General features: G+C 43.0%; 54 protein-coding genes (1 of these 54 running past the window's edge). 36 read left to right on the top strand and 18 right to left on the bottom strand.

What is annotated here, in order from left to right; genetic code table 11:
* Together CLV42_RS29810 and CLV42_RS29805 are read left to right on the top strand one after the other, a co-directional pair.
* Window positions 1–600 carry the final stretch of a hypothetical protein gene (locus CLV42_RS29810; RefSeq protein WP_106605600.1) on the top strand. It extends 1,035 nt beyond the left edge of the window, so only the last 600 of its 1,635 coding nucleotides appear in the window; the start codon falls outside the window, past its left edge; the stop codon is at window positions 598–600.
* 139 nt (window positions 601–739) lie between these two features.
* Entirely contained in the window at window positions 740–1,030 is a 291-nt protein-coding gene (locus CLV42_RS29805; protein WP_106605599.1) for a hypothetical protein, read from the top strand.
* A 104-nt stretch (window positions 1,031–1,134) separates the two neighbouring features.
* On the opposite strand, the gene CLV42_RS29800 is transcribed toward CLV42_RS29805, so the two are convergent.
* Window positions 1,135–2,631, bottom strand: coding sequence for an aminotransferase-like domain-containing protein (locus tag CLV42_RS29800; protein WP_106605598.1), 1,497 nt, complete (start codon window positions 2,629–2,631; stop codon window positions 1,135–1,137).
* A 72-nt stretch (window positions 2,632–2,703) separates the two neighbouring features.
* Between CLV42_RS29800 and CLV42_RS29795 the strand changes: the two genes are divergently transcribed.
* From CLV42_RS29795 to msrA, 3 genes are all read left to right on the top strand, one after another.
* A complete protein-coding gene (locus CLV42_RS29795; RefSeq protein WP_106605597.1) occupies window positions 2,704–3,309 on the top strand; it encodes an FMN-binding negative transcriptional regulator in 606 nt (201 codons plus the stop codon).
* An 11-nt stretch (window positions 3,310–3,320) separates the two neighbouring features.
* Entirely contained in the window at window positions 3,321–3,857 is a 537-nt protein-coding gene (locus tag CLV42_RS29790) for a GNAT family N-acetyltransferase (RefSeq protein WP_106605596.1), read from the top strand.
* Between the two features lie 119 nt (window positions 3,858–3,976).
* Window positions 3,977–4,483, top strand: a complete 507-nt coding sequence (gene msrA / locus CLV42_RS29785) for a peptide-methionine (S)-S-oxide reductase MsrA (RefSeq protein ID WP_106605595.1) — start codon at window positions 3,977–3,979, stop codon at window positions 4,481–4,483.
* A gap of 137 nt (window positions 4,484–4,620) precedes the next feature.
* Here msrA and CLV42_RS29780 read toward each other — a convergent pair whose 3' ends face one another.
* On the bottom strand, window positions 4,621–5,433 hold the full coding sequence (locus tag CLV42_RS29780) for a hypothetical protein (RefSeq protein ID WP_146154524.1): 813 nt from the start codon (window positions 5,431–5,433) through the stop codon (window positions 4,621–4,623).
* A 290-nt stretch (window positions 5,434–5,723) separates the two neighbouring features.
* On the opposite strand from CLV42_RS29780, the gene CLV42_RS29775 reads away from it, so the two are divergent.
* The 3 genes from CLV42_RS29775 (at window position 5,724) to CLV42_RS29765 (ending at window position 9,471) form a co-directional block, all read left to right on the top strand.
* Window positions 5,724–6,299, top strand: coding sequence for a hypothetical protein (locus CLV42_RS29775; RefSeq protein WP_106605593.1), 576 nt, complete (start codon window positions 5,724–5,726; stop codon window positions 6,297–6,299).
* A 216-nt stretch (window positions 6,300–6,515) separates the two neighbouring features.
* A complete protein-coding gene (locus tag CLV42_RS29770; RefSeq protein ID WP_106605592.1) occupies window positions 6,516–8,903 on the top strand; it encodes an ABC transporter permease in 2,388 nt (795 codons plus the stop codon).
* A gap of 70 nt (window positions 8,904–8,973) precedes the next feature.
* Window positions 8,974–9,471 (top strand): hypothetical protein, encoded by a 498-nt coding sequence (locus tag CLV42_RS29765; protein WP_106605591.1) that lies wholly within the window; start codon window positions 8,974–8,976, stop codon window positions 9,469–9,471.
* A gap of 87 nt (window positions 9,472–9,558) precedes the next feature.
* Here CLV42_RS29765 and CLV42_RS29760 read toward each other — a convergent pair whose 3' ends face one another.
* Together CLV42_RS29760 and CLV42_RS29755 are read right to left on the bottom strand one after the other, a co-directional pair.
* Complete coding sequence (locus CLV42_RS29760; protein WP_106605590.1) at window positions 9,559–10,530, bottom strand: alpha/beta hydrolase family protein; 972 nt, start codon at window positions 10,528–10,530, stop codon at window positions 9,559–9,561.
* Between the two features lie 129 nt (window positions 10,531–10,659).
* Window positions 10,660–11,544: a helix-turn-helix domain-containing protein gene (locus CLV42_RS29755; protein WP_106605589.1), complete on the bottom strand. Its 885-nt coding sequence runs from the start codon at window positions 11,542–11,544 to the stop codon at window positions 10,660–10,662.
* A 322-nt stretch (window positions 11,545–11,866) separates the two neighbouring features.
* Here CLV42_RS29755 and CLV42_RS29750 point away from each other — a divergent pair, with 322 nt between their 5' ends.
* On the top strand, window positions 11,867–13,417 hold the full coding sequence (locus CLV42_RS29750) for a sulfatase-like hydrolase/transferase (protein WP_106605588.1): 1,551 nt from the start codon (window positions 11,867–11,869) through the stop codon (window positions 13,415–13,417).
* Window positions 13,418–13,512: 95 nt separating this feature from the next.
* Here the strand turns inward: CLV42_RS29750 and CLV42_RS29745 are convergent, their stop codons facing one another.
* The 4 genes from CLV42_RS29745 to CLV42_RS29730 form a co-directional block, all read right to left on the bottom strand.
* Complete coding sequence (locus CLV42_RS29745) at window positions 13,513–14,067, bottom strand: cysteine hydrolase family protein (protein ID WP_106605587.1); 555 nt, start codon at window positions 14,065–14,067, stop codon at window positions 13,513–13,515.
* A gap of 117 nt (window positions 14,068–14,184) precedes the next feature.
* Window positions 14,185–15,102, bottom strand: a complete 918-nt coding sequence (locus tag CLV42_RS29740; protein ID WP_106605586.1) for a helix-turn-helix domain-containing protein — start codon at window positions 15,100–15,102, stop codon at window positions 14,185–14,187.
* Between the two features lie 77 nt (window positions 15,103–15,179).
* Complete coding sequence (locus CLV42_RS29735) at window positions 15,180–16,019, bottom strand: SDR family oxidoreductase (RefSeq protein WP_106605585.1); 840 nt, start codon at window positions 16,017–16,019, stop codon at window positions 15,180–15,182.
* 99 nt (window positions 16,020–16,118) lie between these two features.
* Window positions 16,119–17,543 (bottom strand): aminotransferase-like domain-containing protein, encoded by a 1,425-nt coding sequence (locus tag CLV42_RS29730; RefSeq protein ID WP_106605584.1) that lies wholly within the window; start codon window positions 17,541–17,543, stop codon window positions 16,119–16,121.
* Between the two features lie 93 nt (window positions 17,544–17,636).
* Here CLV42_RS29730 and CLV42_RS29725 point away from each other — a divergent pair, with 93 nt between their 5' ends.
* The 6 genes from CLV42_RS29725 to CLV42_RS29695 all read left to right on the top strand — a co-directional run bounded on the left by CLV42_RS29725 (window position 17,637) and on the right by CLV42_RS29695 (window position 26,760).
* A complete protein-coding gene (locus CLV42_RS29725; RefSeq protein ID WP_106605583.1) occupies window positions 17,637–18,080 on the top strand; it encodes a GNAT family N-acetyltransferase in 444 nt (147 codons plus the stop codon).
* A gap of 818 nt (window positions 18,081–18,898) precedes the next feature.
* Window positions 18,899–19,477, top strand: a complete 579-nt coding sequence (locus CLV42_RS29715; RefSeq protein WP_106605581.1) for an RNA polymerase sigma-70 factor — start codon at window positions 18,899–18,901, stop codon at window positions 19,475–19,477.
* Window positions 19,478–19,529: 52 nt separating this feature from the next.
* Complete coding sequence (locus CLV42_RS29710; protein ID WP_106605580.1) at window positions 19,530–20,648, top strand: FecR family protein; 1,119 nt, start codon at window positions 19,530–19,532, stop codon at window positions 20,646–20,648.
* A gap of 315 nt (window positions 20,649–20,963) precedes the next feature.
* Window positions 20,964–24,224, top strand: a complete 3,261-nt coding sequence (locus CLV42_RS29705) for a SusC/RagA family TonB-linked outer membrane protein (RefSeq protein ID WP_170117707.1) — start codon at window positions 20,964–20,966, stop codon at window positions 24,222–24,224.
* A gap of 20 nt (window positions 24,225–24,244) precedes the next feature.
* A complete protein-coding gene (locus tag CLV42_RS29700) occupies window positions 24,245–25,648 on the top strand; it encodes a RagB/SusD family nutrient uptake outer membrane protein (protein WP_170117706.1) in 1,404 nt (467 codons plus the stop codon).
* 2 nt (window positions 25,649–25,650) lie between these two features.
* Entirely contained in the window at window positions 25,651–26,760 is a 1,110-nt protein-coding gene (locus CLV42_RS29695) for a TlpA disulfide reductase family protein (protein WP_170117705.1), read from the top strand.
* 196 nt (window positions 26,761–26,956) lie between these two features.
* Here the strand turns inward: CLV42_RS29695 and CLV42_RS29690 are convergent, their stop codons facing one another.
* The 5 genes from CLV42_RS29690 to CLV42_RS29670 form a co-directional block, all read right to left on the bottom strand.
* Window positions 26,957–27,130, bottom strand: a complete 174-nt coding sequence (locus CLV42_RS29690) for a hypothetical protein (protein ID WP_211303553.1) — start codon at window positions 27,128–27,130, stop codon at window positions 26,957–26,959.
* A 124-nt stretch (window positions 27,131–27,254) separates the two neighbouring features.
* Window positions 27,255–27,692 carry a nuclear transport factor 2 family protein gene (locus tag CLV42_RS29685; RefSeq protein ID WP_106605575.1) on the bottom strand — a complete coding sequence of 146 codons (438 nt, stop codon included), beginning with the start codon at window positions 27,690–27,692 and terminating at the stop codon, window positions 27,255–27,257.
* A gap of 76 nt (window positions 27,693–27,768) precedes the next feature.
* Window positions 27,769–28,812, bottom strand: coding sequence for an NADP-dependent oxidoreductase (locus CLV42_RS29680; RefSeq protein WP_106605681.1), 1,044 nt, complete (start codon window positions 28,810–28,812; stop codon window positions 27,769–27,771).
* A 232-nt stretch (window positions 28,813–29,044) separates the two neighbouring features.
* On the bottom strand, window positions 29,045–29,950 hold the full coding sequence (locus tag CLV42_RS29675) for a helix-turn-helix domain-containing protein (protein ID WP_106605574.1): 906 nt from the start codon (window positions 29,948–29,950) through the stop codon (window positions 29,045–29,047).
* 276 nt (window positions 29,951–30,226) lie between these two features.
* Complete coding sequence (locus CLV42_RS29670; RefSeq protein ID WP_106605573.1) at window positions 30,227–32,473, bottom strand: toxin-antitoxin system YwqK family antitoxin; 2,247 nt, start codon at window positions 32,471–32,473, stop codon at window positions 30,227–30,229.
* Window positions 32,474–32,685: 212 nt separating this feature from the next.
* Between CLV42_RS29670 and CLV42_RS29665 the strand changes: the two genes are divergently transcribed.
* The 8 genes from CLV42_RS29665 (at window position 32,686) to CLV42_RS29630 (ending at window position 38,895) form a co-directional block, all read left to right on the top strand.
* A complete protein-coding gene (locus tag CLV42_RS29665) occupies window positions 32,686–33,714 on the top strand; it encodes a sensor histidine kinase (RefSeq protein ID WP_106605572.1) in 1,029 nt (342 codons plus the stop codon).
* Window positions 33,711–34,424, top strand: coding sequence for a LytR/AlgR family response regulator transcription factor (locus tag CLV42_RS29660; RefSeq protein ID WP_106605571.1), 714 nt, complete (start codon window positions 33,711–33,713; stop codon window positions 34,422–34,424). Before CLV42_RS29665 ends, CLV42_RS29660 begins: the two co-directional genes overlap by 4 nt.
* 111 nt (window positions 34,425–34,535) lie before the next feature.
* Window positions 34,536–35,027 carry a lipocalin-like domain-containing protein gene (locus CLV42_RS29655; protein WP_106605570.1) on the top strand — a complete coding sequence of 164 codons (492 nt, stop codon included), beginning with the start codon at window positions 34,536–34,538 and terminating at the stop codon, window positions 35,025–35,027.
* Window positions 35,028–35,244: 217 nt separating this feature from the next.
* Window positions 35,245–36,117, top strand: a complete 873-nt coding sequence (locus CLV42_RS29650; RefSeq protein ID WP_106605569.1) for an alpha/beta hydrolase — start codon at window positions 35,245–35,247, stop codon at window positions 36,115–36,117.
* Window positions 36,118–36,202: 85 nt separating this feature from the next.
* Window positions 36,203–36,685 (top strand): GNAT family N-acetyltransferase, encoded by a 483-nt coding sequence (locus CLV42_RS29645; protein WP_106605568.1) that lies wholly within the window; start codon window positions 36,203–36,205, stop codon window positions 36,683–36,685.
* A gap of 29 nt (window positions 36,686–36,714) precedes the next feature.
* Window positions 36,715–36,900 (top strand): NIF family HAD-type phosphatase, encoded by a 186-nt coding sequence (locus CLV42_RS29640; RefSeq protein WP_245901766.1) that lies wholly within the window; start codon window positions 36,715–36,717, stop codon window positions 36,898–36,900.
* 79 nt (window positions 36,901–36,979) lie between these two features.
* Window positions 36,980–37,207: a hypothetical protein gene (locus CLV42_RS29635; protein WP_146154523.1), complete on the top strand. Its 228-nt coding sequence runs from the start codon at window positions 36,980–36,982 to the stop codon at window positions 37,205–37,207.
* A 32-nt stretch (window positions 37,208–37,239) separates the two neighbouring features.
* Window positions 37,240–38,895 carry a hypothetical protein gene (locus CLV42_RS29630; protein ID WP_106605680.1) on the top strand — a complete coding sequence of 552 codons (1,656 nt, stop codon included), beginning with the start codon at window positions 37,240–37,242 and terminating at the stop codon, window positions 38,893–38,895.
* A 93-nt stretch (window positions 38,896–38,988) separates the two neighbouring features.
* Here the strand turns inward: CLV42_RS29630 and CLV42_RS29625 are convergent, their stop codons facing one another.
* Complete coding sequence (locus CLV42_RS29625) at window positions 38,989–40,932, bottom strand: sigma 54-interacting response regulator (protein ID WP_106605566.1); 1,944 nt, start codon at window positions 40,930–40,932, stop codon at window positions 38,989–38,991.
* A 46-nt stretch (window positions 40,933–40,978) separates the two neighbouring features.
* The gene (locus tag CLV42_RS29620) at window positions 40,979–43,171 is read right to left on the bottom strand and encodes a histidine kinase dimerization/phosphoacceptor domain -containing protein (protein ID WP_170117704.1); all 2,193 of its coding nucleotides are present in this window, start codon (window positions 43,169–43,171) and stop codon (window positions 40,979–40,981) included.
* Between the two features lie 254 nt (window positions 43,172–43,425).
* Between CLV42_RS29620 and CLV42_RS29615 the strand changes: the two genes are divergently transcribed.
* The 4 genes from CLV42_RS29615 (at window position 43,426) to CLV42_RS29600 (ending at window position 46,238) form a co-directional block, all read left to right on the top strand.
* Window positions 43,426–44,229 carry an alpha/beta fold hydrolase gene (locus CLV42_RS29615; RefSeq protein ID WP_106605564.1) on the top strand — a complete coding sequence of 268 codons (804 nt, stop codon included), beginning with the start codon at window positions 43,426–43,428 and terminating at the stop codon, window positions 44,227–44,229.
* 84 nt (window positions 44,230–44,313) lie between these two features.
* Complete coding sequence (locus CLV42_RS29610; RefSeq protein WP_106605563.1) at window positions 44,314–45,276, top strand: alpha/beta fold hydrolase; 963 nt, start codon at window positions 44,314–44,316, stop codon at window positions 45,274–45,276.
* A 92-nt stretch (window positions 45,277–45,368) separates the two neighbouring features.
* On the top strand, window positions 45,369–45,866 hold the full coding sequence (locus CLV42_RS29605) for a cupin domain-containing protein (RefSeq protein WP_106605562.1): 498 nt from the start codon (window positions 45,369–45,371) through the stop codon (window positions 45,864–45,866).
* Window positions 45,867–45,995: 129 nt separating this feature from the next.
* The gene (locus CLV42_RS29600) at window positions 45,996–46,238 is read left to right on the top strand and encodes a helix-turn-helix domain-containing protein (protein WP_106605561.1); all 243 of its coding nucleotides are present in this window, start codon (window positions 45,996–45,998) and stop codon (window positions 46,236–46,238) included.
* Window positions 46,239–46,273: 35 nt separating this feature from the next.
* Here the strand turns inward: CLV42_RS29600 and CLV42_RS29595 are convergent, their stop codons facing one another.
* The gene (locus tag CLV42_RS29595; RefSeq protein ID WP_106605560.1) at window positions 46,274–47,830 is read right to left on the bottom strand and encodes an alpha-L-arabinofuranosidase C-terminal domain-containing protein; all 1,557 of its coding nucleotides are present in this window, start codon (window positions 47,828–47,830) and stop codon (window positions 46,274–46,276) included.
* Window positions 47,831–47,979: 149 nt separating this feature from the next.
* Between CLV42_RS29595 and CLV42_RS29590 the strand changes: the two genes are divergently transcribed.
* On the top strand, window positions 47,980–48,687 hold the full coding sequence (locus CLV42_RS29590; RefSeq protein WP_106605559.1) for a sterol desaturase family protein: 708 nt from the start codon (window positions 47,980–47,982) through the stop codon (window positions 48,685–48,687).
* Window positions 48,688–48,762: 75 nt separating this feature from the next.
* Here CLV42_RS29590 and CLV42_RS29585 read toward each other — a convergent pair whose 3' ends face one another.
* The gene (locus CLV42_RS29585) at window positions 48,763–49,461 is read right to left on the bottom strand and encodes a LytR/AlgR family response regulator transcription factor (RefSeq protein ID WP_106605558.1); all 699 of its coding nucleotides are present in this window, start codon (window positions 49,459–49,461) and stop codon (window positions 48,763–48,765) included.
* A complete protein-coding gene (locus CLV42_RS29580) occupies window positions 49,451–50,488 on the bottom strand; it encodes a sensor histidine kinase (RefSeq protein WP_170117703.1) in 1,038 nt (345 codons plus the stop codon). The genes CLV42_RS29585 and CLV42_RS29580 overlap by 11 nt, the downstream gene beginning before the upstream one ends.
* 171 nt (window positions 50,489–50,659) lie before the next feature.
* On the opposite strand from CLV42_RS29580, the gene CLV42_RS29575 reads away from it, so the two are divergent.
* The 8 genes from CLV42_RS29575 (at window position 50,660) to CLV42_RS29530 (ending at window position 57,537) form a co-directional block, all read left to right on the top strand.
* Window positions 50,660–51,082 carry a DoxX family protein gene (locus CLV42_RS29575; protein WP_211303552.1) on the top strand — a complete coding sequence of 141 codons (423 nt, stop codon included), beginning with the start codon at window positions 50,660–50,662 and terminating at the stop codon, window positions 51,080–51,082.
* 341 nt (window positions 51,083–51,423) lie between these two features.
* The gene (locus tag CLV42_RS29570; RefSeq protein WP_106605556.1) at window positions 51,424–52,236 is read left to right on the top strand and encodes an oxidoreductase; all 813 of its coding nucleotides are present in this window, start codon (window positions 51,424–51,426) and stop codon (window positions 52,234–52,236) included.
* Between the two features lie 7 nt (window positions 52,237–52,243).
* On the top strand, window positions 52,244–52,816 hold the full coding sequence (locus tag CLV42_RS29565) for a Crp/Fnr family transcriptional regulator (protein WP_106605555.1): 573 nt from the start codon (window positions 52,244–52,246) through the stop codon (window positions 52,814–52,816).
* 928 nt (window positions 52,817–53,744) lie between these two features.
* Complete coding sequence (locus tag CLV42_RS29560) at window positions 53,745–54,251, top strand: RHS repeat domain-containing protein (protein WP_106605554.1); 507 nt, start codon at window positions 53,745–53,747, stop codon at window positions 54,249–54,251.
* 426 nt (window positions 54,252–54,677) lie between these two features.
* A complete protein-coding gene (locus tag CLV42_RS29555) occupies window positions 54,678–55,199 on the top strand; it encodes an immunity 26/phosphotriesterase HocA family protein (protein ID WP_106605553.1) in 522 nt (173 codons plus the stop codon).
* 216 nt (window positions 55,200–55,415) lie between these two features.
* Entirely contained in the window at window positions 55,416–55,955 is a 540-nt protein-coding gene (locus CLV42_RS29550) for a hypothetical protein (protein WP_106605552.1), read from the top strand.
* A 208-nt stretch (window positions 55,956–56,163) separates the two neighbouring features.
* Complete coding sequence (locus CLV42_RS29545) at window positions 56,164–56,466, top strand: hypothetical protein (RefSeq protein ID WP_106605551.1); 303 nt, start codon at window positions 56,164–56,166, stop codon at window positions 56,464–56,466.
* 783 nt (window positions 56,467–57,249) lie between these two features.
* Window positions 57,250–57,537, top strand: coding sequence for a hypothetical protein (locus tag CLV42_RS29530; protein WP_106605548.1), 288 nt, complete (start codon window positions 57,250–57,252; stop codon window positions 57,535–57,537).
* Window positions 57,538–57,671 lie beyond the last annotated feature (134 nt).

The following is a 57,671-nucleotide window of genomic DNA, read 5'->3' as shown; positions in this document are numbered from 1 at the left end:
ATGTATTTCGTTGAGACACATATACCCGGAACCTGGATTCCCAAGGCCGAAGAGATGTCTGCAAGACTGCTGTCGGCATTGGGAAAAGGTGTAAAAGAAGAAGCAGATCTGTTAGAAGGTAGAAGGAAAGGAGTAGAGATAAAAGGACAAGAAAGCGGAGACTTTATGAAGCCGTTTTTAGCAGAAGTGAAGAAAAGAAGAGGCACTACAGATAACAAAGCCTCACATGGGGAAACAGCTTTTGCTTACAGAAATTTTGCAATGTATCGTTCAGTGATTAAAGCATCCAGAGATGGTTTTGTTATGGCTGGGATGGGTGACCATCACGCACAGGAACTGGAAGCACTTCTGGGAGCATTAACGCCCCGTATAGACGTAATAACGATGAAAGGGTTTATGGACTATTCTACGGATGCTATCAGCCCTATGACTGAACAGGATGAGGAATTCGCTGCAAAGAGACGTGCAATGGTGACAGCGGCAGTAAGGTATCAGAGAGAACAGAATATGATGGAAAAGGAAGAGGGAAACCGTGATGGATCCCGGAATGGAAACCCGGCTGCAGGGACAGCCAGCGTAGTTGCCAATGATTTGGATTAATGCATAGACGGCCGGCATTCCTGATGTAACTTATAGCGTTTATTGTCGTATATTTAGGAACAATCAATTGAATCGATATACCGAGTCGATATACCCGTTCTTGTTAATCAATTTGTTAATCATTAAAACCCAGTTTCACATGAAAGAGATGAAAGCCCTTTTATCGATCTCACTATTTACCATGGTGTTATTATTCAGTTCATTTGCTCCAAGGCAGGAGCAGAAAGTAAGCCCGGCTATTGTTAACTATGCCTGGTATACTCCATCCGGTCAGTTCGTTGCCTGGAGTACACTGGCAAATGCTGAAATCGTAAGCGATGCCGATACCAATCCGACAAACGGCACTTTAGTGGCTATCGGTTATACTGATGGTGGTCCAGGACTGCCTCCTTCAGGTACACTGGTATACAGGTTGTATACGCATCCCTAGTTAATGAAGAGAAGAAAGCGAACATCGGTAAGTTCGCTAAATGACTACAAGTAAAACGAATGAAAAGAGACTGCTCAATACTTTTGAGTCAGTCTCTTTTTATTTTATACAGAGAGCTGTTTTTTCAATAGCTGTTTCAATATGCCTACACTTTTTTCCAGTTCCTCCCTGGATGAGGATGCGAAGCCCAGGCGGACAGCATTGGCATTAAATGTTGGATATAGATGGTTTTTGCCATTGGATATGTATAAGCCCTTTTTTAAAGCGTCCTTTGCCAGCTTTTCGACATCAATAGAAGCGGCAAATTGTGTCCATACCGTCATGCCTCCTTCCGGGATATTAAAGCTGACTGCCTGCTTTAGTTCATTGCTTAGCAGGTCACAGAAGAAATCCCTTCTTTCCTTATATACAGGTAATGTTTTTCTCAGATAACGTTGCATGGTGCCGTCCTGCAATAGTTCGCCGATAGCATTGTCCAGGATATGATCGCCCTGCCTGTCCAGCAGGATGCGGACCCTTGTCAGGTGTTCAATCACATTCTGCGAAGCAGCCAGATAACCGATACGGAAAGCAGGAGAGAAGCTTTTACTGAAAGATCCGCAGTAAATGACCATACCGTTTTCATCGGCGCTTGCCAGCGGCAATAGCGGGCGGTGTTTGTAGTGGAAATCAAAGTCATAATCATCTTCGAAGATGATAAATCCGTACTCACCTGCCAGCCGTAAGAGTTCCAGTCGTCTGTCAATCCGTAATGAGACTGTAGTTGGGTAATGATGATGCGGCGTGACATATACCATCCTTACTTTCTGCCGGCGACAGATCTTCTTTAATTCGTCTACTACGAGGCCATGTTCATCTACCGGGATACCGATATGTTTTGCGCCGGCATGTGCGAAATTCTGTTCTGCTCTCCGCCATCCGGGAATGCCTGATACAATGATATCGCCGGGACTGATCAGCCCATTGCAGACCAGGTTGATGCCCATTACCGTTCCTTTTATTGAAAGGATATTCTGAGCGGTGGTTCTTAATCCCCGTGTTTCGTTGAGGTATTTTGATATAGCATCTTTGTAAAATGCTGAACCATCTGGTTGTCCGTATTTGCCGAACTTGTTGTATAAGCCGCTTCTTGTTAGCTGGCTGCGGTATGCCCTGTATAGCTCTTTTAAAGGGGCCAGTTTAGGATCTGGAAATCCGTCGTCCAGATGTAGTTCGCTACTGACAATAGCTGGAATGACTTCCAGGTAGGGCTGAACGGGGATCCTGAAACCTGCAGTTTGGGTAGTATTGTTTTTAGGTGTATTCCGCAATGTCCGGGGGGCAGATTCCGGTATATGGGAGGTGACGAAAGTACCACGGCCGACGGCACTTTCCAACCATCCCTGCATCTGTAATTCCTCATATGCCTTGGAAACAGTGATCCTGTTGATCTGCAATTGGTCAGCCACATCTCTTGAGCTGGGGAGTTTACTTCCGGGACGGAGTGTCCCTTTTTTGATAAGAGACAAAATAGCGTCTGCCAGTTGGAGATACACCGCTCTTTCTGCTGCGTGATCCAGATGAATATCATGAAAGATACGGATCAGAATTGGACTATCCATTTTGTTGAAATTGGACTACAAATATAATCCAATCGGCAGATACATTTGTACCAGTAAAAAGATAATCCGGTTATGTATGTTCCTCAGTCATTTCAGTTCCAGGACAATAAAGAGATGATAGATTTTATGAAGCGGTATAGCTTTGCCACTATCATCACAACAGGAGATAATATCCCTCTTGCCACACATTTACCATTCTTTATCAATGAGGATGCAGGCAAACTGGTGCTGACAGCCCATTTCTCCGCTGTTAATCCGCAAGCTAAATATATTGCAGCCAATACCTCACTGGTGATATTTTCTGAGCCGCATGCATATATTTCACCCGCACATTACGACAAACGGGAGAGTGTGCCCACCTGGGATTATATCAGTGTGCATGCTTATGGAAAGGCCAGTATACTGGACGATGAAGCTTCCAAAGTACGCGTACTGGAGCAGATGATCTCTTTCTATGAGCCGGCTTATCTTGAGCAATGGCAGGGACTTTCGGAAAAATATAAGACAGGTATGATGCGGGGGATCATCGCTTTTGAACTGGAAGTGACCGATCTACAGGGGCAGAAGAAACTGAGCCAGAATAAGACAGGGGCTGAACGGGAGCGGATTGTCCGACAATTAGAAGAAAGCGATAATGGCGTTGAAAGAGACCTGGCGAATTATATTAAAGAGCTGTAAAAAAGTAAAATATGACATTCGATATTCAGCCTATCCTGGAGAATGAACGTGCCATCCTTTATCCTTTGCGTGAGGACGACTTTGACGATGTGTATGCTGTTGCCTCAGACCCGAAAATATGGGAGCAGCATCCCAATAAGGAGCGATGGAAGGAAGATGTGTTCCGCACATTCTTTGACGGAGCCATCCAGAGTAAAGGCGCCTTTAAGATTGTTGATAAGGCAACAGGACGTGTTGCAGGGAGTACCCGTTTTTATGATTACAACGAGGCTGAAAACAGCATTTGCATAGGGTATACTTTTTATGCAAGAGCATATTGGGGGGAAGGCTTTAATCACTCAGTGAAGAGAATAATGATGGATTATATCTTTCAGTTCGTTTCAAAGGTGTATTTCCATATAGGGGTGAATAATATCCGTTCCCAGATATCCATTGGCCGCTTAGGTGCGGAGAAAATAGCTGAAATGGAGGTAGCTTATTTCGGAGAAACGTCCAAGCAGAATTTTTTATACCAGATCAGTAAGGAGTGGTATTTAGCGGCTCGTTGACAGGCATGAAATGCTTGCCATCCTGACAGTATGGTACCTGTTCTCATGTTTATCTGCTAAAATGACTGTCATTTCATCCCTGGCATAAAAGATGGTGCTTATAGGCTAAAACATGTTATATGTCAACACAGACTGCCATACTCGCGGGAGGTTGTTTTTGGGGTGTAGAAGAGCTCATCCGTGCGCTCCCTGGTGTAACCAAGACTGTTGTCGGTTATACAGGCGGTGACGTCCGTAATGCTACTTACCGCAATCATGGAACGCATGCAGAGGGCATCAGGATAGAATTTGATCCGAATGAGCTTTCTTACCGCAAGCTGCTTGAGTTCTTTTTCCAGATACATGATCCTACCACCCGTAACCGGCAGGGGAATGATATAGGTACTTCCTATCGTTCAGCTATCTTTTACCTGGACGAGGAGCAGAAAAACACAGCGGTTGAACTGGTGAAGGAATTGACTGCAGCAGGTATTTACCGCAACCCGATTGTTACTGAGATCGTACCGGCTTCAGATTTCTGGGATGCGGAAGAAGAGCACCAGGATTATCTGCAGAAACATCCTTTCGGTTATACCTGCCATTTTATCCGGCCGGAATGGAAGTTGGAGGAGACAGAAGGAAAATAGTGTTGTGATAGTTATTGAACGGATAATGCCACAGGAAAGGTTATCAGTGAGGAGTATAATGGGGAGTAGCCTGTGGTAATTGAGATAAAAAAATCAGGTGTTTCTTTTAAAAGAGAAACACCTGATATAATAACTAGTTATTTTTTGATATAACGGAACCTGGTAGAATACTCAAAGGTATTCACAACGGTACCGTCCTGTGTTTCTTTCTCAGTTTCTTTCTGTGTAACAGGGTATCCGTCTTCATCGTAAGTGTACTGTTCCGTTACCGTTAACACATAACCCGGATTCGTGTTAGTTGTGTGTATAGATTTAATGATGTTATTAACAGATAATCCGAAGGTAGGATCGTCAGCTTCCAGCAGAAAAAACTCTGGTTGTTTAGCCGCAAAGTTTACCTTATCGTCATAAGTATAGTCAGTGATAGAACTATCCTTTGTTTCAACACCATCAACTACAGCCACTCTCACTTCTCTGTTGATATTTCCCTTGCTGTCCCAGGTATAGGCATATTTAGTACGTATCTTGTAAGTACCGTTGATCTCAGAGCCTAATTCATACAAAGCGGTCAGACGGCCATTCGCATCGTAAGCCAGACTATCATAGCGGGATTTAACGCTATCTGAAACAAAGAAGTTTGTTCTCAATAATTTACCTGCGCTGTTATAGTCAAACGTTTCAACCAGTCGCTGTGGGCCATCGTTAACGCTGCTGGTTTTCTTCGTAAGCTTACCATTTTCATAAGTCAGTGATGAAATTTCTTTTGAATCACTGTAAGCTCCTACTTCTTTGATATTATTAGCAGCATCATATTTTACCTCTACGCTGTCTTCAGCAGACAACATGTGCAGCAAATATTTTTTGGTCGTAGGAGTATTGTTATCATCATCCTTGCTGCAGGCAGCAAACAATACCACAAGTGCGGCGGCACTCAAGAACAGTTTTTTCATAGGTTTTTTTATAGATTTCTGATTTAAAATGTTATAGGTCAATAGGTTGTAATGGGTTATGTTAACGGAATAGGTTACACTATTCGCATGTTTCCGGCGCAAAGATATATTATTTTAATTATTTATAATGTGTCAAATAAAATCCCTTTTCCAAAATATTATGAAATAGCCGGGCGTTAATGAGTAACGCCGGTATCCCAACCTGAGGGACAATGAATAAGGGTACGGGTACCGACAGACCTTCAAGGGGGAACAACATGTTTTATAAATTACTTATTTTCAATTAAAAAATGATCTTCCGTCGCATTTTAACGTTCGCTATCGTTCTATTATCCGCCACCAATAGCTTTGCACAGACCCTGCCGGTGGTAGATGTTTCCCTGAGTCTGCTCAACTGGACTAAGCACCTTGATGCTGATGTAGATAAATACTTCACTAAGGAAAAAGGACAGGAGCTTAGCCGCAGCTTTGGATTGCTCAAAAAGAACCTCATCACTTATATGAAGACCAGGAAAAATCTGTCCGATAATATCTTCCGTAACAACATCGCTCCCGGCAAGAAGGACCCGGAGAACCTGGAGACGCTGAAGACGCAGATGGGGGATGTGATCCGGGAAATGCGTAACGTGACTGACCTTACCAATAATGAATTAAGGGCAGAAGGTGACCGCCTGAACGACAAGATCTTTAATGTGCTGAACAGTGAAGGCACCCAGTATTTGTCTAATCTTGAAGCGTTCCTGGCCGGTCTGGATGTAAGTAAGCGGGACATTGCCCTGGATGCCAGTGTGGCCTATGATCGTTTGCAGCAATCTATCAATATTCTTGCGTCGACTGAGGATAAGATCAACAGGAAGATGAAATAATACAGTATCACATATTTTCAGACAGCTGATGGTGTTCCCATCAGCTGTTTGTATTTCAGGACCTCCATGTTTGAATACCGGACATGCTTGTCCGGGAACGGACATCCTGATAGTGTCTATGCAACATAAATTATTGGTTTATAATACCCTGCCGGTCAGGCATTTTTTTTGACCCACACCAGCTGCTTTTGCTTTCACTGATATAATGCCGCCAGTATGTTCAAAAACTATCTTAAAGTCGCCTTTCGCTACCTGCGTAAAAATAAAGCGCATTCATTCATCAATATCACGGGCTTGTCTGTAGGTATGGCGGTAGCCATGTTGATCGGATTATGGATATGGAGTGAACTGTCGTTTGACAAATACCATGACAACTACGACAGGATCGCGCAGGTGATGCAACAGGAAACGCTGGATGGGACGATACGTACGGAACGGACGATCCCGCTTCCATTGGAAGCGGCGATGCGTGAAAGTTATGGGAGTGAGTTTAAGCATATCGTCATGTCTTCCTGGACGGAAAATCATACGTTGAGTGTGGGTGATAAAAACGTATCCTACGCCGGCGCGTTTATGGGAGCAGCCAGCCCTGATATGTTAACGCTGCATATGCTGAAAGGCACGCGTCAGGGACTAACTGGCCCAAATGGTATCTTACTCTCACAATCACTGGCCAGTGCGTTATTTGGAGAAAATGATCCGATGGATCAACTGGTAAAGCTGGATCAGAAAGCGGTATTTAAAGTGACCGGTGTTTATGATGATCTTCCGCAGCAGAGCAGTTTTCATAACCTCGCGTTTATGGCGCCATGGGATTTTTATGTGCATGCAAAAGACTGGATACAACGGGACCCTGCTAACTGGACTGATAATTCCCTATTCATGTATGTACAGGCGAATGACCATGCTGATATGGCCAGACTTTCGGAGAAAATAAAGCATATTAAGCGTGACAGGGTGGGAGCAGCTGCCAATACATCACAACCAGCGCTCTTCCTCCAGCCCATGCGGAAATGGCATTTATATGCCACCTTTAAGAACGGTGTCAATACAGGCGGAGCAATACTGTACGTGTGGCTATTCGGCATCATCGGCATATTTGTGCTGTTGCTGGCCTGTATCAATTTCATGAACCTCAGCACGGCCAGGAGTGAAAAACGTGCCAGGGAAGTAGGCATTCGTAAGGCGGTAGGATCGCTGAGAAGACAGTTGATCGGTCAGTTCTATGCTGAGTCTGTACTGATTGCCCTGCTGGCATTCATGCTTTCGCTGGCATGGGTATTACTGGCATTGCCGTTTTTCAATGAAGTGGCTAATAAGAAGATGTTCATCTTATGGGCGAGTCCTGTTTTCTGGCTGGCATGCCTTGGTTTTACCTTATTTGCGGGATTTATTGCCGGTAGTTACCCCGCGTTGTACCTGTCGTCCTTTAAGCCGGTAAAAGCGTTAAAAGGCACTTTTAAAGCGGGCCGGCTGGCTACTGTTCCCAGAAGTGTGCTGGTCGTGTTACAGTTTACGGTGGCTGTTGTTTTAATCACCGGTACCCTGATCGTTTTCCGGCAGATACAGTTTGCCCGTGACCGGCCAGTAGGATATAGCCGCGATGGACTGATTTATATAGAAACCAGTTCCACTGCGCTGCGCGATCATTTTGAGGCGATACAGGAAGACCTGCTGAAATCAGGTACTATTATGGGAATTGCGGCGTCATCAAGTCCGGCGACGGGTGTCAATAATTCAAGAGGGGATCTTGACTGGTCAGGAAAAGACCCGGCTATGACCGCTGAATTTGGTAATATCGGCGTTACTACCACATATGGCAAAACAGTAGGCTGGCAGTTTACCGCCGGAAGGGATTTTTCCAGTCAGTTCCTTACTGATTCATCCGGTCTGATATTAAATGAAACAGCGGTGAAATATATGGGGCTTAAGAACCCGATAGGGAAGATCGTACAGGTGGGGACAAAGCAGTTGCACGTTATTGGTGTCATAAAGGATATGGTGATGGGATCACCTTATGAGCCGGTTAAACCAACTATTTTCCGCATGGGTAAAGCGGGTTTCTTTGACTACATGAACATCAGGATCAATCCGCAGGCGAGTGCGCATGATGCCATCGATAAGATAACAGCAGTTTGTAGGGCGTATGCTCCGGCCGAACCATTCTCTTACAAATTTGTGAGTGAAGAATATGCAAAGAAGTTCAGCGATGAAGAACGTATCGGTAAGCTGGCAGGGTGTTTTGCAGGACTGGCTATTTTCATCAGCTGCCTGGGATTGTTCGGTATGGCGGCATTTATGGCAGAACAACGTTTTAAAGAAATTGGTGTGCGCAAGGTACTGGGAGCTTCTGTATTAAATATCTGGGGCTTGCTGACAAAAGATTTTGTGTTGCTCGTGCTGTTTGCTTGTCTGATAGCGACGCCCGTCGCCTATTATTTTCTGCAGTCCTGGTTACTGAAGTATGATTATCATACTGAAATAACGTGGTGGATCTTTGCAGCAGCAGGCGTAGGTGCATTGGTGATTGCCCTGCTGACAGTAAGTTTTCAAAGCATTAGCGCAGCGTTAATGAATCCTGTGAAGAGCCTGCGACTGGAGTAAGTGTGGTGGTTTTAACAAAGAGGTGTAAATTGGGAGAGAATACGATTGTCGATCCAATATTTATGCATTTATGGATACCCTTAAATTATCTGATTTAATTGGACAGGAAATAGCCGGAGTACGTTTTTGTTACTCTCCGGAGAATGACGATGAATATAGCGTCCAATCATTTTATACATACATCAAACTGAATAACAATAGCATCATTGATATTCCCAATGATGACGATGATGAGTATGTCCGGTTGACGCCGGAAAGTCAGGCGTATTTTCAGGAGAGGTTCGACAATGGGAAGGCCATTAGTGATGAAGGTGCGAAATGTTTAATAGGACAAACAATAGTAGACTTTCTTTTCTGCTATGAGAATGATGAACGGGATTACGAGCGTGCTGCTTATATCCGATTGTCGAATGGTTATTATTTCACTGAGCGGAATTTTGCGCCAATGGGTATTTATGTTGGTATTCGCGTATTTGACGAACAACAGTTTTTAGAAGAAAAGGACAGACTGGCTGATAAATCGGGTATTACAATCCGTTCATTTTTGGAAAACAGGACTGTTGGCTGATATATAAAAACCCGCTCTCTTAGAGCGGGCCTAAAAAGTCTAATAGCATAGCTTGAATATGGCCAGCTTTATCTCTCCTTCAGATACTCATTTATCTTCAACCCGTCCTATTGGATTAGGGCTTTCCGTTAACTCGGCACATGCTGCTAACCAAACGGCATTTTCTGCGTATAGTTGACTGCGGAGGTAAGCCCAGGTAAGCCGTTGTACCGCGGCCACCCGTGCAGGATTCTCATCTGAGGTTTCTGTTACAAGATAACCGGAAATCCCACCTAGCAAATGCTCTCCTCCAAACAAGGTAAGCAGTGACTTCGGTCCTTCGCTCAGGGTATACGCATCAGTGAACCATTCCGGTCCGCGAACGGTGAGGAAAGAGTCATCCTTGTCGCCCCAAACCACCAGGGTAGGAGGCGTCATTCCAGCATAGTCAGGATTCATAAACGGAAAATGTTCCGCTGCAAAAGGACTGAGGTCTGCGCCACCACGGCCAGCTGCGCAAAGCAGTACCCCTGCCTTGATCCGTGGGTCAGACATATCTTCTCCCGGGGTACCATCGGGACCAATAACACGTGCGCCCAATAACATACCTGTCGTCTGTGCGCCAAATGAATGTCCGACTGCCGCAATGCGGTTGCGGTCAATACGTTCTTTCAATCCAGGAAGGGCATCTACAATAAGGTCGAGATTGTCAAGTATACGCTTCATATCCTCCACGCGGAACCGCCAGATCTCGGGTGTCCGGGAATCTTCAGGGCTGAGTCCAAGCGTTCTTGAATCGAGAAAGGTGGGCTGTATCACTACAAAGCCATGCGCCGTCCAGAAATTAACGAGTGGCGCATAACCGTCTAATGAAGACCCGTAACCATGTGCGAAGACAATGATCGGCAGCTGCTGGCCGTTTACAGGTGCGGAAACCCTTACCTGCAGGTCTATGCCTCGTCCGGGTGCAGGCAGTACAACAGGGCTTACAGAGATGACCGGAACAGGTGTACTGAGAACGCCATTGCCGGCTATAGCCGTTGCTGATAGGGCTGATCCATTCGATGCTACTTTTTCCATGATGCTTGTATTATAAAGTTTAATGTAAAATCAGCCGCGATGGCTGATCACTTCATTTGATTTATGCATACAAAGCTCCGGTTAAGCAGCGGTCAATTTTAAAGAGAATCAAACGGAAAATTATGATTTTCATACTTTCCCCTTATCCTTCCTGAAGGAGTTGGGGGTAATGCCGGCGACTCTCTTAAAGTAGTTGTTGAAGTAGCTGGGGTATTCAAAGCCAAGGGCATAGGCAATGTCGGCGATGCTCCAGTTGGTGTGCTGTAAAAGTGCTTTTGCCTCGGTGGTGATACGCTCGGCGATGTGTACTGATATAGGTTTCCCTGTAATTTCCTTTACTGAGCGATTGAGATAGTTTACGTGAACGGCCAGACCATCTGCGAAGTCCTGGGCAGTTCTCAGCCTGAGAGGATCTGCTGTGTTCTCTATGGGGAATTGTTTTTCCAGCAGGTCGGTAAATAAACAGGTGATTCTCGCAGCCGCGTTCCTTTGCTTCAACCCATGTTGTGGCTGTATTCTCAATGCCTCATGAATAATGAGGTCTATGCAGCTCCGGAGCATTTCGTCCTTCCGCTCATAATCGCCACTGTATACGGAAAGCATCCTTTGGTAAAGTCCCTCGATAAACGTTGCTTGTTCGCTGCTTACAGGGATCACAGGAATACCGTCAATGCGGAAGATCGATGCATTCAGTAAACTTTCTTTCCGTTCCCTGCTGTCGATAAATTCTTCCGTAAACAGGCAGGCATAGCCTTTTTGTTCAGGAGAACGATGCTCTGTGGAGTAGGGTATATGGGGATTGCCAAAAAACAGGAAAGTATCATTGATGTCGATTGTTTTATCGCCATAACAGATGTTCATGTCGCCGGTAGCCAGCACTATTTTATAACAGTCCCTTCTGCCATAGGAGAGTGACGCATATGCGGGTCCGGTGATCTCGTGAACTTTAAAACCTTTCAGTTTCAGGTCGGAAGAACGGCAGGCTGCAACGCTGCATTCAAGATGTCTGTTCATCTGGCAAAATTAACAAATTCAAACCTTTTTATTGTGTCAGATCTCCGATTCCGGTGCGGGGGCTGTAACTGTACCTGGGACGTCCGGAAGGAGTGAGTAATAATACACTATAATGTTACCTATGTTCCCGCCGGATTCACATAATAACGGGTTCTGAATGAACGTAACATTATATGATACCTATTTTGAACAAAAAGGAAACTATTTAGTTAGTAAGGGATGACCGTACATTTACTGCAGTTGAAATTGATCTCGCCACAGCGAACTGTGCTCCAAAACAGTTGATCTCAATCCCAATTTCCTAATAAAAACACCATACACCATGGACTTCAAACAAAAGTTAGCACAACTTGGCGAACAGCCAGACATCATTCTGATCATCACCGATGAACAGCGTGCAACACAACATTTTCCCCCGGGATGGGAGGAGAAAAATCTTCCGACACTGACCTTTCTGAAGAAGAACGGGTTCAGTTTTGACAGGGCCTTCTGCAACACCTGTATGTGTTCTCCCAGCCGGGCTACCCTATTTACAGGAATTTACCCCGCCAAGCACCATGTTTCCCAGACGCTGACCATAGGAGGTCCTCTGTCACCTGCGGAACCAACTCTTAGTACATCTTTACCAAACATCATGAATGTACTCTGGAATGAAGGCTATGATGTGCAGTACCGTGGTAAATGGCATATGAGTAAAGGTGTGGCCGGTAATGGCGCTGTGACCAATTATGATAACCTAACGCCTGCAGATATTGCGCTATTCGGCGCCATGGGCTGGGTAGCACCGGATGCGGGGGAAGATGTGAACCCTTTAAATTTTGGCGGCGGGTATGCCAATCATGATGCCCGCTATGTGGCAGAAGCGATCAAATATCTGCAGGGGGTAAAAGCACAGAGAGCGGCAGGCTACCACAAGCCTTATTGCCTGATCGTATCGTTGGTGAACCCACACGATGTATTGGCTTATCCCAATACCGCCGGCACCTCAGGATATCATGCTGATTCCTGGTCCGGAAGAGAGATCGGCCTGCCTGATACCGTGAATGAGCATCTACTGGCTAATAAAAAACCAATGGCCCAGGAACAGATCTTAATAGGAATGGCTGGTTTACTGGGACCTTTAGCTACAACAGAACAAAAGCTGAATTACATCAATTTTTATGGTTATCTGTTAAGCTGGGTCGACAAAGAGATCGGTTACCTGATCAAAGAATTGTATGCCAAAGATGGCAATGGTAAAAGCCTGGCAGATAGTGCCATCGTTACCTTTACTTCAGACCATGGAGAAATGGGGCTTGCACACGGCGGACTACGTCAGAAGACCTTTGTAGCTTATGAAGAAGCTATACGGATTCCCCTGGTGATTTCCAATCCTGTTTTATTCTCAGGCCATCCTGTTCAACAATCAATGGCCCTGGCAACATTGGCAGATCTCCTGCCGACGTTTATTGAGATGGCCAAGGTGTCAAATCCTCCTACCGGACTTGCAGGCACCAGTCTGTTGCCAATCATGGAAGATGGTACGCCTGTACAGGATAGTATCTTATTTACCTTCGATGATACAAAGGCAGGTTCTAACAGTCAATGGTCTGTGGTAAATGCAGCGAATCGTATCCGGTGTATTCGCACAGAGAAATGGAAGTATAGTTATTATTTTGATGCGGCGGGTGCTTATTACAACCAGTATGAACTGTATGATCTGGTCAATGATCCTTCTGAATATACCAACCTGGCGTATGATCCCGCATACAGGGAAATCAGGGAGGACCTGGAAAGACAACTACATAAGCTGGAAATAGCCAAACTGAGAGTGAGGGCGCCGCAGGAAACTGAACAGGTGCAGGAACCCCGGCTGGATAGTGTTTCAGCGTAATCATTTCTGAGAAATAATCTAAGCGCTTTCAGGTCGTCGGATCTGAAAGCGCTGTTCATTGAAGGCGATCCTGTTATCCGGTTATTTATCATCCCCTAAAAGATCCTTTCAAGATAAACATTGCTGTTAATGATGGTAGCTCCTTTGGATTCCAGTTCATGGATCATCTCCTGTTTTCTGAACTGAACATCATCTCCCGTGCCAATACAGTCTTCAATAAGATAAACGTCATATCCGTGTTCCAGTGCATCGAGGGCCGTTTTTTTAACACAGTATTCAGCCAGGAATCCACACAGGAACAGCACCCTGGTGCCTGTATCCTTCAGGAAATTAATAAAGCTTTCGGAAGAGAATCCACTGTGTTCAGTTTTTGTGATACATGTGAAGGATTCATCTACATTCAGATCACTGTCTATCTGATGGCCGAAAGTATCGGGTAAACAAATTGTCAATCCGGGTTCAAACTGGTCCTCTCTGTAGTCGGAACGAAGAATGATAATATTCTTTTTTTCCTGTAAGGATAATATTCTATTAATGCTGCTTTTAGCATTGTGTATCTGACTTATTTCCTTATGTCTGCTGGCATAAAGACCCTCTAAGCAGGTAAAGTCATTTTGCGGGTCTATTATTACGATTTTCCTTCCGTTCATGTTTGGTGTTATTTTTAAGTACAAGGTAATGGGGTAGTTTTCCGTGGTGTAGGGTTCAAAGATCGGATTTTTTGCGGTAAGCGATGGTAAAAGGCTGAGTGGGGCAATTCCTGCTTCTTATCTTTTTCTGTAATCAGAAGGACGGGTATTCGTCATCTTTTTGAAGAAATGATTAAAATGGGAAACATCTTTATACCCCAGGCTATAGGCAATTTCGGCAATTGACCAGTTGGAGTGATTGAGTAATATCATGGATTCTTTGAGAAAGCGTTCGTAGATCTGGTCCCGGCTGGTTTTGCCGGTGATCTCTTTGGTAACGCGGTTTAAATAATTGACATGTACATGTAGCTGATCGGCGAAATCGCCCGCAGTCCGAAGTAATTGGGTATCATTATGCGGGTCAACCGGAAACTGGTTTTCGAGCATCTCACTAAATACATTCACAAGCCGCTCTTTAGCGGAAATTGAATGCGCCTGCTCGGCAGACGGCGTCAGAGTATTGGCATAATGTAGTAATTCATTGATGGTATTTCTGATGAGGTCAAACCTGTATGGGTAGTCAGATTTAGCTAAATCCTGAATTTTATTAAACAGGTCCCGCGTACGCATTTCTTTTTCAGCATCGAGCGCATAAATCGTTTTGATCCCGTTTTTAAATAGGGGGAACTGTGTAATAGGACTCTTGAAGAAATCGTTGTAGAAATAGTCTGTGAATATAAAGTATCCTGCACTGTACTCTTCTTCAATAGTTTCAATTGTATAGGAAACAGCCGGGCTGAAGATAGAAAGGGAAGCCCCTTTCATACGGATGCTTTCATCGCCGTAATGAACAATGTAATCGCCCCGCAGATAGGTGACTTTGAAGAAGTCACGTTTCCGGTAGGGAATGGCATCCTGATGCAAACACGCTTCAGATGTGAAAAAGCAAAACTGGTGGCTGGAAGCGGTCATGATCCCCTTGCTGTTCAGTTTCTTTATCTTAAAGTCATGGTAATCCTCTACGGTATTGATTAATGGGTATGTTTTAGTGTCCATGTCAATCAATTATACTAAAGACAATAGCAGTGCCGGCTGCTGCTATGTGTCTCAAAATACGAATTTTAATACTGTTGTTACATTGACAGCGTGGTTGAACCGTTTAGGAGCTCAGGAATAAAGCGTTGCCGCATATAATCCACATATTCCTGGTCGTTCTCGCTTTGCCTTTTCTGGAAATACAGCTGCGTGTCTTCTCCCGCCTTATATCGCAAGCGGTCATTTTCGTCTGTGGCAGCGGTGTAAATCACAGCTGCAATTTGTTCAGCAGTGGAGGTCATGGTATCATTTTTTGCCCAGTTGGCGAAGCCGATCTTTACAAATTCCGAGTATTCAGTTATTGTGTCTTGTGTAACCTGAGCCGATTCTACAAATCTTGTTGCAGTGGAGCCGGGTTCTACAATTTTAGCATGGATATTAAAGGGAAGTAACTCATAAGCTAAAGATTCTGTAAATCCCTCCAGTGCAAATTTTGTAGCATGGTAAAGCGAGCATGCCGGGAAAGTAACACGTCCACCCATAGAAGTGATGTTGATCACTGTTCCGCTTTTCTGGTTGCGGAAGTGTGGCAGTACGGCTTTCAGTACACGCATAGGGCCGAATAGATTGGTGTCAAACATGTTCTGTGTCTGGTGCTCTGCAGTCATTTCAAATGTTCCAAAAACTGCGTAGCCTGCATTATTGACCAGCACATCGATTTGTCCGAACCTGTCAAGCCCCTGTTCGACAGTGTTCAGAATCGTCGCGTTGTCCAGTACATCAAGTCTGGTGACCAGCACATTGTCAAGTTGATGCAGTTCAGTTTCTTTTTCCGGACTGCGCATAGTGGCAATCACGTTCCATCCTTCCCGTTGAAATGTAAGCACAGCGGCCCTGCCAATGCCGGATGAGGTACCTGTAATTAATACTGTTTTCATTTGTTGCCCGTTGTTTGTTTCAGCAAATGTAGATCAGGGGCAGGACGATAAATTGTCTGCTTCAAATCATTCATTGTTCAAAACAAACCTGGCTTCATTTTAAAATTGGATGGTCTGTGACTTCACCAACCTGCCAAGTAGTTTTAATTTACGCTCCACTTCTTCCGATAATAGTAAACCTAAGGAAAGACGCATACAGTTTTTGAATTGGTCTTGAAGGGTAAACATTCTCCCAGGAGCAATACTTATTTTATGTTTCATCGCTTCCTCGAATAATTCCGCTGTATTCACTTTCTTATTGAATTCAACCCATAATGCAAGTCCTCCCTGTGGCCTGCTGATTTTAGTATCTTCCGGAAAATACTCAGTGATGGCATTTATATAGTGGGTATAATTTTGTTGTAGCGTTAAACGCATCTTGCGGAGATGGTTATCATAGCGGCCGTTCTTCAGAAAATTTGCTATTGCTTCCTGCGTAATAGTGGAGGAAGAGATGGCGTGCGCGTGTTTTAGTTTAAGGACTTGTTCCTGGTATTTGCCAGGTGCCACCCATCCGACACGGTAGCCAGGCGCCAGGGTTTTAGAAAAGGAACTGCACAATAAGACATTCCCTTCCTGGTCAAATGTTTTGCAGCATTTAGGCCGTTGAGCACCGAAATATAAGTCGCCATATATATCGTCTTCGATCAGGGGAATATGGTGCTTTGCCAGGAGCGCTACTATTTCTTTTTTATTTTCTTCCGGCATACAACTACCCAAAGGTGTATTGAAGTTGGGCACCAGCAGACAGAGATTGATTTTATGAACCACCTTTTTCAGGGCATCTATTTCGACGCCTGTGATGGGGTGCGTCGGTAATTCGAGCACTTTTAAACCTAAACTTCTGGCCAGTTGTAAGCTGCCGGGGTAGCAGGGGCTTTCCATAGCAATAGTATCGCCACGCTTTCCTAAAGCCATCATGCAAAATGATAAAGCATTCATGCCACCTGCAGTAGTTATCAGATCACTTTCCCGGAGATGTCCTCCCCATGATATAGCACGGGCCGCAATCATTCTGCGCAGCTCTTCATTGCCCTGTAATTGCTCATATTCTGTACCACTGGCTGGAAGCTGCCGGATGGCATGGAGTATTTCCTTATTCAGTTTTGCCAGTGGTAACAACTCTTTGGAAGGGACGCCTATTGAGAAAAAAGTGAGACCTTTTTTCCCCCTCGTTGAGTAAACTCTCCTGATCAACTCGTCCGGCTCACTATTGCTACTGACTGGCGAAGGATTGCTGATAGCGGGAATGGGCAGCCTTTGGTAAGGCAACTGGCTTACATAATATCCTGACTGGGGTTTTGATTCAATGAGCGATTGCGATGCTAACTCAAGAAATACTCTTTTAGCGGTATTCATACTAATACCATGCTCCTGACATAGCATTCTTACCGAGGGGAGGCGATCTCCCGCGTGTAAGACTTTATCCCTGATCAAGCGCGCAATGTTGTTCGAGATCTCTATGTAGAGGAAATCATCTTTCATAGTACAAAAATAACTGTGTCCATCGAAATATACAAAACTGGGACTGTGCTTGTTGACGTTCCAGCTGTAGTTTTGCTTTATAAAACGATAAACATGCAGGACGTAGTTATTAAAACAGGCAAGGAGAATATGGATGTTGAAATGATACACCGGTTTCTAAGCCAGGATTCGTATTGGGCAAAGGGCATCTCTTATGCGTTGGTGGATAATTCTCTTGGTAATTCCTTTTGTACAGGCGCCTTTTTAGATGGGAGACAAATCGGATTCGGGCGTGTAATCACTGACTATTATACATTCGCCTGGTTCGCTGATTTTCTGGTGCTTCCTGAATATCGGGGCAGGGGAGTAGCGAAGCAAATACTTTCCCATATACTTGCGCAGCCCTGGTCGAAGCGTTTAAGGAGAATAATGCTGAACACAAGTAGTGCGCATGGATTGTACCGGCAGTTTGAATTTAAGGACCTCAAAAATCCATCATACATTCAGGAAATATACAGGCCTGGTATCCATTTGCAATTGTTACAGGAAGAAGAATAAGGGTTTCGTTAAAGCTGAAGCGTTACCATAAACTGTAAAGTTTTTCTTGCTGTATATTCGCCGGAGATATAGTAGAGGTAGTGTCGAGGTAGCCTCATCCTCCCTTAATCTTCCATTCCGGAACGGAAGATTAAGGGAAGATGAGGCTACCTCGACACTACCTCTACCGAACAAACACCCTGATTTCGGTGTGCCTGAGATGTGTTATTTCTCCGCTTTGATACCGCTTTGATACCGCTAATCCTCCCTTGATCCTACGTTCATGAACGTAAGATCAAGGGAGGATTAGCGGTATCAAAGCGATATCTGCACCGGATCGTTCACGGGAAAAAAGCCCGATAGGTCTTTACCTGGTGTTTAAATTAAAATTTTTCTAAGTAGTTAAAATCCATATAGTTGTAAGGTTTTTAGCAGGTCAAAAATGCGTATTTTCCGCATGTATTTTCTTCTTAGTTTTGTGATGTGATCAGCAAGGTGAGTGAGGTAAGCATTCACTTGTTTGTCCGGGATCTTTTGAAAAATCCGCGCTATCAGCGCGTCAAAATAAATGATGTGTTTCGTTACTGAGGCAGGCATTCAGCGGCTCTTGTGCTACTAAACAGAATTACCAAACAGGATTGTTGCAGGACAGACGTTTATTCGTAGCAGATAGTTGAGCAAATTTAAACCGCAGTATGACGTATGTGAGTGGAGGAAGAGAAGGCTGACCAGGTCATCCCATTTGCACATTGTCAGGACAACCAGACAAATTTCGAACCCAGGGGCACAAAAAGCGAAGCTTCCGGAATAATTTCCCGCTTTTTTTTATTTTTGATGAAATGGGGTTCTTAATACATGTCGATGATAGGGAGCTGGTTGTCATGCTGCAGGCAGGCGACGCTGAGGCGTTTACCGAACTTTACAACAGGTATAAAAACCCCCTGATCATCCATAGTTATAAGAAAATAGGTGATTTTGAGGATGCTAAGGAAATCGTGCAGGAGGTATTTTCTACCCTATGGAGCCAACGTGAGCAGCTTCCGTCCATTCAGCAGGTATCCGGGTATTTATATACCATGGTCCGTAATAAGGTATTGAATTATATAGAGCATAAGCAGGTAGAAGCCCGGTATGCGCTTAATTTTCAAAGATTTATCGACGAAGGACACAATAGCTCCGACATTCAGGTCCGGGAAAAGGAGCTACAGCAGATGATTGACAGGGAGATTGCTGCCCTTCCTCCCAAAATGCGGGAAGTATTCATACTAAGCCGGAAAGAACATCTTACCCATAAAGAGATCGCCGAGCGACTCAATATCTCTGAGTTTACCGTGAAGAACCATATCAAAGGCGCATTAAAGATCCTGCGTTTGAAGATCGGGCTATGTGCCCTGATCGCCCTGCATTATTTTTTCTAAAAAATTTTCATCTCCACTAGCCCTTCCCCCTTTTCTGACTGTCATACTATATATGAGAGTGTCATTTAAAGCGCTGCTACATAAATATAATACCGGAGAATGCACACCGGAGGAGAAGGCGATCATTGAATCATGGTACCATCAGCTGGAATTACCAGGTCTGGAGGAACTTACGGATGAACAGTTGGTTGAAATAGAACAGCTTAGACCTTCTTTACCGGTGAAACAACGGACACGCTGGCCCTGGATATCTGTGGCGGCGGCTGTAGCTGTGCTGGTGACAGCTGGAGGATATTTCCTATACCATTCCATGAATACCCAGAAGCATCAACCAATAGCGTTGATGCAGGACGATGCCCTCCCCGGATCTAATAAGGCAGTACTTACACTGGCCAATGGCCAGCGCATTATGCTCGAGGACGCCCAAAAAGGTGCGCTGGCGCAGCAGGGTAGTATCGTTATTGAAAAAAAGGCGGATGGAGAGCTGAATTACATCAGTGGTGCGGAGCTGCATGAAGATGATGCCCCTTTGATCAATACCGTCAGTACGCCCCGGGGAGGACAGCATCACCTGGTACTGGCAGATGGCACACAGGTGTGGTTGAATGCCGCCTCTTCCATTACCTATCCGGTGACTTTCAATAGCCAGGAACGGAAAGTGGAAATTACCGGGGAAGGCTATTTTGAAGTGGCACAACGTGACGGTCAACCATTCAGGGTTGTTAGCAAGGGACAAAAGATCGATGTGTTAGGAACTCATTTTAACGTAAATGCTTATCCGGATGAGCCGGTGACTAAAACTACATTATTACAGGGAGCTGTCAGGGTAACAGCCGATGGCGGCGAAAGTGCCGTATTAAAACCGGGGCAACAGGCAGTTTTGGACAATCTGCAACAGATAAAGGTACGTTTCATAGACCCTGAGGTAGCTATTGACTGGAAAGAGGGGGATTTTGTATTTAAGAATGAGACCCTGCCGGATATTATGCGCAAAGTGTCGAGGTGGTATGATGTGGATGTGGATGATGGACATTATAACCATAGTAAGCTGACTTTCAGCGGGGAAGTATCCCGGTCAAGGAATCTGTCGGTGGTGCTTAAAATGCTGGAAGCTACGGCAGGGGTAAAATTTACAGTGAAGAATAATCATATTACCATAGCTGACCAATAAAAGATCAACAATTATTTATCAACCAACCATTAAATATTATGAACGTAAGTCAATAGTCACCTATACCTACGAGAAACGCTGAGCAATAACAAACAACCGGAAGTGGTGGAACACTTCCGGTTTAGGATTTGTGCTTAGCGACTGCTACCGGTGTGGCCGGTCTCAGACTAAACATTATTCATTAAACATTATTCGCATTGCATGCACCGCTTTGGGGGCAAGGCTGCTTTGCGAATTAACTCAACCAAAATTATGAATTTTTGTCCTGAAAAATCAGGCAGGTGGAGAACCTGCGCACTAATGTTCTTGCGCATTATGAAATTGATCGTACTTATTCTTACTACAATCGGTCTTGTACAGGCAAGCGCCAGCAGCTATGCACAGCGGGTCACGCTCAATATGGAGAAGACACCGCTATCACAGGTGTTTAAGGAGATCAGGAAACAGACCGGGTATGACTTCTTTTATACCGATGATATGCTGAATGCCAGCAAACCGGTGACAATTCATGTGAAAGATCTTGATCTCCCAGCAGTACTGGGGAAATGCCTGGTCAATCAGCCGCTTGGTTATAGTATTGAGAATAATATCATTCTGATCCATGTGAAATCTATCACCAGGGAACCGGCGCCTCCCAGGATGGTGACAGGCACGGTGATGGATGAGCACAATAATTACCTTCCGGGGGTAACGGTAAAGGTGAAGGGAGACCTCCAGCGGGTGGCCCAGACAAACGAAAAAGGGAGTTTTACCATCGTCGTTCCTGACGAGAAAACCATCCTGCAGTTTTCTTCTGTGGGCTTTGTGAGCAGGGAGCTGGCTGTAAATGGCGCTACCGGGCCACTAAAGGTTGTTTTGCGGGTGGATGTGGGCGATCTGGACCAGGTGCAGGTCATCGCCTATGGCTCGACCACTAAACGGTTTAATACAGGGGATGTAACGACCATTACAGCAAAAGATATCGCGAAGAATCCTGTCAACAATGTGTTGGAAGCATTACAGGGAAAGGTACCCGGTTTATTCATTCAGCAGGTGACCGGCCAGCCTGGAGGCGCTTTTTCACTCCGCCTGCGGAATGCGGCCAACTTTAGCTCAAACGCGCCTCCTCCATTGGTAGTAGTAGATGGGGTGACTTATCCGGGGGCCAAGCTACCTATGGAAACAAATGCCAATTTTGGCACCGGTAACTTTTTACAGGGAGGTAATGGACTTAATTTCTTAAACCCCAACGATATTGAAAGCATTAGTGTGCTGAAAGATGCAGATGCCACTTCTCTATATGGTGCGGAAGGAGCTTATGGTGTGGTCCTCATCACAACAAAAAAAGCAAAGGCAGGACCAGCTACGCTGAATGTGAACGTGTATGATGGTGTGTCTATGTTAGGTCAGCATGTGAAGCCGATGAATACCGCACAATACCTCATGCTTCGCCGGGAGGCATTGAAGAATGATGGCTCCGCTATAGGGGACGGAGATCTGGATCTGAATGGGACTTATCCACTGGACAGAGATAATAATTATCAAAAACAGATGCTGGGTAATATGGCGCAAACAGCCAATCTAAACCTTACTTATGGAGGTGGCACACAGACCAGCAGTTATATGGTAAGCGGCAGTCTCCGGAAGACAGGCAACATCCAGTTACATAAAGGCTCCATGGTGGATGGTTCCATGCACTTTTCCATCAATACGAATACGAAGGATAATATGTTCAGTTATGCGGTATCCGGCACTTATCTTTCGAATGTGAGTACTATGGTGCCGATAGATTTTTCATCTGTAGCTGTATTCACGCCGCCTAATGCGCCCGCACCTTTCCTGCCTGATGGCAGTGTGAACTGGGAAAGTCCGATCAATACACGCATAGCAGATATAAACCGTACTTATCGTAATGTGACCAACAACTTACTTGGCAACATGAACCTCGTTTACCGGCCGTTGAAGCATGTGGCATTACGTGTGAACCTGGGTTACAGCAATATCAACGGTCAGCAGTTAATGGGTTTTCCTACCACTGCCATGCCTCCAAACAAGGTGGATGCCGCTGCCAATACATACAGCAGCTTTCACCATTTTCAAACACGTAATGTGACCATTGAGCCTTATGCAGAGTATAATAATAGCTTCTGGCAGAAAGGGGAGTTCAGCTTTAAGGTGGGCGGAAAGCTGGATAACAATCTTAGTACTGTCGATGAGATCTCTGGCATGGGTTTTCCCTCTGATGCTTTGCTCAGCAATCCTTCTGTGGCTACAAAAGTATCAACCGTCTACAGTCATACACCTTACCGGGATATTGGTATGTATGCCATCATGAAATACATCTGGGACCAGAAATATATCATTAATCTCAATGGAAGAAGGGATGGTTCTACCCGTTTTGGCCCCGGTAAAAAGTTTGGCACTTTCGGTTCTGTAGCTGCTGCCTGGATTTTCAGCGAAGAGTCCTTTATCAAATACAACCTGCCATTCCTGAGTTATGGAAAGCTTCGTGCCAGTACAGGTATTATTGGTGGAGATGCTGTGGGTGACTTTGCCTATCTGAGTAAGTATGTGGCTGGCTCAGGTACCTATGCGGGAAAGACGACCCTTAGTCCGGGTAGTCTGGCAAACCCGGAGCTCAGCTGGGAACATAACAGGAATACTGAAGTAGGGTTGGAACTGGGTTTCTTTAAAGACAGAGTACATGTGGAAGGGAACTATTACCGGAATATTGCTTCAAACCAATTGATCAGCGTACCCTTGTCTACAGTGACCGGTTTTGGTGGTTTTCCTGTGAATACGGATGCCGTGATCCGCACCAGTGGGTGGGAGATGAGCGTGAGCACCAATAACATCAGGAAAAAGAACTTTAACTGGACCACACGATTTAATATATCCGTTCCTACCAGTAAGCTGGTGAAGCTGCCTACTTACCGGAATCTGGGAATGAACTATGTATTAGATAAGCCGGTTACTGGTATTATGTTATTCAACTATGCCGGTGTAAACCCGGAAACAGGATATTTCAGTTACATCAATGCAAAAGGAGAGAAGGGCGATTATCAGGCGATGGAATTAACTGACGCTGATAAAACCCAGTTTGTTGATCTGGCGCCTAAATATTATGGAGGGATCGGAAATACGATTACCTACAAACAGCTGTCGCTGGATTTCTTTTTCACTTTTACCAAGCGGACGGGGTTGAATGGATTGGCGCAGAACGGATTTCCAGTGGGTTTCAATGGTTTGAACGGCCCTACTTACTGGCTGAACCGCTGGCAAAAACCAGGGGATGTTACAGACATTCCACGTATGAGCGCCGATATAATGAACCTGATCAACTTCAACCAATTATATACGACCAGCACCGGCGCTTATAGTAATGCCACTTATGCCAGGTTACAGAACGTAAGCATCCGGTATAATTTCACCGGCGCGCTGGTTTCAAAATTACATGCGAAGGACTTCTCGGTGTATGCGCAGGCACAAAACCTGTTCACCATTTCCAATTTGGGTGGTCTTGATCCGGAGAATCTGAGCCTGTCGGTGATACCACCGATGAGGGTGATCACCGCGGGTTTAAATGTATCCTTCTAAACTAATTAACTGAGATGAAAATGAAAATCAGCATTATAAAATTATTGGCTTTATTCCTGCTGTTCACCAGCTGCAAAAAATACCTGGATAATGGTCAGTTGCCAGCGGGTACGATTGGCGGTTCAGACGCGTATGTCTCTGACAATTCTATATCGGCAATTGTCACGGGCTCTCTTGCGGCATTAAACGACGCCGGACCGGATGCCTTTCCGCAGCTTACCGGTCTGTATTCAGATGAATTAGTACCTATGCCTAATACCTCAGCAAACAATACGATCAAGATGTGTTATGCTGATGCTATTTCACCTGCAACAGTGAATTACTGGTCATCTACCTATAGCAAGATCTATGCTTTAAACCTGGCGATAGAAGGGATCAATGCCACAAAAGCCCGCTTGTATTTTAAAAACCAGTGGTTGGGTGAATGCTATTTCTTACGGGCATTCAACTATTATTATCTGACTAATTTGTATGGAGATGTAGCGTTGGCCTTAACTTCTGATTTTAATGTAACCAATAAGCTGTCGCGTGCACCACAAAGCGACGTGTACCAGCAGATCATTAGTGATCTGAAGATGGCGACGTCCATGTTGTCAGCTACTTACAGGGATGGTTATGGGTCGGTAACTGCTGACAGGGCCCGTCCAAACCTTCGCGCAGCACAGGCCCTGCTGGCAAAGATGTACCTGGCTACGGGCGAGTGGCAGCATGCGGCAGATATGGCAGACTCTGTGATCGCTGACAATAATACTTACAAGCTGGTAGGGCTGGCTGATGTATTCTTAAAGAACAGTCAGGAGACTATCTGGTCAATGGCCATTGTAGATGACAGGGTGACCAATGAATTTGTGATCTATAACAACTCTATGCCGGCTACAGTGGAAACAGATCCTGTAAGTACTTACCTGGTACAAATACAGTTAACGAAGGACCTGTTGAACAGCTTTGAGCCTAATGACGGACGGTACACGAACTGGGTGAGGTCTACAACATATACGGGTATAACACCGGCTGCCACTTATTATTTTCCTAATAAGTATAAATCAGTGGGTAATGGTGTAGAGCGGTCTATGGTCCTGCGACTGGCTGATATTTACCTGGTAAGGGCAAGTGCGAGAGTGGCGTTGAAAAATCTGAGCGGTGCACAGGAAGATATTGATGTAATCAGGAGTCGCGCGGGATTGTCAAATACCACTGCTTCAACGGAGACAGATCTGCTGGCGGCTATTGCACAGGAGCGCCGGGTGGAGCTGTTCACTGAAATGGGCAACCGCTTTTTTGACCTGAGACGTACAGGTAAGCTGGATGCTGCCATGCTTGCTGCAAAAGGAAGCAGCATATGGGCGGCTCACAAACAATTCTGGCCGATACCACCATCGGAAATCACTTATAACCCTAACCTTACTCAAACGTTTGGATACTAATGATGAGAAAAATTATAATCGCGGGCCTGGGAATTTTATTTGCAGGTCATACAGTTGCACAGCGCCAGTATACGATACAAGGTCAGTTCAGTAAGATGCAGACGCAGGGAAAGGCATATCTGATCTATTCATGGGGCTGGACGAATCAACAGACATTGGATTCTGCCGTGTTGTCGGGCGGAAAATTCACTTTCAAAGGAGTGGTCACAGATCCGGAGAAGGTAAGTATTGCGATCGGGGATAGCCAGGATGCAATCACTTTTTACCTGGAACCGGGAGTGATAAGTATTAAAGGGACGAACTCATTACAACACGCAGTAGTGAAGGGAGGGAAGATCAATGCGCAATATACCGCTTATTACAAGGAGGTGATGGCACCGGGTGATGTGCTTTCATCGAAGCTGGATGAAAGTTATAGGAAAGCTATTTCCACGCCGCCGGTTGATAGTGCGTTTATTCTTAGTTTGTATGATAAAGCAAAGCAGATAATGAGGCAGCAGGATACTTTGAAATATGCTTACATCGTGCACCATCCTGAATCCTATATAAGTCTTGAGACCTTGATAGAACTGGCAGGTGGGCTTCCTGTTACACAGGTCGGGTCTCTATTTAAACAATTGTCGCCCGAGGTCAGGAACACTGCTGCCGGGAAAAAACTGGGGAATGAATTGTTTGATACTGGTCCAACGTCGATCGGAGCTATCGCGCCTGATTTTACAGAGAATGATGTCAACGGGAAACCGGTGCGTTTATCTGATTTCAGGGGGAAATATGTGCTGCTGGATTTCTGGGCGTCCTGGTGTGGGCCGTGTCGGGCAGAAAATCCCACTGTTGTTAAAATGTATAATAAGTATAAAGACCGGAACTTTACCGTGCTGGGCGTATCATTAGATCAGGCAGATAAAAGGGAAGCCTGGCTGGCGGCGATACAGCATGACGGACTGACCTGGACGCATGTTTCGGATCTGAACTTTTGGAATAATACTGCTGCTAAACTGTATAATATACGGGCAATCCCTCAAAATTTCCTGATCGATCCTGCCGGAAAAATAGTTGGAAAGAACCTGCGTGGAGATGCGTTGGAAAGCGAATTGGCCAGGATCATTCAGTAGCTGTTACTAAGGAGGCTGTATCGTATTGATACAGCCTCTATGTTTCCGGTGTATGTTATTTTTCTACCTATACTTTTTGTCCAATGTTGAATAAACCACGAACTGACAGTGTTGAACTGGCATGTTTGCAAAGATGATTATTGTTAACAAAAATGCCTCACGACAGTGAGGCATTTTTAGTTTGGTATCTTAGATATTACGTTGTTTTTAACAGCTCAATAGGGAATGGATGTTCTGCTAATCTGCGTTTGGCCTGTTCTATTTTTTTAATAATATAAGGACTATTTCGCACAGCTTCTTCAGAAACAGTCAACCTCCCTACTACTGGTTTATCCCTTTTATCAAGGAAATTGGAAAATTTTGTAGACATATTTTCGCTTTTATCAAATTTACGTTTCATCTACAATTTAAGCTCTGTTCATTTCATTCATTTCCTTTGCAACATCGTCATACCGTTACTAATTTGCTCCAAGTCGCTTTTACATAATAGATTATTAATTAACTTCCCGCTTTTCCTGCCATTCAAAATTCCCTATTCTCTTAGCAATCAGCCAGCGGTTATTTTCACGGACGTAATCATCCTGATAAATAGCCCCAATGGTCGTCTTTATTTTTCTACCATTCTCGTTACCGATCAAAGTAATCTGACAATAAGATGTGCCATTAGCGTTATCACCATTTATAGAGACCGTTTGCTGTCCATTTAAATGGTAAACAGTTTCAAAGTCTTTAAGGAAATTTCCAAACGCTTCTGCCATTTCTTTCCGGCCTTTCAGTTTTAGAACTGACACGCCTCCGACGAAAGTTTCTGATATTGCATTCTCAGAAAATAAGAGCACTTCGGAGTGCACATCCTTCTTATCTGCAAGGATAGAAACGGCGTCGACCAGTTCCTTTAGGGACGCTCTATCAGCTAATTCTTTAATATCCATGTGAGTGTTTTTGTTGATAGTATCTGATGGGAAAGAACACGCTCCCCGGAGGAGCGTGCTCTTTAGATTTTTGTCCTCATGCTACTGTTAGTACGATCTTGCCCTGGATGTGCCCATGGGCAGCACGTTCGTGTGCCTTTTGAGCTTCAGCAAGGGGAAATGTACTGTCGATAGCGACACGAATCGTCCCGGCATCGAACAGGCGTCCCAATTCAGCCAATTGTTGACCGTTTGAACGCACCTGGGTCATTGACACGGTGATGCCCCGCTTTGCGGCTTCCTCAGCGTCAGAGAAGCCTAAGAACACAGGGAACAATGCACCTCCACGCTTGAGCGTGCGCAGGAAGCGACCGGTGGTAGGACCACCAAGGGTATCAACAACGAGGTCAATATCATGTGCAACATCCTCGGGAGGGGTCTTTTTGTAGTCAATGAACTCGTCAGCACCGAGCTCGCGCAGGAACGACTCATGTTTTCCTGATGCCACCGCTATGACATGCGCTCCTTTCCATTTTGCCAGTTGTACTGCGAAATGCCCTACACCACCTGCAGCACCATTGACAAGTACCGTCTTGCCCTCGAGTGGTACGGGACGATGCATTTCTGGTTGAAGTGGATTCTGTACATTATGCCCCAGCTCGATCAGGAACTGCCACGCAGTGAGCGCTGCCATCGGCGCGGCCGCGGCCTGTATGTGACTGATACCGGCTGGCTTGTGTGCGAAGTCCGACGCCGGCGCAGCTACGTATTCAGCGTACGCAGCGCTTTCTCCGAAACTGGGAAAACGAACCATACCGAAAACTTCATCGCCGGCAGAAAAGCCCTGTACATCCGGTGCAACAGCCTCGATGACTCCCGACACATCCGATCCTGGAATGATAGGGAAAGGCATCTGCGGCCTCCATTCAGGGGGAAGCATTTTATATCCTTCGCGCAGATACCAGTCAGGTGGATTGATGCCAACTGCATGAACACGAACCAGCACTTCACCCGCCTTCAGTTCAGGAAGTGGCGCGTCTTCATAGCGCAATACTTCTGGGCCTCCGAACTCGTGCAGCCGGATCGCCTTCATTACTGACGTATTTTCACTCTTATCTATTTTGTTTTCAAACTGTTTCATTTTATGGTGTTTTATCTTATAAATTTTTGAATCAGCGCTTTGACGAATAACAGCGGCATCTCCGGGCACAGGCATACAGTTCCATAAATGGCTGCTGTATTTAGTAGCCCTATAGAATAATTTTTATGTTGGATCTGTGATGGAAAAAGATGTCCTTATTTCGTTGTAATGACTACATCGAATTCATTTATCCGGGAGATAATGCTTTCTTAATTAAGTTATCGGAAGGCCGTCAGTTAAAAGACTTTCTAAAAACGGTTGGTGAAAGATTGGTGTGGCGCTTAAACAGTTTATTAAAAGACTGCGGATGCTCGAATCCCAGTTGATAAGCGATTTCGGCAACAGTCAGCCGGGTACTGCTTAAAATCATTTTAGCCCTTTCAATTAACCGGTCATGGATATGCTGCTGTGCACTTTGACCGGTCAATGTTTTGAGCATATCTGTCAGGTATCTGGGTGATACCTGAAGATGGCTGGCCACTTCGGGAACGGTTGGTATGCCTCCGGATTGATCTGCAAAACGACTTTCCAGGTAGCTATCCATCTGACTGATCAGGTCGTGGTGAATGGCTTTGCGGGTAAGGAATTGCCGGTTGTAAAAACGGTTACTATAGTTAAGCAACAATTCGATCTGAGATACCAGCACATCCTGGCTGAAGGCATCCGTATTATTATTCAGTTCGTCGGCAATGTTTTCAAGTAAGCCGGCGATTACTTTTTTTTCTTTATCCGACAGGAACAACGCTTCATTTACCGCATAAGTAAAGAAACCATACTGCTGAATATTCTTTGCCAGCGGGTAATTTCGGATCAGGTCGGCGTGAAAATACAGTGTGTATCCCTCCAGGCAGCTTTCCTCACTGGACATTGTTACCAGTTGACCCGGCGCTAAAAAGGCCATGCCACCCTCCTCAAAGTCATAATAGCCTTGTCCATATTTTATCTGGCCTCTGAATTCCTTCTTAAAAGAGATTTTATAAAAGTCGATCAGGAACTTACGTCCAACGAGATTACGGCCGCCCTTCTCCGTCTCGTAGTTTACTAATGCGACCAGCGGATGCAGCGGTCTAGACATATCCATGTCCCGCATCAGCTCAGAGATACTTTTATAAATAATGGGCGGATCTATTGCTTTCATAACTAAACTAAGTTAATATGAATCATTGGATGGAGAACGATTACTTTTACATCCACAATACAAAGGTCGGCAAAGGCGGTAAATAAAAGTTAGCCTATATTGTAAAAAGTGTAGCCTGGATTCCGGCTGACTGAAAAAAGGAACGTCGGGGCTGATTTGGAGTTGCACTAAAGGTTGAATAAAGCAACGCCCCGCTTTTTGCGAGGCGGCTGGAAATCGGAATATTATCTTGGGCTCAGTAGTTCAATTGGAATGGGATGTTGTTTTAAGCTGAGTTTAGCGCTCCCCCGCCAACTGTCTCAGCGCAAAAGCATCATGCGGCAAACCATAAGCATCAAACACTTCTTTCCTATTAATAAATCCCGGATCTTTTTTCACTTCCTCAGAGGCTAGCAACAGCGCTTTTTTTCTTATAGGAGTAATATCTTCCAGTGCAGATGGATCTTCGAATAGTACCTGGAATATGGCGTTGAAGAAGGTGACCTTTTTCAACGCATTCACTGTGGGCAGCGCTTCTATCACTGGTTCTATGTTCTTCTCCAGTGTATCGGGATGTGCTTTGCCCAATAGCGCAATAATATATCTCTGCACGTCACCATCATTTGTAAAGGGAATCATGCTTCCAAAATCGTAGTAGATAGGTTCATCATCCGCTAATACAAACAGCAACTCCGCCAGCCAGCTATCCTGTGCGGCCTCTCCGGTTGCAAGCACCAGGTGTGCTGCCATGGCAAACCGGAGAAATGCGTTTGTTTCAGTAATGAAAGCTGCTGAGAAAACGTTGACCAGTTGTTCGTTTTGCCCGCTGATTATGTAAATAGTGCCTAATGAAAATATAGCATATCCTCTTCTTTCCGCGGAATAGGAGGTGTTTTGCCATTCCTGCATTAGCAAGCTCTCCGTCGCTTCCTTTTGGCCGGCATGTATCAAAATGTATTGTGCTATCCGCGCTGTTTCCCAATCGGGGCCAGTAGCCCATTGTATGATGTGCGGTAATGCTTGCTCAAAAGAGGAGGTCAGTTCGGTGTATAATTGTTCATCCTCCCTGATCTGATACAACCTCAATACCCTAAATAAAAATCGTCCCAGGCGTAATTGTACTATCGGCAAATGGTTATAAAGCGGCAACATGCGTGCCATTATGCCAGCAATTTTGTAAGTGGACTCATACACGCTTCCCTGGTGCTCTATCTGCATCCAGATCTGACCGTTGCTCATGTCTGCAACATCTTCATCTTCCGACAGCATACCATTAACAGCAGTCGGCAGTCCTTCGTTGCCACCATAGGAGGTATCGATTGTCTCCCAGTTTATTTTCTCCAGTTCCGCTTGCAGAGGGGCAGGTACTTCCAGCGCCTGCAGTTTCTGTGTTGTAAGATAGTTTTTATAGGCCTTTTTGAACTGCGCTGTAACAGCTTCGCTATCAGTATCGGTGGATTTCACACTATAGTCAGCCCAGACAGGCATAAAGGTGTCCCACTTTTTCAGCTTGTAATCGCCTTCTGCCGCTATAGGTATCTCTTGTACTTGCTGACCATCGACGTCGTACAACCGCCATGTACCTGTACCGTCGTCATTGGCAATAAAGTCAATAAGTGTAGCGCCGTTTGGATAATAATATCTTGCACTTGCCGTAGGATTTTCTTTATCGCTGGTCAAGGTGCCTTCACTCACCAGTTGACCATTAAAATATCTTCGCTTGTGAAGTTTTGATATTTCTTCCTTACGGACTGAGAAAAGCTGCTTACCCGTTTCATCGAAATAAGTACTTTCTACGTCATTCTGGTTATTTCGATAAACGGTACGGTTTTTAACAACCGCAGGCTCGATTTCCCTATAATAAAAGCTTTGCACCAGGCTGTCCTTATCATATAGTCTCGAATTTGATAGTTTTCCATTGTCATATTTATACTCCTCGATTAATTCGCCGGAGGCACCGTGAAGCCTTTTTACAACAGGATCGCCATTCAGGTCCCATTCACCATATTCGCCGACACACTTCATGATACGGACGTTAAATGTCCCGCCTATCCAACTGGTAGCCGAGTATGGCATCCTTACAAAATGGGCGTTGGCAGGTACCGATGCCGGACGTTTGGACAGAGGAGTACCATCAATGTTAAGAGGGTTGTTATGCCTGTCAAAGAATCGCTGAGCATTGTAGATGTCTTCTTCCAAAAAATCAAATTCTGCGATCCATATATTGGCGACCTTGTCAGCCGGACCTCCTGTAAAGGGTTCTATTGTAGGATTGTCACTTTTTATGTGGCGCACCGTACCAATGAATTTATCATTGCCGTTCATGTCGGCTTCTTCTGACAGGGTACCATCGGGGTGAAAGCGTTGAAAGCGGAACGGTGGTGTGCCATCTCCGTAGGCGATAGCCATCCAGAGGTATTCCTGTCCGTACCATATTTTCCAATGGCCGATTCTTTGGCCGTCTCCATTTGTTGCCCCCAATGTCCATTGTGCACTTTGTTCATTATAAACTGCGTTTTCGGGGATGTGTGCAGGGCGTTGCATTTATTATAGGGTTTAGTTTATGGTTTAAAAGCTTTTAACAGATTAATCGTATAGGTTATGCTGTTGCGACGGCAAGTTATAAAAGTAATTCAGATATTTTGCTACCCTGGCCAATAAAGAACGTTGAGGAATATGAGGTTCGGATTTAGCGTTTAGCATGGTTTGTTGAAGGGGCGGGAAAAGAAACGGAAATCAGCTAACTTAGCTAACACATGTCACTTAAACCGTTCTCCGAAAAGTTCCGCTTGATATGGTTGCATTGCCTGGTGTGGGTATCAATCGGGATTATCAGTTTCTTTTCTATGTTGCAGGCAGATGGAGCGGGGAGATCTGCGCTATCCGCATGCAATAGTTGTGTGTTTTATGCACTAATTGTATATGGAAATATTAACTTCCTGTATCCCCGTTTCTATCAAAAGAAAAAGTTTCTCCTGTACTTACTGGGGTCGATAGTTTTATTGGTAATAGCGGGTTTTGGCCGCGGTTACTTATCCTTGTATATACGCAATGAGGCATTTGCTGCTGCTCCCCACTGGCTGGATACCTGGTCGCACATTACCTTTTTGCTTTCTGTGACCACTGTGTTTGTCCTCAGCTTTGTCTTCCGGCTGGCAATGGCCTATTTTACACTGAAGCAACAGTCGGAAAAAATTTTATTACAACAGAGTCAATTTGAATTAAGGCTGCTAAAGGCGCAGGTGCAGCCGCACTTTCTATTCAACACGCTTAACGCTATGTATTATGAAGCGTTTATGGAAGCACCGCGAACAGCATTGCTCATCGAACGGCTTTCGGACATTATGCGCTATTTTGTTGACCAGAGTACCCATGAATATGTTCAATTGTCGACAGAGATCCAATTCCTTGACAATTACATTGCTTTGGAGAAAATGCGGATACAACCCGAGCCGGAACTTATATTTCAACGTAGCATTGACGATCAGCGCAGAATTCCACCTATGTTGCTGATGACCTTCATCGAAAACATCTTTAAGCATGGTATAGATAAGATCTCGGGAAGAAATAAGATATACATATCGCTATTTGAAAAAGAGCAGTACCTTGTTTTTCAGACCAGGAATTACCTGAACAGGCATGCTGATCCCAGGCAGATGCAGGGGATTGGATTAAAAAATCTGCGTCAACGGTTGACGATTCTCTATGGTAATGATTTTGACCTGTATACCACCGAAGAAAACGATGAGTATTTTGTTGCCAGTTTAAAATTTCCGCTCACATGATGTTACGCTGTATGATAGTTGATGATGAACCCAAGGCGGTTAACCTGCTGGAGGTGCTTATTAGCCAGGCCACCAGCTGGCAGTTGGTGGCGAAATGTTACAGCGGCCTGGAAGCAATTGCCTTTTTAAAAGATAATGAGGTTGACCTTGTGTTTATGGATATTAACATGCCTCTGGTCAGCGGTATGGACCTGGCAGGATTATTATCTCCCGATATAGGAATCGTATTTACAACCGCGTATAGTGAATTCGCTGCCGAAAGCTATTCTTACCATACAATTGACTATTTGCTAAAGCCGATTACCCTTAAGCGTTTTCTGGCGGCAGTACGCAAGACAGAAGTGCATTTCAAAGCACAGCGGACAATAGGGAAGGAAGAAGGTGGAACTACAGGCGATGAATATTTTTTTGTGAAATCTGGTAAAGAGCATCGAAAGATCCTGTTGAACGATATCCTTTTTTTTGAGAGCCAGAAGGAATATGTACGGGTCGTAACTCCGGCCTTCAGTCTTCTTACTTACAGACGCCTTAAAGACATAGAAGCGCAACTGCCAATGGACTTTACGAGGGTTCATCAATCCTTTATAGTGAACATGCGTCAAATGACCACGATGCAGGACAATCATATACACATTGGTGAAATCAGAATACCGGTAGGGGAAAAATTCCGGGACGGTTTAATGGAGCTTATCCGTAAACGGACTTTTTAAGTATATCTCCGGCGTGTATTGAGGTAAAGTACACGTTGGTTGAATATAATTTCCCGGGTGAATCATACACTGCAGATTTGTAGCCAAATCCATCAATTGTAAAACATTTTTATGAAAAGAACATTGTTGAATGGCTTTCTCGGCATCATGAGTGTAATTCCCGCAATGCCGGTATTGGCCCAATCGAATCCGCTTGTTGGTTCATGGCGTTTAGTTGCTGCTGACAAGATTTTACCCGATGGCAAACGAGTGGCTGATTATGGGACTAACCCACATGGTATAGCTATTTTTACCAAAGACGGTCATTACGTGGTAGAAATTTTCGGTACTATTCGTACAAAATTTGCATCAGGCAATGCCGCCACGGGCACACCGGAAGAATTTAAAGATGCATTCTTCAGCCATAGTTGTCATTTCGGCGCCTATATGATAGATAGCGTGAAAAGCACTATATCCTTCAATATTGACCGTGCATCCAACCCGAACTGGGATCAAACTACGCAAGTCCGCTCGTTCACATTAAAAGGAGATACATTGAGCTGGCAGGTACCACCCCGTCCGGATGGAACCATCCCCGTATCTGTTTTCAGGCGTATGGAGTAATGCTGCTGCGGAAACCCTTTAGTACCGCATCAATCAGAAAGCCTTCAAATCCAGCGACTTGAAGGCTTTCTGATTGATGCCGGCCTCATTGTACTGCGATATTTCATGAGTGCCAGGCTTGAAAACAAAATATTTATATTATTTTCAAAAAAGAAGTCTCCTGGTAATCAATGTAGAAAACCAACGCAGGTGACAGTAATCGAAAAATATTCAATATATGGCTAACATACGTTTGCATAACCCTTTTATGAAAAGTCTCGCAGTATTGGTGCTGTTTTTTTCATTGCCCGTAAGAGCGCAAAAGACAATGCCAGGTGATGTCGTTATCATTGCTTCAAAAATATTGCATGAAAACCGCACTGTATATATACATTACCCCAAGACAGACAGCAGCAACGTAAATAAACGCTTTCCTGTTTTATATTTAATGGATGGAGAAAGCCATTTTGATATGCTTGCCCAGTATACTGATTACCTTAGCCGATGGGACGTGAAAGTAATACCTCAGATGATTGTAGTAGGCATTACCAATACTAAACGCACAAGAGACCTTACGCCTACGGTGAGCATCATTAATTATTTTGGAAAGCCTGATACCAGTGCAGTATCGTGGATGAAGCCAAGTGGCGGTAATGCGGAATTTTTGCAATTTATACAGGAAGAGCTAATTCCATACGTTGATGCAAATTATAAAACACAATCCTATAAAATATTCGCTGGACATTCATTCGGGGGGCTTGCCTCGATTAACTGCTTACTTACTCAGCCAGCGATGTTTGACGCCTATGTTGCCGTCAGCCCTTCATTCTGGTGGGACAGGGAATATGTATTAAAGCTGACTGACAGAACGTTGCAAAAAGGAGCTTTATTGAACAAAAAGCTTTTTTATAGTGATGCAAGCGAAGGTATAAGCGATTCAAGTACTTTTCATACCAACCTATTGAAATTTGATTCATTATTGTCAGTCAAAAAAATTAAAGGGCTTGAGCATGAGTACAAATATTATCCGGCAGAAAGCCACATGACGGAACCTGTAAGTGCTTATTATGATGCATTGAGGTTTATTTTTAGAGACTGGAAAGAGAATTAATAAAAGACTTACGCTTAAAGCTGCATTGCCGTTGAGTTTAGAACAATGGTGATATATTATCACTGAAAAAAAGGTAAATTAAGAAATGATAGATGATAATGAAATGATATTACGGAAGACTGAAATTGCTGATTTAGAGCTCTTCTTTATCTTTCAGCTTGACAGTGAGGCGAACCATTTAGCTGCCTTCACCTCAAAAGATCCAGGAGATAAAGCTGCATATCTTCAGAAATATACAAAATTGATGAACGACCCGACTATAAATATGCAGACAATAATTATGGATAACAGTATTGTGGGGAGTATTGCGAAGTTTGAAATGGACGGAGAAGCAGAAATTACATATTGGATTGACAGAAAATTCTGGGGTAGGGGTATTGCTACAAAAGCACTGAGCGAGTTTCTAAGAATGGAAAATAGCAGGCCCATTTTCGGGCGAGTTGCATTTGATAATTTTGGCTCACAGAAGGTTTTGGAGAAGTGTAACTTTGTGAGGATTGGTACAGATAAGGGCTTTGCCAATGCGCGACAAGCGGAAATAGAGGAATTTATTTACAAATTGATTTAAAAATAATGTATTCACAATTGACTTAACTTATGCCCTGCAAATCAGATAAACTCTTATTACTTGATCTTGATGAAACATTAATACATGCGGTCACTACTCCTCTGGGTGTTGCTGTTGATTTTCAATTTGATTTATTTCACATTTATAAGCGTCCGGGGCTTGATCAGTTTCTTATAAATATATCGCAACATTTTACATTGGGTGTGTGGAGTTAGGCAAGCAATGAATATGTAGAAGAGATTAGCGAATATGAAATTGATGAGGGCGGAATAATTGAAAACGGCAGAAACCGAATTGAAGCAGGACATAAAAGGTATTAAGATCACCGGTACCGATTGGGCTACCCGGGCGCCTTACAACGATCCTGCTTACTTATCCAAAGTGGACGCCAATGGTTTTCTTGTTGCAGAGAAAGACCGGAAATTCGATCCTGCTAAAGATTATCTGCAACCACTGCCAACAAAGGAAGTAGCCTTTTATGCTGCGAACGGAAAAATACTTGAACAGAATCCGGGTTGGTAACCGGTAAACATGGACAATTATTTACAACATATATGATTAGAACAAAAGTAATACTGGTGCTGCTGCTGGCTGGTATATGTATGGTCAGCTTACCGAGGACCGCCTCCGGACAGGAGCCTAAGATTGTCAATATTGTGAATTTCATTCGCCTGTTGGAGCCAAGGGATCCCAGGATCACAGAAGACGTGCTCTACCAGACCGTGGTAAAGCAGGTAAATATTATGAGAACCTATCGCCTCACAGGTACATTCCTGTTGCAGTACGATGCCCTAATGGACCACCGCTATCAGGAGTTGCTCAGGAGCTTGCCAAAGGACTCATTTGAGATTGGTGCATGGTGGGAGCTTCCGCAGCCGTTGATAGAAAAAGCAGGGCTGAAATGGAGGGGACGTTATCCCTGGGATTGGCATGCAGACGTTGGCTTTTCTACCGGCTATACGCCGGCCGAGCGGGAAAAGATAGCAGACGTGTATATGGAAAGCTTTAAAAGCATATTTGGCTTTTATCCCCGGTCCGTTGCCTCCTGGTTTATTGATGCACATACCTTACAGTACCTGTATAACAAATACAGGATTGTAGCTTCTGCAAATTGTAAAGACCAATATGGTACCGACGGTTATACGCTATGGGGAGGCTACTGGAACCAGGCCTATTATCCAAGCAGGATCAATTCATATATGCCAGCGCAGAACGCCGCCAGCCAGATTCCCGTACCGATTTTCCGGATGCTGGGAAGTGATCCTGTCCGTCAGTATGATCAGGGTATCAGCACCGAACGACAAGGCGTGATTACCCTTGAGCCGGTATATCCCGAGGCCGGTGGTAGCGAAAGCTGGGTCAACTGGTTCTTCAGGACTTTCACGGAAGACCCTGCGCTGAACTTTAACTATGCCCAGGCAGGGCAGGAAAACTCTTTCACCTGGGATGCCATGGCTAAAGGGTTTGAGATACAGATGCCCTTGATCGCCAGCCTGAGAGACAAGGGCAGGATCAGGCTGGAGACCCTGGAGCAATCAGGCAACTGGTTTAGTGCAAACTATAAAGTGACGCCTCCTACATCATTCTCCGTGACGAAGGATGTGGAAGGCAGCGATCGTAAGACTTTATGGTATAACAGCCGCTTTTACAGGATGAACATATTATGGGAGGACAGCAGCCTTCGTATCAGGGACATACATCTCTTTAATGAGAATATCCCCGATATCTACACCACCCAGGTAGCTACCTCAAATGAATGCACATTCTTTACCTTGCCTGTCGTAGACGGGTATCTGTGGAGCAAACCAGGGCAGCTGGCCGGCTTACGGCTAAAGGCGTTTGTCGGAGGACAGGATGTGACATTAAAAGGTGGGGATCCCATATTCAAAAACCTGGATAGGGAAACCGTGCAGGTGTTGTGGCCGCTCAGACAGGGCGGCGTCTTACAGGTGACGCTGAAAGAAAAAACTGTTTCCATAAAGCTAACAGGTAAACAGTCCATTAGCTGGTATCTTGACCTGGAGACAGCGCTGGGCGCCAGGTTGCCATTCACAAATATTTCACCGCGACAGCTAGATGGCAGCTTTGAAACATTTAGTTATCATGTGTCCGCAGGCAAAGGCAGCTTCTCCAAGCCTTCTAATGGCGCAGTATTCCGCTTGCAGCCGGAAAAAAATGAGATTAACCTGAATCTTGCCACCATTCATTAGGCATTCTTCTTTTAGGTGTCTGATGAATCGAACTGCTTAAAAAAAGGTTTTGTGAATTTTCTTCACAAAGCCTTTTCTAATTCATGCCTGTTGTTACGGAATAAATTCTTTCCTTATTCCCAGTTTTTTCATCCTTGATTTTAATGTTGAGGGAGGAATATTCAACATTTCAGCAGCTGCTCCTGCGCCCCAGATCCTTCCGTTACATTTTTTCAGGATAGAAATAATATAGTCTCGTTCATTCTCGTGGATTGTCTTTATATAGGAGTTTTCAACGTCAGCGTCTGACGTTTTTTGTGTAACCGGCAGTTGAATGTCTTCTATAAAGTTCCCCTTGGCAAGCAAAATGCTCCTTTCTATCAAATGCTCAAGTTCGCGGATATTCCCTGGCCAGTCATATGCCATCATGCTTTTTAAAACATTGTCCGAGATACCGCTGATCTTTTTGCCGGATTTTTGGTTGTAATAATTCATGAAGTGATATGCCAGTGCCGGCATATCTTCTTTGCGTTCACGCAGTGGTGGAATCCGGATGGGGAAGACGTTCAAACGATAATAGAGGTCAAGCCGGAAACGCCCTTCAGCCACTTCTTTTTCGAGGTTTTTATTTGTTGCTGCAATAATTCTTACGTCGATTTTTAGTGTATCTCTGCCGCCTATTCTTTCTATTTCCTTTTCCTGCAATACCCGCAATAACTTCACCTGCAGTTCAAGCGGCATTTCTCCGATTTCATCCAGTAGAATAGTTCCACTGTCAGCTTTTTCAAACTTTCCGATACGCTTATCATATGCACCTGTAAAGGCCCCTTTCTCATGACCAAATAATTCAGATTCGATTAACGTTGCAGGCAGTGCCGCACAGTTTACTTTTATAAAAGGTTTATTTTTCCTGGTAGATAAATTATGAATAGCATCAGCAATTTTCTCCTTTCCGGTGCCGCTTTCTCCCAACAATAGAACAGAAGTATCTGAATAGGCTACCTGGCCTATCAAATCCATTACCTTCAGCAACGCGGGGCTTTTCCCAATGATAGTTCCGAAATCCGGATTTGTGTTGGATGTTTTGCTATTGGTAATGATATTGAATTCAGGATGTATTGATAAGGCGGATCTTTTTTCATTGGCCGGGATGCTGTTCATGACAGCGATCAACGGTTGTTGCAGGCGGAAAAGCATATCGAGATGTTCCGGATTATAGCCTTCTTCAGAACGGCGGAAGAAACTGAGCGAAAACATATAGCTATCGGAGGTTATAAATGGCAGCACAATATTAGAGGAAAAACCAAACACTTTTGCAATCAAGGCCTTCATGGGATGAACGGAAGTCAGTTTATTAAAATCATCACCATTATACCACCTTGCTGTATTGTCAATAGGACTGTGTTCAAGCAGGCGTTTAATATCTTCTGCAGGCCTGCCGGATATATTTGAGAGACTGTTGATGTCAATTGTTTGGTATTCACTAAATCCAGCCCTTCTAAATAAAAAACCACTGTAGTACCTGCTTTCCAGCGGCTTGAATTTTACGCATATGCAGTCGAATGGTATGAGTTTTTGAAGCACTTTAGCCGTTTCTATGACTTTTGTATCCCAGTTAGCTCCTTCTTTCTGAATATTAAGTAGCTCTTTTCTTAATTGTTTTTCTGTATGCCATTTGGATTCCTGGTTGTGTTTGTGGCGATAGTGCGCGATTTCGAGTGCAATAAGCAGGTCTTTTTCCCGGAAGGGCTTTACTAAAAAACCGTAAGGTTCCGTAGTTTTGGCAACATTCAGTATCTCCTCATTGGAATTGGCAGACAAATAAACAAACGGAATGTTATCAGCAGATAATTGTTTCGCCAGGTCAATTCCTGTCTGCTTGCCTTTCAGAAAAATATCTACTAACACAAAATCAGGCTTTTCGCTTTTTATGATCTGCTCTGCCTGCGCAACGGAGCGTGCAATGCCTGCAATTATATAGCCTGCCTGGGTTAGCATAAGTCGTAGGTAGTCAGCTTCTACAAACTGGTCTTCTACAATTAATATTTTCTCTTTCATATAACATGAATTTTTTAACTCTTATTTGGGATAGTAGTTGTGCTTATCAAGCGTCATAAATGAACTCCAGTGTTATTTCAGTTCCATTGTGACCGGTTATGCTAAATTTTCCGTCTATATCTTCACTCAATCCATACATTAACTTCATGCCCATTGACTGATGGCTTTGGGTAGCTAAGTTTTGTCGTAAGCCCACCCCATCATCACTAATAGTTAACTGTAAATTACTCTCAGATGTATGTTTTAATGAGATGCAGATAGTACCGTTTTTCTTATCTGGAAAAGCGTATTTGATGGAGTTAGTGATGGCTTCATTCATAATGAGTCCAAGCGGAATGCAATGTGACAAGTTTAGTTCTATCGGCTCAATTTGTAGATTGAATTGAACGGACTTGCGTATATTGAAGCTGTCACGCAGATAATCTGCCAGTTCGTATACATAGTCTGGCATATAGATGGCAGATAAGTTGTCTGATTGATACAGTTTCTGATGAATGAGGGACATCGCCTGGATACGATGATGGCTTTCACTCACGGCTTCGATAGCTTCATTTGTTTTGAGGTATTCCGATTGAGTAGCCAGTAAGCCTGAAACTGTATGGAAATTGTTCTTCACACGATGATGGATCTCCTTTATAAGCCATTCTTTTTCTGTGATCAAGTGTTGAAGCGCAGAGTTTTTCTTTTCAATTTCCTGTTGCTGAACTTTTAACTTTTTATTAGCCTGTTGTTTTATCCATGAATTGTTTGCCTGCAAGCCTATAATGACAAGCAGCAAGAGAACAGCTCCAATAATCCAGTTGCGGGTGTGATTGGCCTGTGTTAATCTGTTTTGCTGTAGTTTCGTTGCATTTTCAAGCATCTTGATATCCTGGTCTTTCTTTTCGGTCTCAAACTCTACCTGCAGTTGTTCAATGTGCTTGCTGGTGGTTTCATTTAATAAAGAATCACTTAACGTTTTATACATCTGGTAATGGGCAATTGCAGCAAGATAATTGCCTTGTATAGAGTCCAGCTTAAACCATAAAAAATGATTCTGGTTTAATTCCAAAGGACTCTGAATGGCCTTGTAAAAGGTGTCAGATTGGGCAAGGTGTTTACGGGCAAGTTCATATTGATGTGTCGCCAGATAAAATTCTGTTACCGGATATTGAACCTCGCTCTGGTCAGGTTCATATTTGTCAAGGTTTTTAGAAATATCCAGGAGCTGGTCACAATACTTTTGCGCTTGTTGGTATTGCTTTAGTTCCTTATAAGTCATCAGAAAGCTTGCAGTGAGATATAGCCTGGAATAAATATCCTCAGACGGATATTTTTGTTGTGCCTCCTGCAAAACCTCCAATGCCTCATGCGGTTTATTTAAGGCTATGAGTGTTCTTGAGATTTTAGATATCAGTAAATCAATTGTTTCCCTGTTATTGTATTTTTTTGCAACAGTAAGTGCTTTTTGAAAATATTCATAAGCGGCGTTATATTTTTTCATCCGGTTATAGGTTGAACCTATGCGGTTAAAAATAGTAGCCAGTTGAATGCTTGTATCGTTAGCGGCTGCTGCGGCGTTTAGGGAAAGCAGTCCATACTTTAAAGCCTGCTCATTATTTCCGGTGACGCTATAGACGGCGCCTAAAAGATCATAGATATCTTCAAGCTTAGTATATTGGATTGATTGGTATAATTGAAGGGAACGATGCAGTATAGCTAAAGCCCTTGAATAATTTCCTGTTAGCTGCACTAAATCAGCCAGCTCTTTCAGGACGTCAGCCTCTTTTAATATGTTTCCGGACTTTTGGAAGGCTGGTAACGCGAGTTGTTCAACTATGCGTATTCGTTCTGTCAATTCATCACTAGTATTTATTGAATAGTAGCCTGACAGATCATAGTAAGCATATCCTAACTCCAGGAATAAATCGTGAGCCTTAAAGATTTCTATTGCTTTATCAGCAAATGTTCTCGCTTTGGCTGTATTGTTTTGTACATGCAGAATTTTAGAAAGTTGTTCATAACTGTTTCCGATGCCTTTAGGGTAATTTAATTTTTTGCTGAGCTGTTCAGCGGCATATTCATATAATAGAGAACTGTCAAGATATTTTGTGTCGCCGGAGGCTTTGTGAAAATAGTGATCACTTAATTGCAGCAGCAGTATTACTCTTGTAGTGTCTTCTTTACTTTGCTTTAATTGAAATGGGAAGCCAGCGACGTCGTAGTCGATCCGCCGGGCAGCAAACGCAACATGTACCATTGTCATCAGTATAACCACATATATAATTTGCCTTCGCATATTTATTGTAAAAATATAATGTACCTGTGTGCTGTATTGTGCTTCTGTCCTTTTAAAGGTACAATAATGCCGTTTTATTTCATGGCATTGTTTTATTACCACGACATTTCGCGGTGGTTTCATATTTCGTTTTCTTCAAGTGTATGATTGATAGTTGTTTAGGTTGGTGGCACTTTGTTTGGTATCGACAGCTGTTACTAACCAAAAAATGAATCATGAAAGGTATTCCTACAAGAACAATAGTTTTTATTACGGGTGCTTTTGTAAGCAGTAGTTGCTGGGATAACTGGAAGATCTATTATGAGCAAAATGGATACAAAACAATTGCCCCCTCATGGCCTCATAAAGATGCATCAGCTGAAGTGCTGCGTAATAGTCATCCTAACGAAAAGATTGCATCCATGAGGTTATCGGTATTAGTCGATTATTATGCTTCGGTGGTAAAGGCATTGCCGGAGAAACCCATATTAATCGGGCACTCAATCGGAGGGCTTATTGTACAGCTTTTATTACAGCAGGGATTAGGCGCTTTGGGCGTTGCTATTCATTCCGTTCCACCGCAGGGTATCTTCACTTTTAAGTTATCATTTTTAAAAGCCGGTTGGGGCCCGCTTGGCTTTTTTACATCAGCAAAGAAAACATTCTTAATGTCTTTTGAACAATGGCAATATGCATTCACCAACGGGATGGAATGTGATGAACAAAAGGATGCCTACTATAAGTTTGCCATACCTGAGTCAAAACTTATTGTGAGGGATACGATCACGAAGGCCGCAAGAGTGAATTTTGAGAACCCTCATGCTCCCTTGCTGCTTACCTCAGGTAGTGCTGATAACACTATACCTGCTTCTCTGAATTATGCGAATTATAAAAAATACGGGCACAGTAATTCCGTCACGGATTACAAAGAATTTGAGGGACGTAATCATTTTGTGCTGGGACAATCAACCTGGGAAATAGATGCGGAGTATATTCTTAAATGGATAGAGAAACAGTCAAAGTATTATGAAGGGAAATAGGATAATGAACGATATCGGGGATATTCTTCCGCTAAATAAATAACTCCAGACAAAAATTCAAATAACCACATAAAACTTTCTATGATGAAATTGACAATTGCTTTTGTTGCTGCCTTTCTGTTTGTTGCATGTAGCGGCCAGTCACCGCATGTAAAAACTGCCGGCGCTATTGATGCAGATTCAAGCAAAGGGACATTAAAACCGGTACAGCCACCATCGAATTTTAAAAGCCAGACAGCTGCTATTAATGGTATCAAAATACATTATGTAATTGGCGGTTCTGGTGAACCATTATTACTGATCCACGGGTTTGGACAAAACTGGTATATGTGGAACCGTTTATTGCCAGAACTTTCTAAACATTTTACCGTTATCGCTCCTGACTTGCCGGGGCTTGGTGAAAGTGATAAGCCTGACACTGGTTATACCAAAAAACAGTTGGCTCAGGATCTACATGGGCTTATTAAACAGCTAGGTTACAATAGGGCGCATGTAGTTGGTCATGATATTGGTTTGATGGTAGCATATGCGTACGCGGCCCAGTTTGGTGATGAGGTAACGAAAGTGGCGCTGCTGGACGCATTATTGCCTGGCGTGGAACCTGTTTGGAGTGAGGTAAGGGCGAAGGCATGGTGGTTTGGCTTTTTTGCCATGCCTGCAGCAGCAGATGTTGTTGCCGGGAAGGAAAGGGCGTTTCTTACAGGTTTTTGGCCTGTTGTAGGACATGTAGAGCATGCATTTACCACGGAAGAAACAGAAGAGTTTATACGTGCGTATAGTACCCCAAAATCAACATACGGTGCTTTCCATTGGTTTGCTGCTTTTAACGAGGATGCATTGGATAATAAGGAGTTCATGAAGAAGCGATTGAAAATGCCTTTGCTGGCAATGGGCAGCGAATATGGAGGAAGCTTTCTGCCGGACCATTGCAAGCTGGTTGCCGAGCATGTCACTGCATCTATAATTAAGGGTGCAGGGCATTGGATAGTACAGGAGAATACTCCGCAGGTACAACATGATTTGCTTGAGTTTCTGCTTGCAAAATAACTGGTACATACGCCAGATCTTTCCTGGAAGAGTGTCCCTTTTGTTCTTAAGTCTAAAATCTCCTAATAAGTAGTCAATAAAAAATGAACTTTATGCACACAGTTAAATTAAACATATTATTCCTGCTGTTCCTGTTTGCTGCTACGGCAAGTGCACAGTCAGTCAACAATGAACAGCTCAGAATGACGCCAAAGGAAGTTATGGCCGCGAAGTCAACCGGTCCGTCTGCTCCCGGTTCTTCCAACTTAAGTGCTGTGCAGGTGATCGTTATTCATGGAGATCCTTCCAAACCCGGTCTGTATACGATTCTGTTAAAGGTAGCAGCAAATACAAAAATACCGGCTCACCTGCATCCGGACGACAGGGTCGGTACGGTAGTAGCAGGAACATGGTATTTTGGGTATGGCGACGTATTTGAGGAAAGCAAATTGAAGAAACTTCCTGTTGGAAGTATTTACTCGGAAATTCCGGATCAGAATCATTTTGCAATGACCAGGGATGAACCTGTTATTGTTGAAATAACAGGATACGGTGCTTCGGGAGTAACGTATGTAAATCCTGCGGATGATCCTGGGAAACCAAAGCGATGAGTTTAAAAAGCAGCACGTTGAAAGACTGACTGGCTTCGTCATTCATTTTGTTAGTTTTCAGCCAAAACAAATAGCTGTCTGATTTTCAGACGGCTATTTGCTTAATAGATTATTGTAAACTTGGACGTGATGATGGCAAAGCGAAAAATTTCTCTAAATGAACTCTCTGAAAGAGTTGATCTGACATTATCCAACCTTTCTATCTTAAAGACGGGGAAGGCGAAAGCAATTCGCTTTAGCACATTAGACGCAATTTGTAAAGCATTGGGCTGCCAGCCAGGTGACATTCTGGAATATGTAAATGACGAAAATGGAACAACCATAGATACAAGGAAGCTGAAAATGCAGCGGGTTCGTGAAAATTCGAATTAAGAACCCGCTACCAGGAGCTGGTTCTTATGAAGAATTTATTGCAGGCCATTCAGGATGATAACGGTAAATGATGCTGGCGCTAACATGATCTTGAAATCAGTCGGGGCCACGTTTTTCTTAATTTCTGTTTTTATAACCGTGTTCTCATTCGTTGCTGAGTTAACGCTGTACAAACTTTTCCCGGTATAAGAAATTTGCTTTAAGGTTACCCGCTGTTGACTTAGTTGATGATTTTTAACATGGACAACGGTTTCGGCAGAGTGATCAACATCCCTATTCACTATTGTAAGTATAATTTGATTGCTGTCACCAGACCTGCTTGATGCTGCATCGATTGCTTTAATTCCGGGACTTGATTCATGCGTTGTGGTTTGCGTTGGCAAGTTGTATTTCCCCACATAGTCTCTAAACGCTTTAAGAGGTGCAAATATCGTTTGACGGTAAGAACCTGCTGAATCAGACATGATGGGGGCAAGTACATTGACAGTCTGGGCCCAGGTAGCCATGCCTATAGAATGACTATGACGTTGAAAGAGATTTAAAAACGTGGCCACACCTAAAGCGTGCAACCAGTTGTATTGATATTCCAACCCATAGGCACCTTTGCCTTTGCCGGAATTAATGTCCCAGATGCCCCATTCGTCTACCGCAATTTTTATTGGTCCTGACCTTGCCGGAAATCTATACCACCGACTGAAGTTTTCGACATTGATGGGTGTTGCCGTCAGTAGCGAATCTACCTGGGTAAGCGGCTGTTCAATGCGGTCGATTGATTGAATGAGTGATTTAAAACTCGTATCGGCAGGGATGGAATAAAGATGAATTGACAAATAATCGCATACCGGTCCTAACCTGGCGAGTACCGTACGGCTCCAGTGAAGATCCTCCGGATTTCCAACCAGGACAAGTTTCAAACTGCTGTCTTGCAGTTTCATCATTTTGACAAATTGCCACGTGTCTTTAATATACTGATCAACGTCCTGGTGCCGTCCCATATCAGGTTCCGCTCCTTCCTCATTGCCAATACCCCAATATTTTACGTTGAAGGGGTTTTCAAATCCATCTTTCCTTCGCAAATTGGCGTAATACGTGTCAGTTGTGCCGTTACAATACTCCACCCAGTTGGCCGCCTCTTCGGGTGTTCCGGTTGCCATATTGACAACCAAAAAAGGTTCAGCCCCGATTTTACGGCAGTAGACAATGAATTCTGCCGTACCAAAATGATTATCGTCCACACCTCCCCAAATGAGATTTTTCCGTTTTTTACGGGATGCTTTCGGGCCAACGCCATCCTGCCAGTGGTATATTTTGGTAAAAGTTCCACCGGGATACCGCAATACAGGAGTGCGCAATTCCTTCACCTTTTCCAGTACATCCATTCTAAAACCATTTGAGTCTGATAATGTAGAATGTTCATCATAAATGCCCCCCGCGACAGCCCGCCCTAAATGCTCAATGAATTGACCATATTGAAGCGGACTAATCTCTTGCCCTTTTTGTGTTGCGTCAATGGTTATTTCTGATTTGAAAGGCGTTTGCGAAAATGCGGTGATTGAAAAGAGAAACGATAAACAAAATAGAAAATACTTCATAAAGCTCCTTGACGCTATTTTTTGAAGGTGTCAATTTTTGCAAATTATTATTATTAATCAACTTAGCAAAGAAGCGCAGTTTTATCCTATGATACGCCCCTCTTTCTTTTATGCGATATTTAGCTATTTTTAGGCTGATTATCGTTCCTATGCAACAATTCCTGCAATCTTTCGCTACATTGTCTGAATGGCTTATCGGCGCCGTCTTCCTGGTAGAAAATGTGCTGCTAACCGTGCTGGTGCTGGTATTGGGCAGGAATATTCAACGGCGGCTGTCGCCGCAAACTGTAACACCTATTGCCGCTACACGCAATGAGTGGATCATTTGTGCAGGCACTAATATGCTAAACACGGTGGTTACTTATGCCGGTTACTGGTTGTGGAAGCAGGGGTTCATTACAATCAGCTATGAAGTTTCATGGAAGGTTATAACGCATTTCCTGCTTTTGTTCATGGCAATGGACCTGCTTATGTTCCTTTTCCATTATCTGATCCACAAAACTTTTCTTTACCGGGCTGTTCACGGGTTACATCACCAGGCTATACATCCTAAACCAATGGACCTGTTCATTCTGCACCCGGTGGAAACCGTTTGTTTTGGTGGTCTGTGGCTGTTCCTGCTCATGCTCTTTCCTTTTAATATTTATGCTATCATCCTGTACCTCACTCTGAACCTCGCGTTCGGACTTACCGGGCACCTGGGTATAGAACCGCTTCCTGCCGCAATACGCCAATGGCCGGTACTCAGGTATTTAGGCACTTCTACTTTCCATCATGAACATCATGAGTATGTGGGTTACAATTTTGGCTTCTATACAAACCTTTGGGACAGGCTGTTTGGGACATACAGGCGATAAAAAAGGCGGACAGAACATATTTTAACTAACAAATAAATGTGCGTCATAAAAAAAGACTGGCTTTGATGTGGCGGTTTATTGCAGTCTTTCACCTAATTCTCTTCTATAAGTGATGCCCACAGGTAAAATTTCTTTACCTATAAGAACACCAGATTGATTAAACTTTTCAATTTTTGCCAAAGAAATTATATGCGATTTGTGAATGCGTTGGAATAGATGCGAAGGTAATCTCTTTTCGAGTTCGGTTGTGGTGATTGAACAAACATAGCTGCTCTGACTGGTTATAATTTTTACATAATTTCCTAAACTCTGAGTATAAATTATTTCAGAAAATGGGATTGTAACCATATCCCGGTCTACTTTTAGTGAAATAGATGTTTCTGATTTCAGATCAATGATCTGTAATTGGTGTGATCGGGACTTAATAAAACGATCAATGGCTTTCAAAAAACGGGGAAACCCAATGGGTTTTAATAAATAATCAACAATTTCATAATCATAACTTTCCAAAGCAAAAGAAGCGTGGGCTGTTGTGAAAATAACTGCGGGAGGGTTGGCAAATGTTTTCAAAAAATCAAAACCTGAAAGTACAGGCATGTCTATGTCCATAAAAATTAAATCAACTTTTTGTAGATGTAGAAAATTTATAGCTTCTGATCCATTATAACATTGTCCGACTAATTCAAGATGGGTAATACAATTAATATAATTTATCAGAACATAGTGTGCGGCTTGTTCATCATCAACAATTAAACACTTGATCTTATGCTGCATTTTTGTGTTTGATTAGAGGTAAAACGAGATTTACGGAATAGGCATCTGAATTTGAATTTATATCCAGTCTGTATTTTTCTTCATATAATAAATTCAATCTGTGGTTTGCGTTTTTGAGTCCAACACCCGTAAAATCATCGTTTTTCTTTCTTCCAGGTGGCATAGAATTTATAATTCTCATATTAATCATATCATTTGTCACATGAATATTAATATTAACGAAACTACCATCCACATTGTCGGTGCCATGTTTAAAAGCGTTTTCAATATACGCTATCAACAACAGCGGTGCTATGAAGAAAGAAGTACCTGCTGTTTCATTAATGTATTCATAACTTATAGCACACCGCGATCCAAGTCTTTCTTCTTCCAATGCAATATATCCTTCAATAAACGAGAGTTCATCTCCCAAATTTACCCATTGGTGGGCATGGCTCTCCAACTGGTATCGCATCAATTTTGAAACCTGCAATAGAAGGTCAGGAACGCTGGATGGATGCTGCAAGCTGATACCATAAATATTATTAAATGTATTGAATAGAAAATGCGGATTAAGTTGAGATTGCAAAACTTTTAACTCCATTTGATTCATGGCGAGTTGTGCCGCAACCTTTTTCTTTTGTTCTGTATACAAATGCAATAACAAAAAAGGGGTAAGCATAGTTGCCAGACTTAATACACAACAAATTACGTGGATAAGATATTTTTGAACCTCAGTAAGATTACTTACCGCCTGGGTGTGAAACCAATTGGTATATACCAGGTACAATACACCGCCGAAGAAAAAAGTCAGGAGCATGCTATAAGTTAAATAGGCAAAATATTTATGTGTTTGCAACAAAAGCGGAAGTAAAAAGAAACGATTGACTTGTGAATGGGCATAAGTTATTAAAAATATGACGATTGCTTTTTGGGCATCTTGCCAGTTTGTAAATAGATCCCAGGAGTTTAATGTTGAAAAAAGGAATGCTACGACTACAATCAGCAGTTCCTGAAACCAACGCTTGTCTAAAATACTTTTACCCATTCCTCGCATATTGGTAAAATAAAATAAAATCAACCGGAATTAGAAAAAAAATGGCCAATTCAATTGGTCATTTATATTTCTTGTAAGTCATTAAAAAATAGAAAAGCGGTAAAAAAGGGATTCTCTTTATGTGGGCTACAATATTCAGTGGCTTTATCTAAAAATAATCAAATGATGAAGAATCTATTTATTCGCAGTTTGTCCTGGTGTTATGCCGATCTGGCTTCCTTGGTTTTGCGAATTGGTTTTGGCATCCTGATGATGCCTCATGGCTTTTTTAAATTGAAGGATTTTGGCGAAATTGTAGGAGAGTTTATGAACTTTCTGGGTTTAGGCAGTACAGCATCCTTATGGTTGGTTATTATTGCTGAAATATTCTGTTCAGTGCTCCTGGTTATTGGTTTGTTTACCCGCCTGGCAATTATTCCTCTCTTAATTACTTCAATAGTCATTGTGTTTGTAGCTCACCACGGCGATATCTTTGGAGAGGCTGCTGGCGGTTTTTATTATTTGTTGGTCTACACAGCAATTCTGCTGTTAGGGGCTGGCAAATACAGTGTAGACCATTTGATCGGCCGGCGACTCGCTTCATAAGTAAGGAGTATCAATCCCTCTCTGCTCGGATTGTGGGTTCATAATTCGGTCAGACATTCTTGTTTTCCTTAGAATTAACCGGACTCTTATCAATAATACTTCGAACCAAAAAGAGCCTTCAAATCAAACGACTTGAAGGCTCTTGTAAATTGCTGGTCGGGGAAGGATGGACAATTGTCGAACTCGTTTATTGAATACTTTCTTATATTGCCACCAGTGAGCCATTATTTTTCGTTATAGCAGGAAAATTATTTCCATACTTGTTTTTTGCCAAAAGACAAATCTTATCATTTTTACTTGAACGACCTTTGTTTCATTCTTTAAATGCTAAAATAAAAAAAATGGCAAAGACAGTATTGGTTACAGGGGCTTCTTCCGGAATTGGTAAGGCAACCGCTATTTACCTGTCCCAAAAAGGATATAACGTTTATGGTGCAGCACGCAGAGCTGAAAAGCTACAGGAATTAATAAAGTACGGTGTAAATATTATTGCACTTGATATTACCCGTGACGATAGTATTGTGTTCTGTATTAAGAAAATAATTTCAGAAGTAGGGAAAGTAGATGTACTTATAAACAGTGCAGGCCTTGGCTCTTATGGCTCTCTGGAAGACGTGCCAATTGCAGAAGCTAAAAATCAACTGGAAATAAATCTGTTCGGTGCTGCCCGGCTGATACAATTAGTGTTGCCAGGTATGCGTGAAAATAAATACGGGAAGATCATCAATATATCTTCCGTAGGAGGCAAAGTTGGCTTACCTATGGGAAGTTGGTATCATGCTAGTAAGTTTGCAATAGAAGGTTTGAGCGATGCGCTAAGAAATGAAGTAAGAGAATTTGGAGTAGATGTGATAGTTATTGAACCTGGCGGTACAAAATCCGAAATGATAGCTATTGGTGCTGCAGATCTGATGCGTGTTTCCGGTAATACTGTATACAGTAAGCTAGCTTTAGGAATTGAAAAAATGTATTCATCGATGGAGAAGAATGCGGTCGATCCCGTTGTGATAGCCAAACTTATACTGAAAGGCATTGAAGCAAATCATCCTAAAACGAGATATATTGGAGGAGCTATGGCCAAACCCATGTTGTTTATCAGGAGAATATTGTCTGATAAGGCATTCGATAAGATGTTAATGAGTCAGATGAAATAGAATATTTATGGAACAACTGATTAATTATTTATTGCAGTTTGGACAACTTAACCTGCAACAAATAGACCTTGTTAAAAGCAAGGCAAAGGTAAAGACAATAAGGAAAGATACATATTATCACGAAGCAGGAAAGATATTCCGGGAGGTTATTTTCCTCACGGAAGGGGTTATGCGTGTGTGCTATTATAACAATAAAGGCGACGAGATCACTAAGTATTTTTTTGATGAGAATCATTTTATTGCAGATGTGGAAAGCTTAAACCAGGGCATTCCCGCTGTTGAGTATGTACAGGCAGTAACTGACTGTGAATACATCGCTATATCGAAGAATGCATTAGATGAGTTATCAATGACCATCGTTGGCTGGGATATGATCATAGGGAAAATAACAGCCAAAGGGATGGTTGATAAAGTCAACCGGATCAGTCCTATGATGGCTGATGATGCAAAAGAACGCTATCTCAGGTTCCTGACAAATTTTCCCACGCTGGCAAATAGAATCCCATTGTCTTATCTTGCGTCCTATCTTGGCATTACCCAGTCATCGCTAAGTAGAATAAGAAGGAATATACGGGAATAAATATTGGTCTGATTCTTAATATTCTTTAATGTCACCCCCGATGTGATGAAGCTTTTGCGAAGAATTTAAGATCCCTTCAAATCTAATGATCTGAAGGGCTTCTTTTTTCAGTCGGGATGACAAGATTCGAACAAATCTTTGATTGTTAGTCTAGTGGCTTGTTTTCACGGATGAGCTTTCAGTTACTCACGGATTTACTCACCGCTTTAAATCTTGACGTTATCCGTAAATTTAGTTCGACTTACACACTCCATCAGTCGTGCAGACTGGATTTGAAGCCTTCGCAAATAATTAGTAATCAATTTCATGCATATCTCTTCTGTTGTACGCTCACGGATTACGCACCGCAGTACAGATAGGAGACTATGTAAAGAGCTTTATACGATTTATGTTAATGTCGATTGGTAGTTATTCTGCGCAGTTCTGTTGACGATTCCTTAATTGTTTTAGATCGTAGTCCGGGAGAATAATTCCGCTTTTACCGACTGGGTAAAGATAAGATTTTTTAGATATCTGGTAGTGCCACAGTTAGGAGCACTGTTCGCGACCGATGCGTGTCCTTTTACGATTTTTCTGTACTATTACCTTGCTTTGAATCCTGCGTGCCTCAATGATAGATTCCAAAGGCTGTTGCAGTGTTTGAAATGGAAGGAAGTGTATAGGGGTAGGATTATCATTGATCCCTTGGTTCCGTTGGTAGTAGAGCATCCACTTTTAATGTATGGGTCCTAGGTAGTGAATCCCAGCGGGAATACAAGTTCTGATAGGCGTTCACTGCGAACGCCTATTTTTATTTCAACCCGCTCTGGTGGCTATTCTTACTAACGGCCCACATTCCACATTTCCAGCCAATTAGCGGAGTAATTATACCGAAAAACGAATTGACGAGAAACCGTTTGAAGTGGTTAACTTCTATCACAACATAAATATGAACCAAGTCTGGATGCAAATGCTGTGGTTCCTACCTTATACGAGACCTCAATTGGAAGATTACTCACGCAAAGGAGATAGAGAAGCAGTTAATACATTGAATAACGGCAACGAATTGCAAAGTGAAGAGTTGAGCGACGGCTCAGAAGTAGGGCTGTATGATTTTAATGCCAGAACGTACAATGCGCAGATAAGTCGCTTCCTCCAGATCGATTCAGAAACAAAAGATCAGGAAAATTTTTCACCATATCACTTTGGAGCCAATAATCCTATTAAATTTGGTGACCCGGATGGAAAAAGACCTATTCCTGGCTTTGCTATAGCTATTCCTGCAATTGTAGCGGGTCTTGAGGCTCTAGGTGCTGCAACAGGACTTACGGTTGTGATCATGCAGGCTGTAGACAAGGCCGAACAGGTTGACTGGAGGCAGGTAATGGAGAATATTGGCAGCAGCAGGAGCTGTATCGTCAACCACGTTCATCCGTTAAAAATGGGGCGCAGTTGAGTATGGCGAAAACGCCAGCTAAGCAGCCAGCAGCGAATGCACCAGCACAGCAGAAGACACAGAATTCAAAAGCTAAATCAAAGTGCGGCGTCACCAAATGATAATGGTAATAAGAAGAAAGGTGATAAAACTACTGTAATATGTCAGAAGGACGCTAAAGACCCGAAAAAGGATGGAAATTATACAGGAAGAAGTACTGGACCTTCAACGAAGACACCGGAGCAAATGTAGAAGATAGAGATAGAGGCCACCACATGAACGATACGCATAAACCCGCAAGACTTCAGCACGCGACTGATGATACAAAGGCAGGTCGTGGTCTAGAATAGATTGGAATAAAAAAAACGGTGGTGCAAATCAGATGGTGGCACATCTGGAAATGCCATCAATGATATCAGCCACAACAATCCTAACAAAGATGAATATATGGAAGCTGCTGAAGACTATATAAAAAATAGAATAAGCAATGATATGAGACAACAAATAACACCAGGCTCAGTTTTCAAAATTGAATTGCCGTGTAAAAAAATGGCCTATGGCAGAATATTGGAAAAGGCAAATTATGCTTTTTACAATTATTTTACCGATAACGTTGATGAGGATGTAAGTCGTATTGCGAATAGCGATGTATTATTCAGCGTTGCAGTGGTGAAAGAGGCTATAACTTCGGGGAGATGGGAAAAGATAGCAAAAGATGATATTCCAACAACTCTTCAGGTGTTACCGATGAAATTTATACAAAACATCAAGAATCCGGAAGTTATTGAGTTGTATGATACCAATACAGGAAAGATAACTCGATCAAGCTATGAGGAATGTTTGGGTTTGGATGCAGCTTCAGTATGGGAAGCCGAGCACGTTGAAGAGCGCTTATGTGACTATTTGGCTGGCAGACGTAATGGTTCGGCTGAATCGCTTAAACTTCAAAAGCCTGATTCCGTAAAATAATACGGCAATATTTTCCGAAATTTATTGTTCCCTGATGGGGTATTCCCGTGATCTTGAACATATAAGATACGACGATAGTGAAGTGAAAATTTAATCCATTAACATCGGATTCAGATTTTAATCCAGCAACAGCTTATATTTTGCATTTAAAAGTGTGTATTTATACAGTTTATTTTCATATCCTTCACAAGGTGGACATGTAAAATTTCATGGCTAATGAATTCAAAACAGGTAAATTTCTTTTTAGCACCAGAAGATCAGGCAGAAGTGATTAATTTTTTTACAGAGGTGGGTTGTGAAGTTGTCCAGGAAAATACTCGTAAATCTGGACAGCCTGTATACTTTGATATAAAAAAAGATCTGAAAGATGCTTTTCACCTTTATCTCTGCACGCCAGAATTCTTGGAAACGCTGGCATTTCGATGTCTTGAATGCAGACAGGAGTATTATATAGACATACTTAAGAGTAATGCGATAGAATTTTCTATTGGCGGATTTTATCCTTACAGCAACAAAGAAATTCATAGGAGCAGATTATATTTTGTTTCGCGGTATTGTGAAGGCGATAGCCTTTTCCAAAGGGATGAAGAATTCTTATTCTGGGCAGACAATATATTTAAAGCCTTTAAGAAGGCTTTTCTAGTGAAGGATAAAAGCATCTTGCGAGATATTTATGGTACAAGAAATTTAATTAATTGGGTGAATAGAACGAGGGCGACCATGACCGTCGACGGATCGAAGTTTATTGTCCCCTGATGGTCTGAATAGTACTCTGATTTTTTTACAGGTTACGGCGTAACCTGTGAATTTTGTCGTATAATTTATGAGTTAAGTGAAGTTGTTTCAATATTTGCATTGACTAAAACTCTAATTCGAAAGCCGTGCTGCACTTCGTAATAGATGCATGTATTATTAACATAAAAGAGAATTTAGCACGACCAAATAAAACCACAAAACTTAAGCAATGAAGGCTTTCAAAGATAAACCGACGACGCTTGTATTTACTACTCGATTCATTATAAAGAACCGCGAACCTATATTGAATATATTTCATCATGAGGAAGATGGCGCTTGGGAATTTACTGGGCAAACTCAGGCAATAGTAGATACAGATTACAATGTTATTCTATTGTCGGAAATGATTAATATAGATCCTGGGATTTTTGAAGTAGCAGACTTACCCTTAGGGTATAGGGCATTCAGATCATCACCAATTGATCCTTGGCAGCTCTCACCAATTCCTGATCAGAATAGGCATCAGTTTTAATACGGCATATTCTTAAAAAACGGGGAGCTTAAATATGGGTTTCCTCCTTTACTTTAAGTATAATACACAGGTTTTATGTGCTGTCTTTAATTACGAAAAATCAAATATACTTCAACGATCAACGCCCTTGGTTCCCATTATATAATTGATATTCTAATTGTATGAAAAATGAATTCAAAACAGGTGAATTTCTTTTTAGCGCCGGATGATATATCGGCAGTTTGGCATTTTTTTATGAGCATGGGCTGTGAAATTATTATGAAGCATACCCCAAATCCGGGCAGCCTATTAACTACGACACTGAAAGAAATCAGGATTTTGTTTTTTAGGTTTGCCTTTGCAAAGAGGAATATTTGAATACGCTAACTTATGGGTATCTTGATACCAGGCAAGAATATTCTATAGACACAACTAGAAGTAATGCTATAGAATTTGCTATTGGCGGCTTTTACCCTTACAGTAACAAAGAACTTCACCGAAGCAGATTGTATTTTGACACGCAATATTATGAAGGCAAGCGTCTTTTTCAAAAAGACGAGGAATTTTTAAACTGGGCAGACAAACTATTTACAGCATTTAAAAGACGTTGTTGGTTAAAGATAAAAATGTCACTTCAGAGAGTTATGGAACTAAGAATTTCATCGACTGGGTAAATAAGACGAAAGCCGAGTTAACTACCGACGGATCGAAGTTTATTATTCAGTAGCATAATGAAAAGTAGTACTTATTTCCAGAAAGGATCACCCACAGAGGTATTTTCTAATAAGAATAAAAACCAAATGAATGAAAACTTTTAATGAGGATTTAAATACTGCAGTTATAGTTTCTAAATGGGTGTTCAGAAAAGGTGAGCCTATACTAAACGTTTTCCATCACGAAGATGATGGAATGTGGGAATTTACAGGTGCAACTCAAGGAGTTGAAGACTCGGATTACAATGTGACTGGTTTAGGCGAGGCAATTTCTTATGATTCAACGCTTCTTGCAGTATCAGATTTGCCTTTGGGATACCGGGCTACTAGACCCTCTCCCAATGATCCTTGGAAATTTTCGAGGGTGTCTCAAAAATAAAGAGGCACCCTCTTTATTTTTATATACGGCAGTATAGATTGCTATATATTGATTGTTATTTATCTGGGACAAATCTAGCTGGAATGCGGTATAGTGTATTATATAGATATTGGGCAGATATTTGAGTATTATTT

This window comes from Chitinophaga ginsengisoli (assembly GCF_003014595.1).
GTDB lineage: Bacteria > Bacteroidota > Bacteroidia > Chitinophagales > Chitinophagaceae > Chitinophaga > Chitinophaga ginsengisoli.
The sequence above is the reverse complement of the archived record's forward strand: the minus strand, read 5'-3'. Positions and strand labels throughout refer to the sequence as shown.

Coding starts and splice junctions, on each gene's coding strand:
- CLV42_RS29805 (WP_106605599.1), top strand. CDS start 740: ATGAAAGAGATGAAAGCCCTTTTATCGATCTCACTATTTACCATGGTG.
- CLV42_RS29800 (WP_106605598.1), bottom strand. CDS start 2,631: ATGGATAGTCCAATTCTGATCCGTATCTTTCATGATATTCATCTGGAT.
- CLV42_RS29795 (WP_106605597.1), top strand. CDS start 2,704: ATGTATGTTCCTCAGTCATTTCAGTTCCAGGACAATAAAGAGATGATA.
- CLV42_RS29790 (WP_106605596.1), top strand. CDS start 3,321: ATGACATTCGATATTCAGCCTATCCTGGAGAATGAACGTGCCATCCTT.
- msrA (WP_106605595.1), top strand. CDS start 3,977: ATGTCAACACAGACTGCCATACTCGCGGGAGGTTGTTTTTGGGGTGTA.
- CLV42_RS29780 (WP_146154524.1), bottom strand. CDS start 5,433: ATGAAAAAACTGTTCTTGAGTGCCGCCGCACTTGTGGTATTGTTTGCT.
- CLV42_RS29775 (WP_106605593.1), top strand. CDS start 5,724: ATGATCTTCCGTCGCATTTTAACGTTCGCTATCGTTCTATTATCCGCC.
- CLV42_RS29770 (WP_106605592.1), top strand. CDS start 6,516: ATGTTCAAAAACTATCTTAAAGTCGCCTTTCGCTACCTGCGTAAAAAT.
- CLV42_RS29765 (WP_106605591.1), top strand. CDS start 8,974: ATGGATACCCTTAAATTATCTGATTTAATTGGACAGGAAATAGCCGGA.
- CLV42_RS29760 (WP_106605590.1), bottom strand. CDS start 10,530: ATGGAAAAAGTAGCATCGAATGGATCAGCCCTATCAGCAACGGCTATA.
- CLV42_RS29755 (WP_106605589.1), bottom strand. CDS start 11,544: ATGAACAGACATCTTGAATGCAGCGTTGCAGCCTGCCGTTCTTCCGAC.
- CLV42_RS29750 (WP_106605588.1), top strand. CDS start 11,867: ATGGACTTCAAACAAAAGTTAGCACAACTTGGCGAACAGCCAGACATC.
- CLV42_RS29745 (WP_106605587.1), bottom strand. CDS start 14,067: ATGAACGGAAGGAAAATCGTAATAATAGACCCGCAAAATGACTTTACC.
- CLV42_RS29740 (WP_106605586.1), bottom strand. CDS start 15,102: ATGGACACTAAAACATACCCATTAATCAATACCGTAGAGGATTACCAT.
- CLV42_RS29735 (WP_106605585.1), bottom strand. CDS start 16,019: ATGAAAACAGTATTAATTACAGGTACCTCATCCGGCATTGGCAGGGCC.
- CLV42_RS29730 (WP_106605584.1), bottom strand. CDS start 17,543: ATGAAAGATGATTTCCTCTACATAGAGATCTCGAACAACATTGCGCGC.
- CLV42_RS29725 (WP_106605583.1), top strand. CDS start 17,637: ATGCAGGACGTAGTTATTAAAACAGGCAAGGAGAATATGGATGTTGAA.
- CLV42_RS29715 (WP_106605581.1), top strand. CDS start 18,899: ATGGGGTTCTTAATACATGTCGATGATAGGGAGCTGGTTGTCATGCTG.
- CLV42_RS29710 (WP_106605580.1), top strand. CDS start 19,530: ATGAGAGTGTCATTTAAAGCGCTGCTACATAAATATAATACCGGAGAA.
- CLV42_RS29705 (WP_170117707.1), top strand. CDS start 20,964: ATGAAATTGATCGTACTTATTCTTACTACAATCGGTCTTGTACAGGCA.
- CLV42_RS29700 (WP_170117706.1), top strand. CDS start 24,245: ATGAAAATCAGCATTATAAAATTATTGGCTTTATTCCTGCTGTTCACC.
- CLV42_RS29695 (WP_170117705.1), top strand. CDS start 25,651: ATGAGAAAAATTATAATCGCGGGCCTGGGAATTTTATTTGCAGGTCAT.
- CLV42_RS29690 (WP_211303553.1), bottom strand. CDS start 27,130: ATGTCTACAAAATTTTCCAATTTCCTTGATAAAAGGGATAAACCAGTA.
- CLV42_RS29685 (WP_106605575.1), bottom strand. CDS start 27,692: ATGGATATTAAAGAATTAGCTGATAGAGCGTCCCTAAAGGAACTGGTC.
- CLV42_RS29680 (WP_106605681.1), bottom strand. CDS start 28,812: ATGAAACAGTTTGAAAACAAAATAGATAAGAGTGAAAATACGTCAGTA.
- CLV42_RS29675 (WP_106605574.1), bottom strand. CDS start 29,950: ATGAAAGCAATAGATCCGCCCATTATTTATAAAAGTATCTCTGAGCTG.
- CLV42_RS29670 (WP_106605573.1), bottom strand. CDS start 32,473: ATGCAACGCCCTGCACACATCCCCGAAAACGCAGTTTATAATGAACAA.
- CLV42_RS29665 (WP_106605572.1), top strand. CDS start 32,686: ATGTCACTTAAACCGTTCTCCGAAAAGTTCCGCTTGATATGGTTGCAT.
- CLV42_RS29660 (WP_106605571.1), top strand. CDS start 33,711: ATGATGTTACGCTGTATGATAGTTGATGATGAACCCAAGGCGGTTAAC.
- CLV42_RS29655 (WP_106605570.1), top strand. CDS start 34,536: ATGAAAAGAACATTGTTGAATGGCTTTCTCGGCATCATGAGTGTAATT.
- CLV42_RS29650 (WP_106605569.1), top strand. CDS start 35,245: ATGGCTAACATACGTTTGCATAACCCTTTTATGAAAAGTCTCGCAGTA.
- CLV42_RS29645 (WP_106605568.1), top strand. CDS start 36,203: ATGATAGATGATAATGAAATGATATTACGGAAGACTGAAATTGCTGAT.
- CLV42_RS29640 (WP_245901766.1), top strand. CDS start 36,715: ATGCCCTGCAAATCAGATAAACTCTTATTACTTGATCTTGATGAAACA.
- CLV42_RS29630 (WP_106605680.1), top strand. CDS start 37,240: ATGATTAGAACAAAAGTAATACTGGTGCTGCTGCTGGCTGGTATATGT.
- CLV42_RS29625 (WP_106605566.1), bottom strand. CDS start 40,932: ATGAAAGAGAAAATATTAATTGTAGAAGACCAGTTTGTAGAAGCTGAC.
- CLV42_RS29620 (WP_170117704.1), bottom strand. CDS start 43,171: ATGGTACATGTTGCGTTTGCTGCCCGGCGGATCGACTACGACGTCGCT.
- CLV42_RS29615 (WP_106605564.1), top strand. CDS start 43,426: ATGAAAGGTATTCCTACAAGAACAATAGTTTTTATTACGGGTGCTTTT.
- CLV42_RS29610 (WP_106605563.1), top strand. CDS start 44,314: ATGAAATTGACAATTGCTTTTGTTGCTGCCTTTCTGTTTGTTGCATGT.
- CLV42_RS29605 (WP_106605562.1), top strand. CDS start 45,369: ATGCACACAGTTAAATTAAACATATTATTCCTGCTGTTCCTGTTTGCT.
- CLV42_RS29600 (WP_106605561.1), top strand. CDS start 45,996: ATGATGGCAAAGCGAAAAATTTCTCTAAATGAACTCTCTGAAAGAGTT.
- CLV42_RS29595 (WP_106605560.1), bottom strand. CDS start 47,830: ATGAAGTATTTTCTATTTTGTTTATCGTTTCTCTTTTCAATCACCGCA.
- CLV42_RS29590 (WP_106605559.1), top strand. CDS start 47,980: ATGCAACAATTCCTGCAATCTTTCGCTACATTGTCTGAATGGCTTATC.
- CLV42_RS29585 (WP_106605558.1), bottom strand. CDS start 49,461: ATGCAGCATAAGATCAAGTGTTTAATTGTTGATGATGAACAAGCCGCA.
- CLV42_RS29580 (WP_170117703.1), bottom strand. CDS start 50,488: ATGGGTAAAAGTATTTTAGACAAGCGTTGGTTTCAGGAACTGCTGATT.
- CLV42_RS29575 (WP_211303552.1), top strand. CDS start 50,660: ATGATGAAGAATCTATTTATTCGCAGTTTGTCCTGGTGTTATGCCGAT.
- CLV42_RS29570 (WP_106605556.1), top strand. CDS start 51,424: ATGGCAAAGACAGTATTGGTTACAGGGGCTTCTTCCGGAATTGGTAAG.
- CLV42_RS29565 (WP_106605555.1), top strand. CDS start 52,244: ATGGAACAACTGATTAATTATTTATTGCAGTTTGGACAACTTAACCTG.
- CLV42_RS29560 (WP_106605554.1), top strand. CDS start 53,745: ATGAACCAAGTCTGGATGCAAATGCTGTGGTTCCTACCTTATACGAGA.
- CLV42_RS29555 (WP_106605553.1), top strand. CDS start 54,678: ATGGAAGCTGCTGAAGACTATATAAAAAATAGAATAAGCAATGATATG.
- CLV42_RS29550 (WP_106605552.1), top strand. CDS start 55,416: ATGAATTCAAAACAGGTAAATTTCTTTTTAGCACCAGAAGATCAGGCA.
- CLV42_RS29545 (WP_106605551.1), top strand. CDS start 56,164: ATGAAGGCTTTCAAAGATAAACCGACGACGCTTGTATTTACTACTCGA.
- CLV42_RS29530 (WP_106605548.1), top strand. CDS start 57,250: ATGAAAACTTTTAATGAGGATTTAAATACTGCAGTTATAGTTTCTAAA.